Source organism: Halomonas sp. KM-1 (genome assembly GCF_000246875.1).
Classification (GTDB): Bacteria; Pseudomonadota; Gammaproteobacteria; order Pseudomonadales; family Halomonadaceae; genus Halomonas; species Halomonas aerodenitrificans.
Window position 1 is genome coordinate 1 of record NZ_BAEU01000055.1, and the last position, 51,921, is coordinate 51,921.

The 51,921-nt window shown below is 62.5% G+C and carries 61 protein-coding genes; 34 read left to right on the forward strand and 27 right to left on the reverse strand.

Annotated features, from left to right (window positions below; all coding sequences use genetic code 11):
* Window positions 1-50 precede the first annotated feature (50 nt).
* Window positions 51-1,001, reverse strand: a complete 951-nt coding sequence (locus B8115_RS05240) for a diacylglycerol kinase family protein (RefSeq protein ID WP_010626709.1) — start codon at window positions 999-1,001, stop codon at window positions 51-53.
* Between the two features lie 388 nt (window positions 1,002-1,389).
* On the opposite strand from B8115_RS05240, the gene B8115_RS05245 reads away from it, so the two are divergent.
* On the forward strand, window positions 1,390-2,571 hold the full coding sequence (locus tag B8115_RS05245; protein ID WP_010626710.1) for a zinc-binding dehydrogenase: 1,182 nt from the start codon (window positions 1,390-1,392) through the stop codon (window positions 2,569-2,571).
* Window positions 2,568-3,614, forward strand: a complete 1,047-nt coding sequence (locus B8115_RS05250) for a proline racemase family protein (protein ID WP_010626711.1) — start codon at window positions 2,568-2,570, stop codon at window positions 3,612-3,614. The genes B8115_RS05245 and B8115_RS05250 overlap by 4 nt, the downstream gene beginning before the upstream one ends.
* Here B8115_RS05250 and B8115_RS05255 read toward each other — a convergent pair.
* Genes B8115_RS05255 through B8115_RS05265 form a run of 3 tightly spaced genes read right to left on the reverse strand, consistent with a single transcriptional unit; the run spans window position 3,605 to window position 6,008 of the window.
* On the reverse strand, window positions 3,605-4,609 hold the full coding sequence (locus B8115_RS05255; RefSeq protein ID WP_010626712.1) for a hypothetical protein: 1,005 nt from the start codon (window positions 4,607-4,609) through the stop codon (window positions 3,605-3,607). The genes B8115_RS05250 and B8115_RS05255 overlap by 10 nt on opposite strands.
* A gap of 50 nt (window positions 4,610-4,659) precedes the next feature.
* Window positions 4,660-5,073: an alternative ribosome rescue aminoacyl-tRNA hydrolase ArfB gene (arfB, locus tag B8115_RS05260; RefSeq protein WP_010626713.1), complete on the reverse strand. Its 414-nt coding sequence runs from the start codon at window positions 5,071-5,073 to the stop codon at window positions 4,660-4,662.
* A 41-nt stretch (window positions 5,074-5,114) separates the two neighbouring features.
* Window positions 5,115-6,008: a LysR family transcriptional regulator gene (locus B8115_RS05265; protein WP_010626714.1), complete on the reverse strand. Its 894-nt coding sequence runs from the start codon at window positions 6,006-6,008 to the stop codon at window positions 5,115-5,117.
* Window positions 6,009-6,166: 158 nt separating this feature from the next.
* Between B8115_RS05265 and blaOXA the strand changes: the two genes are divergently transcribed.
* Window positions 6,167-6,955, forward strand: a complete 789-nt coding sequence (gene blaOXA, locus B8115_RS05270) for a class D beta-lactamase (RefSeq protein ID WP_010626715.1) — start codon at window positions 6,167-6,169, stop codon at window positions 6,953-6,955.
* Between the two features lie 51 nt (window positions 6,956-7,006).
* On the opposite strand, the gene B8115_RS05275 is transcribed toward blaOXA, so the two are convergent.
* Entirely contained in the window at window positions 7,007-7,774 is a 768-nt protein-coding gene (locus B8115_RS05275) for a DUF1499 domain-containing protein (RefSeq protein ID WP_026037904.1), read from the reverse strand.
* Window positions 7,775-7,968: 194 nt separating this feature from the next.
* Here B8115_RS05275 and B8115_RS05280 point away from each other — a divergent pair, with 194 nt between their 5' ends.
* The 11 genes from B8115_RS05280 to B8115_RS05330 all read left to right on the forward strand — a co-directional run bounded on the left by B8115_RS05280 (window position 7,969) and on the right by B8115_RS05330 (window position 16,076).
* Window positions 7,969-9,558 (forward strand): BCCT family transporter, encoded by a 1,590-nt coding sequence (locus B8115_RS05280; RefSeq protein WP_010626717.1) that lies wholly within the window; start codon window positions 7,969-7,971, stop codon window positions 9,556-9,558.
* 72 nt (window positions 9,559-9,630) lie between these two features.
* Window positions 9,631-10,110 carry a DUF3618 domain-containing protein gene (locus B8115_RS05285; protein WP_010626718.1) on the forward strand — a complete coding sequence of 160 codons (480 nt, stop codon included), beginning with the start codon at window positions 9,631-9,633 and terminating at the stop codon, window positions 10,108-10,110.
* A gap of 5 nt (window positions 10,111-10,115) precedes the next feature.
* Window positions 10,116-10,490 carry a copper resistance CopC family protein gene (locus B8115_RS05290; RefSeq protein ID WP_158409639.1) on the forward strand — a complete coding sequence of 125 codons (375 nt, stop codon included), beginning with the start codon at window positions 10,116-10,118 and terminating at the stop codon, window positions 10,488-10,490.
* 150 nt (window positions 10,491-10,640) lie between these two features.
* Window positions 10,641-11,525, forward strand: a complete 885-nt coding sequence (locus B8115_RS05295) for a PRC-barrel domain-containing protein (protein WP_010626720.1) — start codon at window positions 10,641-10,643, stop codon at window positions 11,523-11,525.
* A gap of 203 nt (window positions 11,526-11,728) precedes the next feature.
* A complete protein-coding gene (locus B8115_RS05300) occupies window positions 11,729-12,310 on the forward strand; it encodes a PRC-barrel domain-containing protein (RefSeq protein WP_010626721.1) in 582 nt (193 codons plus the stop codon).
* 139 nt (window positions 12,311-12,449) lie between these two features.
* The gene (locus B8115_RS05305; protein ID WP_010626722.1) at window positions 12,450-13,742 is read left to right on the forward strand and encodes a M20/M25/M40 family metallo-hydrolase; all 1,293 of its coding nucleotides are present in this window, start codon (window positions 12,450-12,452) and stop codon (window positions 13,740-13,742) included.
* 84 nt (window positions 13,743-13,826) lie between these two features.
* A complete protein-coding gene (locus tag B8115_RS05310) occupies window positions 13,827-14,228 on the forward strand; it encodes a copper resistance CopC family protein (RefSeq protein ID WP_010626723.1) in 402 nt (133 codons plus the stop codon).
* Window positions 14,229-14,231: 3 nt separating this feature from the next.
* Window positions 14,232-15,116, forward strand: a complete 885-nt coding sequence (locus tag B8115_RS05315) for a CopD family protein (protein ID WP_010626724.1) — start codon at window positions 14,232-14,234, stop codon at window positions 15,114-15,116.
* Window positions 15,117-15,212: 96 nt separating this feature from the next.
* Window positions 15,213-15,434, forward strand: coding sequence for a hypothetical protein (locus B8115_RS05320; protein WP_010626725.1), 222 nt, complete (start codon window positions 15,213-15,215; stop codon window positions 15,432-15,434).
* A 3-nt stretch (window positions 15,435-15,437) separates the two neighbouring features.
* On the forward strand, window positions 15,438-15,710 hold the full coding sequence (locus tag B8115_RS05325; protein WP_010626726.1) for a type II toxin-antitoxin system RelE/ParE family toxin: 273 nt from the start codon (window positions 15,438-15,440) through the stop codon (window positions 15,708-15,710).
* Between the two features lie 3 nt (window positions 15,711-15,713).
* Window positions 15,714-16,076, forward strand: coding sequence for a hypothetical protein (locus B8115_RS05330; protein ID WP_010626727.1), 363 nt, complete (start codon window positions 15,714-15,716; stop codon window positions 16,074-16,076).
* Between the two features lie 10 nt (window positions 16,077-16,086).
* On the opposite strand, the gene B8115_RS05335 is transcribed toward B8115_RS05330, so the two are convergent.
* A complete protein-coding gene (locus B8115_RS05335; protein WP_010626728.1) occupies window positions 16,087-16,296 on the reverse strand; it encodes a DUF3820 family protein in 210 nt (69 codons plus the stop codon).
* Window positions 16,297-16,480: 184 nt separating this feature from the next.
* On the opposite strand from B8115_RS05335, the gene B8115_RS05340 reads away from it, so the two are divergent.
* Both B8115_RS05340 and B8115_RS05345 read left to right on the forward strand, forming a co-directional pair.
* The gene (locus tag B8115_RS05340) at window positions 16,481-17,506 is read left to right on the forward strand and encodes an SDR family oxidoreductase (RefSeq protein WP_010626729.1); all 1,026 of its coding nucleotides are present in this window, start codon (window positions 16,481-16,483) and stop codon (window positions 17,504-17,506) included.
* A 195-nt stretch (window positions 17,507-17,701) separates the two neighbouring features.
* Window positions 17,702-18,859, forward strand: coding sequence for a DUF1835 domain-containing protein (locus B8115_RS05345; protein ID WP_010626730.1), 1,158 nt, complete (start codon window positions 17,702-17,704; stop codon window positions 18,857-18,859).
* Here the strand turns inward: B8115_RS05345 and bfr are convergent.
* From bfr to nikA, 6 genes are all read right to left on the reverse strand, one after another.
* Window positions 18,838-19,305, reverse strand: coding sequence for a bacterioferritin (bfr, locus tag B8115_RS05350; protein ID WP_010626731.1), 468 nt, complete (start codon window positions 19,303-19,305; stop codon window positions 18,838-18,840). The genes B8115_RS05345 and bfr overlap by 22 nt on opposite strands.
* Window positions 19,306-19,391: 86 nt before the next feature.
* Entirely contained in the window at window positions 19,392-20,207 is an 816-nt protein-coding gene (gene nikE, locus B8115_RS05355) for a nickel import ATP-binding protein NikE (protein WP_010626732.1), read from the reverse strand.
* On the reverse strand, window positions 20,204-21,019 hold the full coding sequence (locus B8115_RS05360; protein WP_010626733.1) for a nickel import ATP-binding protein NikD: 816 nt from the start codon (window positions 21,017-21,019) through the stop codon (window positions 20,204-20,206). The genes nikE and B8115_RS05360 overlap by 4 nt, the downstream gene beginning before the upstream one ends.
* Complete coding sequence (nikC, locus tag B8115_RS05365) at window positions 21,016-21,864, reverse strand: nickel ABC transporter permease subunit NikC (protein WP_010626734.1); 849 nt, start codon at window positions 21,862-21,864, stop codon at window positions 21,016-21,018. The genes B8115_RS05360 and nikC overlap by 4 nt, the downstream gene beginning before the upstream one ends.
* Entirely contained in the window at window positions 21,864-22,808 is a 945-nt protein-coding gene (gene nikB / locus B8115_RS05370; protein ID WP_010626735.1) for a nickel ABC transporter permease subunit NikB, read from the reverse strand. Before nikB ends, nikC begins: the two co-directional genes overlap by 1 nt.
* A 3-nt stretch (window positions 22,809-22,811) precedes the next feature.
* Window positions 22,812-24,401 (reverse strand): nickel ABC transporter substrate-binding protein, encoded by a 1,590-nt coding sequence (gene nikA / locus B8115_RS05375; RefSeq protein WP_010626736.1) that lies wholly within the window; start codon window positions 24,399-24,401, stop codon window positions 22,812-22,814.
* Window positions 24,402-24,570: 169 nt separating this feature from the next.
* Between nikA and nikR the strand changes: the two genes are divergently transcribed.
* Both nikR and B8115_RS05385 read left to right on the forward strand, forming a co-directional pair.
* Window positions 24,571-24,978: a nickel-responsive transcriptional regulator NikR gene (gene nikR, locus B8115_RS05380; RefSeq protein WP_010626737.1), complete on the forward strand. Its 408-nt coding sequence runs from the start codon at window positions 24,571-24,573 to the stop codon at window positions 24,976-24,978.
* A 5-nt stretch (window positions 24,979-24,983) separates the two neighbouring features.
* Entirely contained in the window at window positions 24,984-25,466 is a 483-nt protein-coding gene (locus B8115_RS05385) for a metallophosphoesterase (protein WP_010626738.1), read from the forward strand.
* Window positions 25,467-25,480: 14 nt separating this feature from the next.
* Here B8115_RS05385 and B8115_RS05390 read toward each other — a convergent pair whose 3' ends face one another.
* Window positions 25,481-26,308 (reverse strand): SDR family oxidoreductase, encoded by an 828-nt coding sequence (locus tag B8115_RS05390; RefSeq protein WP_010626739.1) that lies wholly within the window; start codon window positions 26,306-26,308, stop codon window positions 25,481-25,483.
* 104 nt (window positions 26,309-26,412) lie between these two features.
* Here B8115_RS05390 and B8115_RS05395 point away from each other — a divergent pair, with 104 nt between their 5' ends.
* Window positions 26,413-27,327 carry a LysR family transcriptional regulator gene (locus tag B8115_RS05395; protein WP_010626740.1) on the forward strand — a complete coding sequence of 305 codons (915 nt, stop codon included), beginning with the start codon at window positions 26,413-26,415 and terminating at the stop codon, window positions 27,325-27,327.
* Between the two features lie 462 nt (window positions 27,328-27,789).
* Here B8115_RS05395 and B8115_RS05405 read toward each other — a convergent pair whose 3' ends face one another.
* Window positions 27,790-28,407 (reverse strand): LysE family translocator, encoded by a 618-nt coding sequence (locus B8115_RS05405; protein ID WP_010626742.1) that lies wholly within the window; start codon window positions 28,405-28,407, stop codon window positions 27,790-27,792.
* 211 nt (window positions 28,408-28,618) lie between these two features.
* Between B8115_RS05405 and B8115_RS05410 the strand changes: the two genes are divergently transcribed.
* Window positions 28,619-28,933 carry a hypothetical protein gene (locus B8115_RS05410; protein ID WP_010626743.1) on the forward strand — a complete coding sequence of 105 codons (315 nt, stop codon included), beginning with the start codon at window positions 28,619-28,621 and terminating at the stop codon, window positions 28,931-28,933.
* On the opposite strand, the gene B8115_RS05415 is transcribed toward B8115_RS05410, so the two are convergent.
* Complete coding sequence (locus tag B8115_RS05415) at window positions 28,934-29,323, reverse strand: GFA family protein (protein WP_010626744.1); 390 nt, start codon at window positions 29,321-29,323, stop codon at window positions 28,934-28,936. It abuts the gene before it with no gap.
* Window positions 29,324-29,521: 198 nt separating this feature from the next.
* On the opposite strand from B8115_RS05415, the gene nfsA reads away from it, so the two are divergent.
* Window positions 29,522-30,253 (forward strand): oxygen-insensitive NADPH nitroreductase, encoded by a 732-nt coding sequence (gene nfsA, locus B8115_RS05420; RefSeq protein ID WP_010626745.1) that lies wholly within the window; start codon window positions 29,522-29,524, stop codon window positions 30,251-30,253.
* A 19-nt stretch (window positions 30,254-30,272) separates the two neighbouring features.
* Here the strand turns inward: nfsA and B8115_RS05425 are convergent, their stop codons facing one another.
* Together B8115_RS05425 and B8115_RS05430 are read right to left on the reverse strand one after the other, a co-directional pair.
* Entirely contained in the window at window positions 30,273-31,037 is a 765-nt protein-coding gene (locus tag B8115_RS05425; RefSeq protein WP_010626746.1) for a helix-turn-helix domain-containing protein, read from the reverse strand.
* Window positions 31,038-31,109: 72 nt separating this feature from the next.
* Window positions 31,110-31,610: a DUF962 domain-containing protein gene (locus B8115_RS05430; RefSeq protein ID WP_010626747.1), complete on the reverse strand. Its 501-nt coding sequence runs from the start codon at window positions 31,608-31,610 to the stop codon at window positions 31,110-31,112.
* A 198-nt stretch (window positions 31,611-31,808) separates the two neighbouring features.
* On the opposite strand from B8115_RS05430, the gene B8115_RS05435 reads away from it, so the two are divergent.
* The 4 genes from B8115_RS05435 to B8115_RS05450 all read left to right on the forward strand — a co-directional run bounded on the left by B8115_RS05435 (window position 31,809) and on the right by B8115_RS05450 (window position 34,141).
* Window positions 31,809-33,041 carry an EAL domain-containing protein gene (locus B8115_RS05435; RefSeq protein ID WP_010626748.1) on the forward strand — a complete coding sequence of 411 codons (1,233 nt, stop codon included), beginning with the start codon at window positions 31,809-31,811 and terminating at the stop codon, window positions 33,039-33,041.
* A gap of 107 nt (window positions 33,042-33,148) precedes the next feature.
* Complete coding sequence (locus B8115_RS05440) at window positions 33,149-33,439, forward strand: nucleotidyltransferase family protein (RefSeq protein WP_026037909.1); 291 nt, start codon at window positions 33,149-33,151, stop codon at window positions 33,437-33,439.
* Window positions 33,432-33,782, forward strand: a complete 351-nt coding sequence (locus tag B8115_RS05445; RefSeq protein ID WP_026037910.1) for a DUF86 domain-containing protein — start codon at window positions 33,432-33,434, stop codon at window positions 33,780-33,782. The genes B8115_RS05440 and B8115_RS05445 overlap by 8 nt, the downstream gene beginning before the upstream one ends.
* A gap of 17 nt (window positions 33,783-33,799) precedes the next feature.
* Complete coding sequence (locus tag B8115_RS05450; protein ID WP_010626751.1) at window positions 33,800-34,141, forward strand: DUF427 domain-containing protein; 342 nt, start codon at window positions 33,800-33,802, stop codon at window positions 34,139-34,141.
* 35 nt (window positions 34,142-34,176) lie between these two features.
* On the opposite strand, the gene B8115_RS05455 is transcribed toward B8115_RS05450, so the two are convergent.
* The 5 genes from B8115_RS05455 to B8115_RS05475 all read right to left on the reverse strand — a co-directional run bounded on the left by B8115_RS05455 (window position 34,177) and on the right by B8115_RS05475 (window position 38,212).
* The gene (locus B8115_RS05455) at window positions 34,177-35,361 is read right to left on the reverse strand and encodes an MFS transporter (RefSeq protein WP_083861778.1); all 1,185 of its coding nucleotides are present in this window, start codon (window positions 35,359-35,361) and stop codon (window positions 34,177-34,179) included.
* Window positions 35,358-35,924 carry a TetR/AcrR family transcriptional regulator gene (locus B8115_RS05460; protein WP_010626753.1) on the reverse strand — a complete coding sequence of 189 codons (567 nt, stop codon included), beginning with the start codon at window positions 35,922-35,924 and terminating at the stop codon, window positions 35,358-35,360. The genes B8115_RS05455 and B8115_RS05460 overlap by 4 nt, the downstream gene beginning before the upstream one ends.
* A gap of 218 nt (window positions 35,925-36,142) precedes the next feature.
* Window positions 36,143-36,478 carry a hypothetical protein gene (locus B8115_RS05465; RefSeq protein ID WP_010626754.1) on the reverse strand — a complete coding sequence of 112 codons (336 nt, stop codon included), beginning with the start codon at window positions 36,476-36,478 and terminating at the stop codon, window positions 36,143-36,145.
* Window positions 36,479-36,633: 155 nt separating this feature from the next.
* The gene (locus B8115_RS05470; RefSeq protein WP_026037911.1) at window positions 36,634-37,884 is read right to left on the reverse strand and encodes a type II toxin-antitoxin system HipA family toxin; all 1,251 of its coding nucleotides are present in this window, start codon (window positions 37,882-37,884) and stop codon (window positions 36,634-36,636) included.
* On the reverse strand, window positions 37,874-38,212 hold the full coding sequence (locus tag B8115_RS05475) for a helix-turn-helix transcriptional regulator (RefSeq protein ID WP_026037912.1): 339 nt from the start codon (window positions 38,210-38,212) through the stop codon (window positions 37,874-37,876). The genes B8115_RS05470 and B8115_RS05475 overlap by 11 nt, the downstream gene beginning before the upstream one ends.
* Before the next feature lie 151 nt (window positions 38,213-38,363).
* On the opposite strand from B8115_RS05475, the gene B8115_RS05480 reads away from it, so the two are divergent.
* From B8115_RS05480 to B8115_RS05490, 3 genes are all read left to right on the forward strand, one after another.
* Window positions 38,364-39,383 (forward strand): Tat pathway signal protein, encoded by a 1,020-nt coding sequence (locus B8115_RS05480; protein WP_010626757.1) that lies wholly within the window; start codon window positions 38,364-38,366, stop codon window positions 39,381-39,383.
* A 181-nt stretch (window positions 39,384-39,564) separates the two neighbouring features.
* Window positions 39,565-39,999 carry a thioredoxin TrxC gene (gene trxC / locus B8115_RS05485; protein WP_010626758.1) on the forward strand — a complete coding sequence of 145 codons (435 nt, stop codon included), beginning with the start codon at window positions 39,565-39,567 and terminating at the stop codon, window positions 39,997-39,999.
* 114 nt (window positions 40,000-40,113) lie between these two features.
* Complete coding sequence (locus B8115_RS05490) at window positions 40,114-41,286, forward strand: Fic family protein (protein WP_026037913.1); 1,173 nt, start codon at window positions 40,114-40,116, stop codon at window positions 41,284-41,286.
* Window positions 41,287-41,303: 17 nt separating this feature from the next.
* Here the strand turns inward: B8115_RS05490 and B8115_RS05495 are convergent, their stop codons facing one another.
* Both B8115_RS05495 and B8115_RS05500 read right to left on the reverse strand, forming a co-directional pair.
* The gene (locus B8115_RS05495) at window positions 41,304-41,957 is read right to left on the reverse strand and encodes a 5'-methylthioadenosine/S-adenosylhomocysteine nucleosidase (RefSeq protein ID WP_010626760.1); all 654 of its coding nucleotides are present in this window, start codon (window positions 41,955-41,957) and stop codon (window positions 41,304-41,306) included.
* A gap of 27 nt (window positions 41,958-41,984) precedes the next feature.
* Window positions 41,985-42,317, reverse strand: a complete 333-nt coding sequence (locus B8115_RS05500) for an antibiotic biosynthesis monooxygenase (RefSeq protein ID WP_010626761.1) — start codon at window positions 42,315-42,317, stop codon at window positions 41,985-41,987.
* Between the two features lie 180 nt (window positions 42,318-42,497).
* On the opposite strand from B8115_RS05500, the gene B8115_RS05505 reads away from it, so the two are divergent.
* Window positions 42,498-43,037, forward strand: a complete 540-nt coding sequence (locus B8115_RS05505; protein WP_026037914.1) for a superoxide dismutase family protein — start codon at window positions 42,498-42,500, stop codon at window positions 43,035-43,037.
* A 132-nt stretch (window positions 43,038-43,169) separates the two neighbouring features.
* Here the strand turns inward: B8115_RS05505 and B8115_RS05510 are convergent, their stop codons facing one another.
* Window positions 43,170-44,876 (reverse strand): ABC transporter ATP-binding protein, encoded by a 1,707-nt coding sequence (locus B8115_RS05510; RefSeq protein ID WP_083861779.1) that lies wholly within the window; start codon window positions 44,874-44,876, stop codon window positions 43,170-43,172.
* Window positions 44,877-45,060: 184 nt separating this feature from the next.
* Window positions 45,061-46,686 (reverse strand): ABC-F family ATP-binding cassette domain-containing protein, encoded by a 1,626-nt coding sequence (locus B8115_RS05515; protein WP_035590145.1) that lies wholly within the window; start codon window positions 46,684-46,686, stop codon window positions 45,061-45,063.
* 189 nt (window positions 46,687-46,875) lie between these two features.
* Between B8115_RS05515 and B8115_RS05520 the strand changes: the two genes are divergently transcribed.
* From B8115_RS05520 to B8115_RS05535, 4 genes are all read left to right on the forward strand, one after another.
* Complete coding sequence (locus B8115_RS05520; protein ID WP_010626765.1) at window positions 46,876-47,280, forward strand: GFA family protein; 405 nt, start codon at window positions 46,876-46,878, stop codon at window positions 47,278-47,280.
* A 115-nt stretch (window positions 47,281-47,395) separates the two neighbouring features.
* Window positions 47,396-48,409, forward strand: a complete 1,014-nt coding sequence (locus B8115_RS05525) for a sensor domain-containing diguanylate cyclase (RefSeq protein WP_010626766.1) — start codon at window positions 47,396-47,398, stop codon at window positions 48,407-48,409.
* A 66-nt stretch (window positions 48,410-48,475) separates the two neighbouring features.
* Window positions 48,476-48,778, forward strand: a complete 303-nt coding sequence (locus B8115_RS05530) for a TM2 domain-containing protein (protein ID WP_010626767.1) — start codon at window positions 48,476-48,478, stop codon at window positions 48,776-48,778.
* Between the two features lie 74 nt (window positions 48,779-48,852).
* The gene (locus B8115_RS05535) at window positions 48,853-49,740 is read left to right on the forward strand and encodes a DUF6544 family protein (protein WP_010626768.1); all 888 of its coding nucleotides are present in this window, start codon (window positions 48,853-48,855) and stop codon (window positions 49,738-49,740) included.
* On the opposite strand, the gene B8115_RS24125 is transcribed toward B8115_RS05535, so the two are convergent.
* On the reverse strand, window positions 49,668-50,006 hold the full coding sequence (locus tag B8115_RS24125; protein WP_370542917.1) for a hypothetical protein: 339 nt from the start codon (window positions 50,004-50,006) through the stop codon (window positions 49,668-49,670). The two genes, B8115_RS05535 and B8115_RS24125, sit on opposite strands and share 73 nt — an antisense overlap.
* Window positions 50,007-50,734: 728 nt before the next feature.
* On the opposite strand from B8115_RS24125, the gene B8115_RS05545 reads away from it, so the two are divergent.
* Window positions 50,735-51,577 (forward strand): EamA family transporter, encoded by an 843-nt coding sequence (locus tag B8115_RS05545; protein ID WP_010626770.1) that lies wholly within the window; start codon window positions 50,735-50,737, stop codon window positions 51,575-51,577.
* Window positions 51,578-51,921 lie beyond the last annotated feature (344 nt).

Sequence of the window (51,921 nt, forward strand, 5' to 3'; positions counted from 1 at the left end):
ATCGCTCGCCGACTTTTCGTACAAAGCCTAGCGAGCTACGCCGGCATGCGTCAGAACGACTTGGGGCTCGGGCGTGCCATGGGTGAGGCATCGTTGGGTGTGTAATGAACGGCGGGGGCGGCTTCCGGTCGGCCCGAGACCAGGCGGTTGCCCATCACCTTGAGGACACCGGGTCGCGTGAAGGCCGAAATGTTGGCCATGCGCCCCAGATTTTCGCCATCGGCCGTGACCGTGTGGTCATGGCGTAGCTGAATATGGCACTGGGGAGATTGGAAATAGACCACGGTTTCATTCGAGCGGGGCGTCTGTCTCAGCAGCTTGGTGGCAAGGAAAGCCAGCAGCACGCGCAGCCATGAGTGGTGCCGAACCGCCACTACGTTCAGCATGCCATCGTCGATACTGGCCTCGGCTATCTCATGCCCGCCGCCGAAATAGGCACCCGAGGCAATGGCAATGGTGAGCCACGGCCCCTCGACGGTGCGATCGTCACACTCGATGCGGCCATGGATGCCGCGCTGCATGCCGAGTCGCTGCGCCAGCGTCAGCAGGTAGCTAAACCGGCCCAGGTGGCGCTTCTGCTCCTGGGAGGCCTTGCGGGAAGGCAGCGTGCCAAGGCCGATATGCGCGACATTGAGGAAGGCCGTGCCATTGAGCCAGGCGACATCGACCTCCAGGCACTGCTGCGAGGCCATCAGCCTGCACAGTTCCAGCGGGTCGTCAGGCAGTCCCAGATTTCGGGCGAAATCGTTGGCCGTGCCGGAGGGCAGCACGCCCAGAGTGGCACCGCGCTCGATGCAGACCGGTGCGACCCGGTTCACCGAGCCATCGCCCCCGGCCACCAGCACGCGGTCGTCGGGGGCCACCTCCTGCTCCCACTCGGTTTCGCTGAGCCCGCGGACGTGCAGTTCCTCGATACCCGCCGCCTGAAGATAGCCCCGCCAGTACGACTCGCCCTGGCGGCCATCACCGGCGGCCTTGTTGACGATCAGCCAGTAGTTCATCGGTGTCTCCTTCACCTGAGGTCACTCCTTGAGCGTAAGGATAGCGAGCTATTGTTCAGCTCGCCTTAGCATAGGTGGAGTCGCTTGGGCCCGTTATCCAGGTGAAGAAAGAACACCCACTCGGTACCGCTCAAAACAGAAAAAAATCCACGGGTTCAGCGGTATGCAGTGCGGGGCAGGGCATGATTCAATCTGCCCATATCGACACGCCGAACAGGCTGCCCCACCTCATTCGTTTCCCCTGCTCGATGACACGCGGTCGGCGCTTCATGCGCTGGCTGTTCGGCATATCATTGCCTTGAATCGGGAAAACCGAGGGGAGGCGGGTAGACGCCCGGCTGTCGAGACCGAACGCTCTCATCACGCTGACAGGAGGACCCTCGTGCCCATGGAGAACCGCTCGACCATTCCAGCCACCATGCACGCCATGGTCCTGACCGGCCACGGCGATATCGACAAGCTGGTGTATCGCAGTGACGTCGCCACGCCGCGTCCCGGGCCGGGGGAGGTGCTGGTGCAGGTCACCGCCACGGCCAAGAACAACACCGACCGCAAGGCCCGGGAAGGGCTCTACCCGACCAAGGACAAGGGCGAGGTGACCTCCTTCGCCATGGGCGGCGAGCCGACCCTGACCTTCCCGCGTATCCAGGGCGCCGACGTGGCCGGCCGCGTGGTGGCGGTGGGCGAGGGTGTCGATGCTTCGCGCATCGGCGAGCGCGGCCTGCTCGACTTCAATCTCTATGCCGACGAGCGTCGCGACATCAACCTGACGCCGGACTACTACGGCCACGGCGCCGACGGCGGCTACGCCGAGTACATCGCCGTGCCGTCGGATCAGTTCCATCACGTGCCAAACCCGGAACTCGCCGACGCCGAGCTGGCGGCCATGGGCATGTGCTCCTACCAGACCGGCTACCACATGATGACCTCGGCCAGGGTCGCGGCGGGGGAGAGGGTGTTGGTCAGCGGGGCCAGCGGCGGCGTGGGTGCTGCGCTGATCCAGATGTGCCGCATCGTCGGTGCGATTCCCTATGCCGTGAGCCAGCCCGACAAGGCCGAGGCGCTGCTGGCACTGGGCGCCGAGGCGGTGATCGACCGCGGCGATCTCTCCACCTTCGTCGAGCGCGTGCTCAAGGCCACCGGTGGGGCGCCCATCGATGCGGTAATGGACCTGGTCGGCGGCGAGATGACCGATCTGTTCATCGACACCATGATCGGCGACATGAAGGCGCGCACCACCTACCCGCGGCTCTCCATCGCCGGGGCCAGCGGCGGCAATCTCAGCGAGATCATGTGGACGCGGATCTACCTCTACCAGGTGCAGATCTTCGGCGTCTCCCACGGTACCCGTGAGGAGGCCGAGCAGTTGGTCGAGTGGATTCGCACGGGTGAGCTCAAGCCGGTGCTGCACGCTGCCTTCAAGCTCTCCGAGCTGCATGAGGCGGAGCGCTACTTCGTCAACCGCGGCAGCAACTACCTGGGCAAGATCGTTGTCGTTCCCGATTCCCAATGGGCCGAGCATGGCGCTCCCTTTGCGCTCGAGGGCACCTTTTTGAAGGACAACGCATGAGCCACGAACTGACTCTGCAACTGCTCGACACCCATGCCGGCGGCGACGTCAGCCGGATCGTGATCGGCGGCATCGATCCGCTGCCCGGCGACACCGTGCGCCAGCAGATGGAGTACCTGGAGAACGATGCCGACGGCCTGCGCAAGCTGCTGCTCGGTGAGCCCTACGGCATCCCCGAGATGTCGGTGGACCTGATCGTGCCCGCCTGCGACCCGCGGGCGCAGATGGGCTACATCATCATGGAGGTGATGGGCTACCCCATCTATTCCGGCTCCAACACCATCTGTACCGCCACGGCGCTGCTCGAAACCGGGCTGGTCCCCAAGCGCGAGGGCATCCAGCACTTCACGCTGGAGTCCCCCGCCGGGCTGGTGCAGATCGAGGCGCGGGTCGAGAACGGCGTGGTGGAGGCGATCACCTGCGGCGGTTTGCCGAGTTACATCGACACCCACCGGGCCACCATCCACGTGCCCGAGGTGGGCGACGTGACCTACAGCATCGCCTACAGCGGAGGCTTCTACGCCCTGGTGGATGCAGCCGAGCTCGGCTTCTCGCTCAAGCGGGAGGAAGAGCGGGCGCTGGCCGAATGCGCCCACCGCATCGTCGAGGCGATCCAGGCGCGCAGCGGCTTCTCCCACTACACCCTGGGCGACGTCGGTCCATTGCCGTTTCTGCACTTCATGGGGCCGGTGGAGCAGATCGCCGACGACTTCTACCGCTCGCGCTCGGCGACCTACGTGCATCCCGGGGTGATCTGTCGCAGCACCACCGGTACCGGCACATCGGCGCGGCTGGCGCTGATGCATCACGAGGGCACCATCAAGCCCGGCGACCGGCTGGAAACCGTCTCGCTGCGCGAGACCGGCTTCATCGGCCAGTTCGTCGAAGCGCGTGAGGCCGGTGGCGGTCACCAAGTGGTGGAGAACACCATCACCGGCAAGAGCTACGTGCTGGCGCGCTCGGAGATCGTGGTCAACTGCGATGACCCGATGGTGGATTGCGGTGGGGTGCACCATATCCTGGCCAGCCGGCATCAGTCGTAGCGGCGTCGCCACTGTTTCACGGCGATCTGCTCCTTGACCAGTTCGAGCATGTCGACGAGCACCTGTTCGGTCACCCGATCGGTGTGCTCGTCGACCTGCAGCCAGGTGTCGAAGCCGCTGTCAGCCATGCGTTCCACCAAGGCGGTGAACTCCGGCGAGCGCAGCCCTTCCATGGCCTCATGCACCAGACGACAGGCCAGATCGCTCATGCTCGCCTCCATGCTGCGGGCGACGACATCACCCATCGGCAGGCGTCGCAGGCGCTTCATTTCCTGACTCTCCGCCACCGTCCGGCTCACCAGCGAGCTGACGTAGCGCATCGTATCGTCGCGGTTGCGCGCGTAGGCGTTGCCGGTCATCTCTTCCAGTCTGCGTGTGAGCTCGTGAATCAGCTGCTGCTTGCGTGGCATCACCACCTGGTCGACGACCCGCGTGGAGAGCGAATCGTTGGAGCGGATCTGCTCCTGCATGTTGCCCAGTAAGCGGATCGCCACGCGGTCGGAGAGCTCCTCGAAGAAGATTTCGTAGTACTTGGTGTAAACGGCGTAGAGCCGCCAGCGGTGCACGTCGATCAACCCCAGTCGGTGCAGACGGGCCAGCAGCGAGATCACGCGCAGGATGCGCAACAGGCGGAAGCCGCCCACCGGGATGCAGCCCAGCACGTCGTACCAGTGCACGAACGGGTAGAAGAACCAACGGTGGTAGCGTCTCTCGGCGATGGCCACCGCCCAGCCCAGCAGCACGTCGAGCACGAAGATGGCGACGAAGATCAGATCGATCTCGACGAAATTCTCGTGGATATGCCGGTCATAGGCGCCATGCAGCCCAGGGGCGACGGCGGCGAAGGCAGCGTTGAGCGGGCCGAGCAGGAACAGGGCGTCGAACAGCAGCAACGCCAGGTTGACCACCACCAGCACGATGATCAGCAGGTCCCAGATCAGGTGCAGGCGCTCCAGCCCGGGGCTCAGCGGGCGCGAGACTCTTCTCGACGGCATGGTGGCTCCTTGCACGGCGTTTAGGCTAAAGGTTAGCAGCCATTTGTTCCCTAGAGTTTCGGCTTGCCGCGCAGAGCCTTGGTCTGCCCCTTCTTCGTCTTCTTGTCCATGCGCTTCTGCTTCGAGGCGCGGCTCGGCTTGGTCGGTTTGCGCGCCTTGCGCGTCTTCACCGCCTCCTGAATCAGTGCCTTGAGCCGCTCCAGGGCGTCTTCGCGGTTCTGCTCGAAGGTGCGAAAGCTCTGCGCCTTGATTACCACCACGCCTTCCTTGGTGATACGGCTGTCGGAGAGCGCCAGCAGCCGCTCCTTGTAGAAGGGCGGCAGGCTGGAAGCAGGAATGTCGAAGCGCAGATGCACTGCGGAGGCCACCTTGTTGACGTTCTGGCCGCCTGCGCCTTGGGCGCGTATCTGGCTGAGCTCGATCTCGTGGTCGGCCAGTTCCACGCTATTGGAGAGTCGCAGCATGTCGGCTTCCTGCGGTGATTGGTGGGGGGCTGCAACGTAGGCTAGACCTCGCTGCCGTAGGCCAAGCGTACCTCTTCGAACAGCCAGTTGGCGAAATTCGCCATGGCCGCGCTGGGCTTGCGTGACTTGAGGCGCGTCAGCCAATAGCTGCCTAGCGCGGCATGAATGTCGAAGGGCTGCACGACCTGGTTGCTGCTCAGCTGGCGGGCAAACATGCGCGGTGGCGCGAGTGCCACCCCCACCCCCTGTACGGCGGCTTCCATCATGGCCAGCGACGAGTCGAAGGTGATGCCACAGGGTCGCGCGGGCGGGCGGGAGATGCCCGCGGCGGCGAACCAGTGGCTCCATTCGCTCTCGCGATAAGAGCGCAGCAGGGTCTGGCGGAACAGGTCCGACGGCGCCCTGAGCGCTTCCGCCAGGCGCGGCGTGCATAAAGCAGAGTGGGGGGCATCGAAGAGCTGCTGAGCCTCAAGCCCGTGCCAGGCCCCATCGCCGAAGCGAATGGCGTAGTCCAGTCCTTCACTGGTCATGTCCACCCGATTGTTATGGGTCGAGATTCGAACTTCGATCAGCGGGTGCCGGGCCTGGAAGCGCGCCAGGCGTGGCAGCAGCCAGCCTACCGCAAAGGTACCTACCGCACCGACATGGAGAATGTCACGTACCCTGCCGCCTTCGAGCCGCTCCAGCATGTCCGCCATGCGGTCGAAGGACTCCCGCATCACCGGCAGCAACGCCTCGCCCTCGGCGGTGATCATCAATCCCCGCGGCAAGCGCTTGAAGAGCGCCACTCCCAGTCGTTCTTCCAATAGCTTGACCTGATGACTCACGGCCGCCTGGGTCACGTTCAGTTCATCGGCGGCGTGGGTAAAGCTCAGATGGCGTGCCGCCGCCTCGAAGGCTCGCAGGGCGTTGAGCGGCAGATAGGGTCTCGTCATATGCCCAAGCTCAGTTTATGGCTCGTGCAAGATATCATGGTTTGTACCTCTCGCCAGCCGGCCGCTACTCTGCGTTGCGACGCGTCGACTTCCCCAAGAGAACCCTACGACAAGCGGACGGAACCATGAGTATCAAGAAAAAAGCCCTCAAAACATTCATGGCGGGCGCGCTAGCTTTTGCGCTGGTGCCGGCCGGCGCGCTGGCCGATGCCTGGCAGGAGCGCAGCGACTGGAGCGAGATATTCCGTGCCAACGAAGCCAGCGGCACCCTGTTGGTGGTCGACAAGCGCGACGGTAGCACCACGACGCTGGTACATGACGGCGAGCGGGCCAGGGAGCGTTTCGTGCCGGCTTCCACGTTCAAGATTCCCCACACTCTGTTCGCTCTGGATGCCGGCGTGGCGGAGGATGAGTTCCAGGTCTTTGCCTGGGATGGCGTCGAGCGCAGCATTCCCCCGTGGAACGCCGATCAGGACCTGCGTTCGGGCATGCGTAGCTCTGTGGTGTGGCTGTACCAGCAGTTCGCCCGCGAAATAGGCGAGGAGCGTGAACGTCATTATTTGGAAGCGATCGATTATGGCAATGCCGAGATCGGTGACCAACTGGAGAACTTCTGGCTCGACGAAGGCATGCTGGAAATTTCTGCCGAGGAGCAGATCGAATTCCTCGAGCGTCTCTACCGTAACGAACTGCCCTTTGATGAGGCCGACCAGCGTCTGGTCAAGGATCTGATGATCACCGCTGCCGGCAGCGACTGGATAGTGCGCGGCAAGACCGGCTGGAGCGGCCAGCTCGGCTGGTGGGTAGGCTGGGTGGAGCGTCCCAGCGGCCCGGTGTTCTTCGCTCTCAACATGGAAACTCCCAATCGCATGGCCGACCTGCCCAAGCGCCAGGGTATCGTCGACGAGGCGTTGCGCACCATCGAGGCACTGCCACCAGCGAACTGATCGCGCTTGCCCAAGGGCCGCTCCGCGCTCGTTGCGGGGCGGCTTTCGAACTCAGTCGAGGCGGCGCTCGACGGCCTCGAAGTAGGCGCGGATGCGTGCCGCATTGGCGCCTACGTCGCTACGTCCCAGGCGGGAGGCCGAGCGAACGTCGAGGCGCACGCCGTCGTCGTCTTCGCTGAGGCGGATGACGATATCGTCTGTGAAGCCGAACCAGGTGGTGGTATCGGTGGCTTCGATGCGGGTCAGGGAGTTGTGCGCCAACTGCCAGCCCATGTCCAGCGCTGCGGCTTCGGCGACGTCCCGCGCCAGGTTGAGCGACACGTCGAGGATCATCGGCTGGATGTCGGGGTAGGCCTCGCGTTGCTGACGCGCCACTGACTCGCCCGGGTACTCCACGGCGTTGGGGGCGGCCTCGCGGTCGGCCGCCAAGGTTTCGAAGGCGGGTGGGTTCTCGGTATCGGTGGTGATGTCGTGTATCGGCGGGGCCGTCTGGGCACGCTGCCAGTGCAGCCAGGGTACGGCAAGCATGGCGGCGGTGGCGACCACCACAAGTCCGCCGATCAGCGCCGGCTGCAGGCGCCGGCAGAAGGTCGCGGCGATCAGCGCCAGCAGCCCCAGGGTTGCGGCGCCAGCGGATAGATAGACGCCACGACGCAGCATGTCGAAGGCACTGCCCAGGGGCAGCAGCTCCAGGCGATAGGCCGGCCCGGCGCCGGCCAGCAACAGGGCGGCCAGCAGCAGCACCAGCAGACTGAACCAGGCAAGGCGGGGCAGCCATCGGCCGCCGCGCGGGCGGCGTCGTGAGTTCAAGTCGGACATGACGATGCTCGACAAGCCAGGAATCGATACCTTCAGCATATCCTCTCGGGCCGGGAGTTGCCGTACCTCGATTTGCATTTCGCAACCTCCCCGCCGCTCACGGCTGCTATCGTTTGCTTAAGGTTCATGCCAAAGCAGCGCATGGAAGCCACGTATTTGGCGCGTGCAAGCGCGCTTCGCAGGAGGCAAGGGATATGCCGACTCGCTCCGATTCCGACCGCTACGGAAGTTCCAAGCGTCACAACCTGCTCGGCGTGCCCGTACATCGCGCCGTTTTCCTCACCTCTGCCACGCTCATCCTGACCCTGGTGGCCTTCGGGGTCGCCATGCCAGAACGTCTCGAGGCCGGTGCCGGGGCGGTACAGGACGCCATCTCCGAAAATCTCGGCTGGTTCTACCTGCTGGCGATGAACGCCTTTCTGATCCTGGCGCTCTATCTGATTTTCAGCCGCTACGGCAACGTCAGGCTCGGCGGCGAGGACGAACGCCCCGAGTTCTCCACCTGGGGCTGGTTCTCAATGCTGTTCGCCGCCGGTACCGGGGTGGGCCTGCTGTTCTACGGCGTGGCCGAGCCGGTCACCTTCTTCGCCGACCCACCCTTCGGTGAGGCCGAAACCGAGCAGGCGGCGAGCGACGCGCTGGTGCACAGCTATTTCCACTGGGGACTGCATGGCTGGTCGATGTACGGTCTGGTGGGTTTGTCGCTGTGCTACTTCTGCTTCAATCGAGGCCTGCCGTTGACCATTCGCTCGGCGTTCATGCCGTTGCTGGGCAGCAAGCGCGTGGAAGGTCCCATCGGCAACGGTATCGATGCCATGGCCGCTACCGGTACGCTGATCGGCGTGGCCGTGTCGCTGGGCCTGGGCGTGCGCCAGATCAACACCGGGCTGGGGCACGCCTATGGCATACCCGATAACATCGGCGTGCAAATCGCACTGATCGCCGGCATCACCACGGTAGCGCTGCTATCGGTGCTCTCCGGCCTGGCCAAGGGCATTCAGCAGCTGTCGAAGCTGGCGATGCTCATCGGCGCCGCCCTGGTGGTCTATGTGCTGTTGTTCGGCCCCACCCAGTTCATTCTCAACTCGATGCTGCAGAGCTTTGGCAACTACATCAACGAGATTCCCAGTCGGGGCACTTTCACCGAGGCCTTCAATCCGCCCGATGCCGAGAGCTGGCAGAACGAGTGGACCCTGTTCTACTTCGCCTGGTGGATCTCCTGGTCGCCCTTCGTCGGTCTGTTCATCGCCCGCGTTTCGCGTGGTCGCACTTTGCGCCAGTATTTGCTCGGCGTGCTGCTGGTGCCCACGTTCACCTCGGTGCTGTGGCTCACGGTGATGGGCGGCTCGGCGCTCTATCGCGAGCTGTTCGAGGCGGCTGGGCTGGTCGACATCGTCGAGGACGAGCCCGAGCTAGCGTTCTTCCTGTTCCTCGACCACTTCCAGATGCCCGAGTGGGTCGTCACCACCAGCATGACCCTGATGATTGCCACGGTGGCGATCTTCTTCATCACCTCGTCGGATTCCGGCTCGCTGATCATCGACATCATCACCTCCGGCGGCGACCCCCACCCACCCAGGACCACAAGGGTGTTCTGGGCCATCCTGGAAGGTGTGGTGGCAGCCGTTCTGCTCACCGCAGGCGGGCTGGAGGCGCTGCAGGCGGTGGCGACCATCTCGGGGCTGCCTTTCGTGGTGATCCTGCTGCTGATGTGTGCCGGGCTCTACCTGGGGCTGCGACGCAACGAGAACGGCAAGGATGGGCAGGCGTCAAGCTCGACTTGACGCCTGCTCGCTTCGGAGCCAGCTTGAAGGACAAGGGAAGACAGTGAAACGGTGACGCCAAGGAGGCATGCCATGAGCCGTTATCATCGACACCGGGCCGACGAACTGGAAGAGGAGATTCGTCGCACCCGCGCTCATCTGGACGACACTCTGCTCGAGCTGGAGAGTCGTTTATCTCCGCCTCGCATCAAGCGCAGCGTCAAGCGCCACCTGCCTCGCAGTGATGGGGCCGGCGCGGGCTTTCTGCGCAACCTGGGGCATTCGATCCGTGAAAATCCTCTGCCGGTGCTGGTCACCGGTGTCGGCCTCGGTTGGTTGGTCGTCTCTCAGCTTCGCTCCGGTTCACGCGGGCAGCGTTGGGCCGATTCGTCGGTGGCAGACGGCACGAGGATCCCGGCGCGCCAGGAAGCGCCTCAGCGTATGGTGGCCACGCACCTGGGGACTCAGCAGGGGCGCAGTGCCATCTCTACGCATCGGCCCGAGGTGGTCGGCGTGGCCACGCATCTCGGCACCGGGCAGGGCTGGAGCGGCTATGTGTACCCGCAGACATGAGAGGCTTGGCCTATTGCGTCGGAAGTATCAGGCGCATCGGGAGTTTTATCGCTATTGCCACCCTGCTCGGCGGAGCCCCGCCGCTGTGGGCGCAGGCCGAGATGGTGGAGACATTTCCCGAAGATGGCGCAAGGCTCGAGCGGGCGCCCGAGGAACTGACGATACGGCTCGACGAGCCGCTGCGCTTGACGCTGTTTGCAGTATCCGGGCCCGAGGGCATGGTCGAACTCGGCGACACCACCCAGGATACCTTGGCTGAGCGTCACCGGGCCGTGCCAGCGGGCCGTATGGTGCCGGGTGAGTATCGCATCGTCTGGCGCGGCACCGCAGCGAGCGGCACGGTCTCGGCAGGCGGATACCGGTTCGAACTCAAGGAATGAGCCCGGTGTTCGAATGCGCTTGCCGAGAGAATTTGCCCGAAGCGTACGCAAGTTGCCGAATCCCAACGTTTCGTTGCGCTGCGTTTCTGGAGCCATGGAGAACTCGTTGCATATCTTGACGGTGTGGGGGCCTACCAAGGAGGACGTACGATGAAAAGGACATTACTGGCAATTGCCATCGGCGCCATTTCTGCCGGATTGGCCGGCGGTACCCTGGCGCAGGAAAACGACTTCGAGCTCGATGACAACGGCAACGTGGGCGAGGAGCAGGCCGCCGAGCCCCAAAATGCACAGAACGAGAACGCTCAGGACGATAATGGCGCCGAGACGGATGTCACGGTGGATGACGACGATCTGCCTGAAGAAGGCGACGACGCCGAAGACTACGAGGAGCTGTACGACGACGCGCCCGCCGACGCCGAGGCAGCGGATGGCGAGGAAGCCAATGGTGACGATGACGCCAATGATACGGGCGAAGCCAACGGCGACGAGCCCGTCACGGACCAGGACGGTGACCTGGAGCTGGACGTGACAGACGACGAAACCCAGGCCGACCCCGGTGACCAGGCCACGACCGACGAGCCCGACACGGCGCAAGATGAACAGGCGACCGAAGACGGGGATGCGGCGCAGGCCGGTCAGGCCGCTCAGCAGGATCCGGAAGCGGGCTTCGAAGAGATGGGGCCGGGCGAAGTCGAGCTGGATCCGTCCATCGCGTCTTTGCAGGCGAGTGAGGTAGAAGGCATGACCGTGATCAACATGGAGGGCGAGACCCTGGGTCAGGTCGAAAACGTGTTGCGTCACGACGATGCCGGCGATCTTCACGCCGTCCTCTCGGTGGGTGGCTTCTGGATCTTCGGCGGTTCCGACGTCGCCCTGCCGCTGGCCGACATGCGCCTCGAAGGCGAGCAACTGGTGCTGCAGGACATCATCGGCCAGGACGAGCTCGACGACCTTACCACCGACTATGACGAGGATCGCTACAGCGAAGTGGATGGAGACATAACCCTGGCGGAAGCCATGGAGCAGCGCTAGTACTGCAGCCGCTGTGACGTGCAGAAAAAGGCAAGGCCATCAAGGCCTTGCCTCTCTTTGTGTAGAGTATCCGCCTACCAGGCCGAGCGAAACGAAGCGGCTACGCGCAGTTACCAAATTTTTCTGAAGATTTTTGTGGGTTGGCTGGCGTAGCGTCTATGTTCAGGAGGTGGTTACCTGTGTCGACTCTAGGAGGGAGTGTTATGAAAAGGACATTACTGGCAATTGCTATCGGTGCCATTTCAGCAGGTCTGGCAGGTGGCGCCCTGGCCCAGGACAACGCCGAGGACGACAACGGCTTGAACGGCGACGCCGCGGTGGGAGAAGAGCAGACCACCATGGATCCCCAGAACGATGACGCCCTGATGGACGAGCCGGACGAGATGGACACCGGCGACGATCTCGACACGGCTCAAGGCGACGACCTCGATCCCATGGGGGCCGACGATCAACTGGACGACGCCCTGCGCGACATGCAGGTCAGCGAGATCGAAGGCATGACCGTGGTGAACCAAGAGGATGAGGAGCTCGGTGACGTTCAGAGTGTGGTTCGCGACAACGACACCGGCGATCTGCATGTAGTCATCACCGTGGGCGGTCTGTGGGGCATGGGCGGTAGCGACATTACCCTGCCGCTGGCGGAAATGGAGCTCCAGGACGACCAGCTCGTCACCCGTCAGGCCTACGGCGAGGACGAACTCGAGGAGTCCGCTCAAGAGTACGATGAAGAGCGCTACAGCGAAGTGGAAGGCGACATGACCTTGGGCGACGCCTGGGGTCAGTGAGTCGGCACAGCCAGCGCTCCAACGGGTACCGTCTGGCGTTACGACTCGAAGAAGGCAAGGCTTGGCAGCCTTGCCTTTTTATTTGCGCTGCTTTTGGCAGACTACCCTGAAGAGATCCTTCTATCGGAAATGAGACGAGATGAGCGAAATCAAAAAGCCTTGGACCGAGCCCATGCCGGAAGCGCAGTTCGACTTGATGCGGCGCATCCTGGATGCGCCAAGCCCCGTGGGGCTGGAAGCCGCCATGACCTACGGCGTGCTCGAGCCTCACTTCAAGAGCTTTGCACCCAAGAGCTGGCACCTGCACCAGTTCAAGGGCCATGCCGGGGTAGTGTGGGATACCCACCCGGGCCGCGACGAGCTGTTCAAGGTGATGATCGTCGGCCACGCCGACAAGATCCGCATGCAGGTGCGCAGCATTGGCGACGACGGCAAGGTCTGGATCAACACCGACTCCTTCCTGCCCAACGTGCTGATCGGCCACGAGGTAAAGCTGTTCAGCGAGGATCCGGAGCAACCCGGGCACTACCGAATCATCCAGGGTGGCACCGTGGAGGCGCTGGGCGCCATCCACTTCTCCGACCCGGCTCAGCGTGAGGGACGCAAGGGCATCAAGAAAGAGCAGATCTATCTCGATCTGCAGATCCACGGCGAGAACAAGAAACAGCAGGTGCTCAATCTCGGCGTGAGGCCCGGCGACTCGATCATCTTCGACCGCCCCATTCGTCACGGCTTCAGCCCCGACACCTTCTACGGCGCATACCTGGACAACGGCCTGGGCTGTTTCGTCACCGCCGAGGTCGCGCGGCTGATAGCCGAGGCCGGCGGGACGGAGAAGGTACGTGTCATGTTCGCCATCGCCAGCTATGAAGAGATTGGCCGCTTCGGCAGCCGGGTACTGGCCGGCGAGCTGGAGCCCGACGTGATCATCGGGGTCGACGTCAATCACGATTACGTGGCCGCCCCCGGCATCGGCGATCGGCGCATGCAGCCGCTGGAGATGGGCAAGGGCTTCACCATGGCGGTGGGAGCGATTGCCAGCGAACAGCTCAATCGCATCATCGAAACCACTGCCCGGGAGCACGGCATTCCCATGCAGCGCGATATCGTCGGTGCCGATACCGGCACTGACGGTATGGCCGGCGTGCTGGCCGCCATCGACTGTGCCGCCACCTCCATCGGCTTCCCCATTCGCAACATGCACACCATCTCCGAGACCGGCAATACCCAGGATGTACTGGCGGCCATCCACGTGCTGAGCTGCACTCTGCAAGCGCTGGACGCACTGCCGGACCCGCATCGTGAATTCCTCGACAACCACCCGCGGCTCGATCAAGCTCAGCGACTGACGCACCAGGGCTCGGCGAAGCCCGAGGGAAATGAAGGCGACAAGCGCCAGGGTCGAGGCCACCAACAGAAGCACCCGTCCTGATGGGGCGTCGGCATTCTGGAAGCCGCCAGCCCATCTCGGAGGCGTTCCACGATTGGGCATTCCATCATCGCAAAGGAGAAATACATGAAGCGTGTCGTGACCCTTGCCCTGCCGCTCGGCCAGTCCCGGCGTAACGCCAAGCGATTGGCGCTTGCCGCCGGATGTACCCTGATGCTGGTGAGCCCGCTGCTGTGGGCGCATGCACATATCACCGCGACCGAGCCCGAGGCCGGGGCGATCCTGGAGCAGGCGCCGGAGCGACTGGAGCTACGCTTCGACTCGCCCATCCGCATCACCCAGTTCGAGGTCACGGGACCTGAAGGGACGGTGGAGCTTGGCGAAGACCCACTCGGTCCGCTGGCGGAGACCCATGGTGCAGTGCCTGCCGAAACCCTGGCGCCCGGTGATTACGAGGTCGTCTGGCGCGGCATCGCCGAGGATGGCCATACCATGTCGGGCGGCTATCGCTTCGCGATTCAGGAGTAAACGGTGGCATCGATCGGCCTGGACCCTTGGACGGCCGGCCGAGTGCTGGCGTTGGCGGGCTTCTATGCTTCTGCACTGCTGGCGATGGGTGGGCTGCTGTTCCGCGCTGCCTTTCCCGGCCAGCCGCCCCGCGATGCCGCCGTACTTGACCGCTGCACCTGTGTGGCCGCTGGCTGCGGCATCGTCATGCTGCTGCTACTGTGGCTGCTTCAGGCCGCCTACCTGGGGGGCGGTAACTGGGCATCGGCCTTCAACCCTGTGCTGCTGGGTATCGTCGGCGAGAGCGCTCAGGGCGAGCGGCTGCGCCTGGCCCTGGTAGGGCTGTTACTGTTGCCCGTTGCGCTCTGGCAAGGGGCGCCTCGCGGCGTCCGCTACGCTGTCGGCGCGCTGGGCGTCGTGCTGATTCTGCTGGCCTTTTCCCGGGTCGGCCACACGCGAGGCTCGCCGTGGCAGAGCGTGCTGCTGATGCTGCACCTGGGTCTTGCCTCCTTCTGGGCTGCGGCGCTGCCGCCCCTTTACCGCGTGGCCGGCAGCGTTTCGTCGGGCGCATCGGCGGAGCAGTTGCAGCGCTTCGGGCGCTTCGGCCTGTTGCTGGTGCCGCTACTTCTCCTCGCTGGCGGCAGTCTGGCCATGTGGCTGATGGGTGGCAGGCCGGGGGCGCTGCTGGACACAGCTTATGGTCAACTGCTCTCGGTCAAGCTGACGCTGGTGATGGGGCTGCTGCTGCTGGGAGCGGCCAACCGCTGGTGGCTGGTGCCCGCCGTGGCGCGCGGCAAGCCCGAGGCGCCGCTCCAACTGAGGTGCAGCATTGCCGTGGAAGCCTGCCTGATGGTCATGATCGTGCTGGTGGCCGCCGTGCTGCTGACGACCAGCTCGCCGGTGCGCTGAACGTGTGGCCCTCTCATGAAGAGCCATCTGTGGTAAAATGCCACAAATGATGCTTTTTGCCTCGCTTGGTTGAGGATATTAAGGGAGAGCTCGACGATGAGTACTTCAAGCGTTCGTCTGGATCATGAGCTGGTCGAAAAGGCCAGTATCATGGCCAAAGCGATGAATCGCTCCACGCCCAAGCAGATCGAGCACTGGGCCAAGATCGGCGAAATGATGGAAGACAATCCCGATCTGCCTTACGAATTCGTGCGCCAGGCCATCATTGCCAAGGCCGAGCGCGAAGCCGGCAAGCTCGAACCCTACGAGTTCGACTAAGCAATGCAGGTTCTTCAGACGCCTACCTTTACCAAGGCGGTCAAGAAGCTTCATGCCAACCAGAAACGCGATCTCGACAAGACCGTGCGTACTCTGATCGAGAACCCGCTGATCGGTGAACTGAAAAGAGGCGATCTGAGTTTTCTGCGCGTTTACAAATTCAAGATGGCCAAGCAACTGACACTACTTGGCTACCATTACGATGGCGACTCGATCGTGCTGACCCTGATGGCACTGGGCACCCACGAAAATTTTTATCGCGACATCAAGCGCTGACAGATGGCTTCCTCAACCGACGCTCAGTTACTCGCCACCCAGGTCCGCCGCCTGCTCGAAACGGCACCGGCGGCCACGCTGCCGATGACCTACCAGCAGCTCGCCGAAGCCCTGGGGCTTTCCCCGCCGAGGACCATCCAGCGTGTGGCCCAGGCCCTCGAAACACTGATGCGTGAAGACGCCGAGTGCGGTCGACCCTTCATTGCCGCGCTGGTGGTCAGCCGGCGCGATGGCCTGCCGGCACAGGGTTTCTTCGAACTGGCCGTAGCCTTGGGGCGCTTGCCTGCGGAGCCGGCCCGACATATCGAAGCCTATCGTGAAGAGTACCGGCGAGCCCTGGCCGAGCGTCCTTCCTCATCACGATAAAACCAACCCATTAGCGGCGCAGCGGGTCGAGCAGGGCGCCCAGTCCGTTGTGGTCGATCTCGTGCATCAGGTGCAGCAATTCCCCGATCTCTCCGGGCGGAAAGCCCTCGCGAGCGAACCAGTTGAGGTAGGGCCCCGGCAGGTCGGCGATCAACCGGCCTTCGTACTTGCCGAATGGCATCTTCCGGGTAACCAGCTTTTCCAGGTCTTCTGGCTGCACGTCTCTCTCCTGTCGTTGCGCTGCGGCGTATCCCACCAGTAAAGGCGTTGCGGGGCAAGCGAGGAGTTTGCCGAACGCAACATACGCTTACCGGACTGGCATTGTATTGCCGTGGAGCCGGGCTAGCTTCATTAGGGAAGACACAAGCGCCAGTCAGTCACCCACCCAGGGAAGGGAGAGTCGCATGTCATCCGACCATCCTCACGACCCCGCACGTCGCAAGTTCGTCGGCGGCCTGGCCACCGGTATGGCCGCTGCCGTTGCCGGCCCCGCTTTCGCTCAACAGAACGGCGGCAATCAGGCCTCGGCCCAGGGCAGCCCCGAAGAGAGCCCCCTCACACAGATGCAGGACCCGCGGGAGCAGTACCCCCAGCCGCCGTTTCCCGAACAGCCCCAGGAGTGGCCGGGCCTGGCCGGCGAAATGGAGCCAAGACCCGATCACGGCGAAGAGAGCTACCACGGCAGCGGCAGATTGGCAGGCCGCAAAGCGCTGATCACCGGCGGCGACTCCGGCATCGGCAGGGCCGCGGCCATCGCCTATGCCCGCGAAGGCGCCGATGTGGCCATCAACTACCTGGAAGTGGAGGAGCCCGACGCCCGCGAGGTGATCGAGCTGATCGAAGCGGAAGGGCGGACCGCCGTGGCCATACCCGGCGACATTCGCGACGAGGCGTTCTGCCGTGAGCTGGTGGAAACCGCGGTGGAACGACTCGGTGGGCTCGACATCCTGGTCAACAACGCCGCCCGGCAGCAGTGGGCGGAGTCGATCATGGACGTCAGCACCGAGATCTTCGACGACACCATGAAGACCAACCTCTACGCGATGTTCTGGATCACCAAGTCGGCCCTGCCACACATGGAGGAAGGGGCTTCGATCATCAACGTCGCCTCCATGGTGGCCGAAGATCCCCCTGAGATCCTGCTCGAGTACAACATGACCAAGGCGGCGATCGTCAACTTCACCAAGACGCTCTCCAAGCAGGTCGCCGATCAGGGCGTTCGCGTCAATACGATCTCGCCTGGGCCGTTTTGGACCCCGCTGCAGCCCAGCGGTGGCCAACCCCAGGAAGTGGTTTCCACCTTTGGCGAGGACTCCCTGCTGGGTCGCCCGGGGCAACCGGTAGAAATCGCCGGGGTATTCGTCCTGCTCGCCTCGCAGGAGTCCAGCTTCGCTACCGGTCAAAATTACAGCGCCACGGGTGGCGCATGACGAGCTAACGAAAGAGAAAAGCCCCGCCGTGCGGGGCCATGACCGGGTTGACACCCGCACCCAGCCGCGCGAGGCTAAGGGGTAACGCCGCAAGGCGTCCCCGTCCGCGGAAAGGGCTGCGCCCAACGCTTAAGATTGCCGATACCATACGACTCCCGGCCTGTCCGGCGGACACAGGCGCATGGAGGGAATCGTATGTCTTTTCTGTCCCGGCCAGACGCCACGTCGCACGGCCGCTTCAATCTCGAACAGCAGCGCAAGCGTGCCAAGGAACTGCTCAAGGCTGCCCGGACCGACGAGCCGGCTGCGCTGGCGCGTATTCTGCAATACATCCCGCCGCGTGAAGCGCCGCTGCAGCTCGCCGATACCCAGTTCGTCGTCGCCCGCGAATGTGGTTTTCCCAGCTGGCCGAAGCTCAAGGCACATATCGAGGCGCTCGACTTTTCTCGGCGCAGGCTAGCCGAGCGCGGCGACCGCGACATGGCCACGCTGCACATTCGCTGCGGCACGGATATCGAGCACAGCCTGCGCACCGCTGGCTTCGGGGGCGATTTCCTCGAGTTTTCCGATCCGTTCTGCATCGGCCCGCTGCGCGACCTGCCGCCAGAAGACCTCATGACGCTGCGTGCACGCTACCTGGCAGAAATCTCCGGCATGACCGAGCGCGATGCCCTGGCCCGGCTGCGCAAGAGTTACGCCGCGCTGGACGAACTCGAGCGCTATGAGCGCCTGGTGCTGTGGTTCGAACACGATAGCTACGACCAGCTGATCCTGGCCTACCTGCTTCACCGATTGAACGCGAAGCCGCCCAAGGCACGGGTCGAGCTGGTGGCGGTAGAGTCGGTGCCCGGTGTGGAACGCTTCATCGGTATCGGCCAGCTCGCTCCGGACCTGCTGGCCTGGCTGTGGCAGCAGCGCCGCCCCGTGGAGGCGCCGCTGCTGGCGCTGGGTGCTCAGGCGTGGCAAGCGTTGACCGCAAACGGCCCCGAGCCGCTGAAAGCGCTCGTTGCCAGCGGTACGTCGGCACTGCCGATGATGGGCCACGCGCTGGCCCGTCACCTGCAGGAACTACCCGCCGCGGATACCGGGCTCGGCCTGACCGCACGACTGACGCTCGAGATCGTGCGCGACCACGGCCCGCTGCCGGTGGGAAAGACGTTCTCCTACCTCATGCGCGAGTACGAGCCGCTACCCTATCTGGGCGACCTGATGTTCTGGTGGCTGCTACAGCCGCTCATCGCTGAGCCCGAGCCGCTTCTCGACATCAGTGAGAACCAGTGGGAATGGCCCCACCGCCAGCTCGAGCTGACCGAGCGGGGGCGGGCCGTGCTTCACATCTGCGAGAGCAGGTAGTTCGGCTTGCCCAGCATCTTGATCAGTCGCAGCTGTTGCTCCAACCAGTAGGCGTGATCCTCTTCGGTATCGGCCAGGAGCCCCAGCAGCACGTTGCGGGTCTGGAAGTCGCGCTCCCGCTCGCATAGAGCCATGGCTTCCTTCAGGGCGTCGCCCACCTCGTATTCGAGCTGGAGATCGTTGGCGAGCATCTCCTCCACGTCCTGCCCGATACGTACAGGGGTGCGGGTATGCATGTCGGGCTTGCCTTCCAGGAACAGGATGCGTTCGATCAACTGCTTGGCATGGCCTTTTTCATCGTCGAACTCATGGGCGATGCGCTCGTAGAGCTTGGTGAGGCCCCAGTCGGCATACATCTCGGAGTGGATGAAGTACTGGTCCATGGCGGCGAGTTCTGCCGCCAGCAGGCCGTTCAGGGCATCGATGATCTCTTGACTGCCTTTCATGCGTGTCCTTCCCCTGGTGCGAGTCGTGCGAATGCAACCATCCTAGGGAGAATGATTGGATTGGTCAATTTTTCCTTGAAATTCAGTTATTTGATATTGCTTTCGTGTGCGATTCGCATTTGTCTTGGCAACGCCGGAAGCACGGCATCCTGGAGGGCGCGCCCCTCATGGGTGGTGAGCCCCAGCGGCAGGGTAACCGGGGTGTTCTCGACGATGCGCCCCGCCTCCATCACCACTACCCGCGAGCAGAATCGCTCCACCAGCCGCAGGTCGTGGGTGATGAAGAGATAGGCCACCTCGTGTTCTCGCTGCAACTGCTCGAATAGCGACAGCATGCGGATCTGCAGGTGCAGGTCGAGGTTGGAGACCGCCTCGTCGAGGATGATCAGTTTCGGCCGTGGTGCCAGGGCGCGGGCGATGCACACCCGCTGCAGCTGACCGCCGCTCATCTGCTGGGGGTACTTGTCGGCATCCTCAGCGTCGAGACCCACCGCTTCCAGCAGTTCGACCACCCGGTCCCGGCGCGCCGTGCTCTCGAGTTCGCACAGGTGTTCCAAGGGCTCACCGATGATCTCCGCCACCCTGGCGCGTGGATTGACCGCACCGAGCGGGTCCTGGAAGACCATCTGCACCGAGCGTCGCAGCGCCTGCCATTGCGTCTTGGCCAGGTTCTGAAGAGGGCGATCCTCGAAGCGCACCTCTCCCGATGTAGGCGTCTCCAGCCCCACCAGTAGGCGGCTCAAGGTGCTCTTGCCGCAGCCACTGCGCCCCAGCAGGGCGAGGGTCTCGCCGGGGGCGATGTCGAGATCGACGCTCTCCAGTACCGGCGTCACCCGGCCCGCACCCACCAGCGAGAAGCGGCGATAGCCATGATGTACGCCGCGCGCGGCCAACAGGCTCATTGGGTCACCTCGAGCGTCGTGGGGTGGGGGCTGTCAGCGCTGGTGAGCCCATAGAGGGCCAGATGGGCCGCCACCAGTTCGCGGGTGGTGGCGTGAGCGGGACGATGGAAAATCGTCTGTACCGGCCCGGTCTCGACGATGCGGCCCGCTTCCATTACCGCCACACGATCCGCCAGCCGCGCCACCACGCCCATGTCGTGGGTGACCAGCAGAATACCCAGGCCGCGCTCGTGCTTGAGCCGTTCCAGCAGTTCGAGGATCTCGCGCTGAACGATCAGATCGAGATCGGTGGTGGGCTCGTCGGCGAACAGGAAGGGCGCTTCGCTTGCCAGCGCCAGGGCGATCATCATCCGCTGCAGCATGCCGCCGCTCATCTCGAAGGGATGTAGTCCCAACACGCGCTTGGTGTCCTCGAGCCCGGCCTCCTGCATGGCCTTGGCGATGCGCTTCTCCCAGGCCGAGCGGGGTACGCCCAACGCCTTGAAGGTCTCGCGGGCGTGGTCGCGCATGCTGCGCACCGGATTGAAGGCGCTGCGCGGGTTCTGCAGGATGCTCGCCACCAGTCGCCCGCGCAGCTCGGGGAAGTGCAAGGCTTCGCCGCCAAGGCTCACCCGGCCGTCGGTCTGCACGGTGCCGGGAGGCAGCACGCCCAGGCTGGCCGCGCAGGTCAGCGACTTGCCCGAGCCGCTGGCGCCCACCAGGGCCAGCACCTCACCGGGCGAGAGGCTCAGCGAGACGCCGTCCACCAGCGTCAGCGTGCGCCCGTGGCGGTGGGTCTCCACGCGCATGGCGTCGATTCTCAGCGCACTCAATGTCCGAGCTCCAGTTGCAGGTGGGGATCGAGACGGTCGCGCACCGCATCCCCCAGCAGGTTGAATGCCATCACGCTCAGCAGCAGGGCCAGCCCCGGCCAGAACAGCAGCAGCGGCTCGGTCCACACGTACTGGCGCGCGTCGGAGAGCATCACGCCCCATTCGGGCGTCGGTGCGGACACACCCAGGCCGAGGAAGGAGAGCCCCGAGACATGCAGCATGATGTGGCCGACGTCGAGGCTCGCCAGCACCAGCAGCGGCGAGAGAATCGCCGGTAGCAGGTGGCGGGTGAACAGCCGCAGGCGGCTGACCCCGGCCAGCCGCGCGGCGTGGATGAAGTCGCGGTGCTTGAGCGAGAGCACGATGCTGCGCACGATGCGCGCGTACCAGGCCCAGTGGGAGAGGGCAATGGCGACGATCACGTTGACCAGACCGGTGCCGAGTATGCCGATCAGGAACAGCGCCAGCACCAGGGTGGGAAAGGTGAGGAAGATGTCGGTCAGGCGCATGATGACCTGGTCGGTACGGCCGCCGAGAAAGCCCGCCGTGCCGCCTATCGTGATGCCGAGCAGCAGCATCAGCGACATGGTCACCGCCACCGAGCCCAACGACACGCCGGCCCCGGCGATCAGCCGCGAAAGGATGTCGCGACCCAGGTGATCGGTGCCCAGCCAGTGGCTCAGCGAAGGGCTCTGCAGGCGATTCACCAAGTCCACGGCGCTGGGGTCGTGGGGCGTCAGCCAGGGCCCCAGCGCAGCGGCGAGTATCAGCACCACCAGCATCAGCATGGCACCGCGCACCGGCCAGCCGGCGTCCTGCCAGAAATCGCTCACGCTGCGCAGCATCACTCCACCCCCTCGGCGGAGAGCCGAATGCGTGGGTCCGCCCAGGCGTAGACGATGTCGACGATCAGGTTGCACAGCACGAAGATCGTCACCATCAGCAGGGTGAAGCACTGGATCACCGGATAGTCGCGGTTGAATATCGCCGACACCGCGTAGCGGCCCACCCCGGGCCAGCCGAAGATGGTCTCGATGATCAGGGTGCCGCCGATCAGTTCGCCGATGTGCATGCCGGTGGCGGTGATAATCGGCAGCAGGGCGTTGCGCAGCACGTGGGAGCGCTCCACACGGCGCTCCGGCAGCCCGCGCAGCCGGGCATAGGTGACGTGGCGCTGACGGGCCACCTCCAGCATACTGGCGCGCAGCAGCCGGGCGTTGATCGAGAGCGACATCAGCGAGATGGCGATGGCCGGCATCACCAGATGGGCCCAGCTACCGCGGCCCATCGGCGGCAGCCAGCCGAGCTGCACCGAGAACAGCAGCACCAGCAGGAAGCCGAGCCAGAAATTGGGCATCGACACGCCGACGAAGGCGAGCGTACGCACCGCTTGGTCGGGCAGCTTGTTGCGGTGGCGCGATGCCCACATGCCCAGCGGAATCGAGATGCCCAGCGTCAGCACTAGTGCGATCCCGGCCAGCTGCAGGGTCGCCGGCAGGTAGTGGAGCAGGTCCGGCAGCACCGGGCGCTGGGTGGCGTAGGAGACCCCGAAGTCCAGGCGCAGCGCCCCGCCGAGCCAATCCAGGTACTGCACCATCAGCGGCTGGTCGAGGCCCAGCAGGCGCCGGGTTTCCTCCAGCGCCTGGGGGGTGGGCGGCACCTGTGAAAGACGCAGATAGTCCATCGCCGGGTCGGAGGGGCCCAGGTGTAGCAGCAGGAAGATCAGCAGCGACGCCGCCAGCAGCATCGGTGGCAACAGCAGCAGTCGTCGCAGGATAAAGGCTGCCATGGCCTAGCGCGCCTCGGGCTTGAGCTGGTCGAAGGGCACTTCGCTTGCCATGGCGCCGAACGGCATCGGCCCAAGCTCGGGCCGCGCCATGCCGATGGCGGTGATGTAGGTGAGCGGCAGGTAGATCGCCTCGTCGTGCAGCCGGGTCAGAATCCACTCGTAGAGTGCCTGGCGCTGCGCTTCGTCGGTGGAGAGCAGCACCTGGCTGATACGTTCGTCGAGCGTTTCCTTGTCCGGCATGCCGAGCTGGGCCTGGTAGTCGGCATGAGAGGGAGCGCGCATGGAACTGACGAAGGCATGCGGGTCGTAGGGGGAGCCCCAGGTGCGGTTGAAGATCATGCCGAAGCGGCCATCGCGCTGGCGGGCGTAGACGCTGCTCTCCTCCTCGCCGATCAGGCGCACGCCGATGCCGACCCGGCCCAGATCGGCCTGAATGACCTCGGACATGGACTTGGCCACGGCGTCATTGCCGACGAACACCAGTTCGATCATCAGCTCCTCGCCGTTGCGCTGGCGAATGCGACTGCCGGATGCCAGCTGCCAGCCCGCTTCTTCCAGCAGCTCGCTGGCCCGCTGCGGATCGAAGGCATAGGCCTCCAGGCCGATATCGGCGTAGGGCACGTTGGGTGAGAACAGGGTGTCGGCGCGTCGCTGGGTACCGTAGAGCACGCTGTCGATCAGGGTGTACTTGTCCACGGCGTGGTTGATCGCCAGGCGCACGGCGCGATCGGCGGTGGGGCCGCGGTTGCTGTTCAGGGCCAGGGCGTTGGTGCGCATCGGCTCGGAAAGCTCGGCGGTATACATGCCCATGGCGCGGAAGCGCTCGAAGGTATCCGGCGAAATCGGCCCTTCGGCACCGTAGATCAGGTCGATCTCGCCGGTCTCGAAGGCGATGGCGCGGGTATTGGGATCGCCGATCACCTTGACGTCGATCTCGTCGAACGCCGGTGCGGCCCCCCAGTAACTCTCGTTGCGCACGAACAGGTCGCGCTCGCCCATCCGCGTGTCGCTCAGCACCCAGGGGCCGGTACCGATGGGCGCCTCGATGCCTTCCTTGGTGCCGCCTTCGACGAACTGAGAGGGCGCGATGAAGCGGAAAGGGCGCGGCAGGGCCAGCTCCTGCAGCAGCGGGTAGTAGGGCTCGCCGAGCTGAAGCCTGAAGACATGCTCGCTCACCACCTCGGCCCCCTGAATCTGATTGGCCAGCTCCAGCCAGGCGTGGCGCTCGCGGTTGGCGAGTATTGCCTCGATGTTGGCCACTACCGCCGCGGCGTCGAAGGGTTCGCCGTTGGAGAAGCTCACGTCCTCACGCAACTGGAACGTATAGGTGCGTCCATCATCCGATACCTCCCACGACTCCGCCAGCCAGGGCACCACCTGGCCGTCGGCCTGGTAGCGCACCAGCGGTTCAAAGACCATCGCCTGGGCGAACATCTGATTGGGAGAATAGAGGTGGGGGTTGAGGGCGCCGACGTTAGAGGGCCAGGAGAAGTTGAGGCGCTCCTGAGCCGCACTGGGGATGGTCATGAAGGTGGCAGACAAGCCTAGGCTTGCCGCCAGCATCAGGGACAGGGCGGCACGAAAGGGGCGCATGACGATCTCTCGGTATCGTGTAGGGTATGAATATTTATAGAAAACATCATACCGACGCGCATTGTCAATTCGCTGCCCGATCTGGGCGGCGGTGTCATGGCTGGCGTATTCTGTGGCTTTCGCGGGCGGCGATACGGCGCGTCCAGTCACAGCCGGCAGCGGAGGAGCCATGCACAGAATCACCATCACCATCGACGACGGGCTCATGGCGGAGCTGGACCGCATGATCGAGCAGCGGGGCTACCCCAACCGCTCGGAAGCGATCCGTGACCTGGCGCGAGCGGGAATGAAAGAGGCTGCGCGGGCCGAGGGGCAGGAGAGTAGCTGCGTCGGCGTGCTCAGCTACGTCTACGATCACGAGGCCCGCGACCTGGCCCGCCGTTTGACCCGTTCGCACCACGACCATGTCGACCTCACGGTCGCCTCGCTGCACGTGCATCTCGACCCGGAGCGCTGCCTGGAAGTGAGCATTCTCAAGGGCAACACTCACGACGTGCGACACTTCGCCGACAGCATCACCTCGCAGCGCGCCGTGGCGCATGGCGAACTCCAGGTCATCCCCACGCAGCTGGATTGAACGCCATGCACACCTTCGTCAGTGACAAGCCGGTAGGGGTCATCAGCGATACCCACGGCCTGCTGCGCCCCGAGGCGCTCACTCTGCTCGAGGGCTGCGAGCTGATCGTGCATCTCGGCGACGTGGGCGGGGGCGACGAGGACGCCGGCCTGCTCGAACGACTGGCCGAGCTGGCGCCGACCTTCGCGGTGCGCGGCAACATCGACACCGCGCCCTGGGCCGAGGCGCTGCCGACGACGCTGGATCTCAGCGTCAACGGCTGGCACCTGTATCTCACGCATATCCTGCAGGAGCTCGACCCGGCCACACCCTGCGATGCGGTACTTCACGGCCACTCCCACAAGCCGCGCAACGAGTGGCAGGATGGCCGGCTGCTGTTCAATCCCGGTGCTGCCGGCAAGCGCCGCTTTCGCCTGCCCATCACCCTGGGCAAGTTGTGGGCCGACGAGCGTGGCCTGCGTGGCGCCATCCTGCATTTGCCGCTGTAAAGGCCGAGTGAAAGTCAGTCGGCATCGGCCGAAAAGGCCACGTCGCGCTGTGCCTCAAGCATACGGAGCCGCGCTTCCAGCGCCTGCTTGATGCCGGTATACGCTGAACTGCCGAGTGCTAGCCGCATGGGTGGTTGTGCGGCGTCGGCGGCGGCGATCATGGCGTCTATCGTCCTTTCGGCATCGCCCTTTATCTCGAAGCTGCCCCCTGCAATGGCGCGCCTGACATCGCCCGCCGGCGTGGCGTCATAGACCGCCATTGGCGTGCCGCGCACGAGCCCGGCGGCGAAATCGGTGGCGGTGGGGCCCGGTTCGACAATGATGAAATCGACCCCGAACGGCGCCACGTCCTGCGCCGTCGCCTCGACGAAGCCTTCGATACCCCACTTGGTGGCGTGGTAGAGCGAAAAGTTGGGGTAGGCCTTCTGGCCGCCTTCGGAGGAGACCTGCACGATGCGCCCACCGCCCTGGTCGCGCAGGTAGGGCAACACCGCGCGAATGAGCTGAATCGAACCGGTAAGGTTGGTGGCGATCTGGTGTTCGATCTGTTCGTCGCTGAGTTCTTCGGCGGCACCGAAGAGCCCATAGCCTGCGTTCGATACCACCACATCGATCCTTTCCATGCGTTCGAAGGCCTGGCGGGTGACCTCGCGGATCCCAGCCACATCGGTGAGATCGAGTTTCAGCACCAGCAGGCGTTCGCCATGGGCCTGCTGCAGTTCGTCGAGCACGCCTTCCCGGCGCAGCGTGGCAACCACGCGATCACCACGCGCCAGCAGGCGCTCCGTCATCAGGCGGCCGAGGCCTGAAGAGGCTCCGGTAATCAACCATGTCTTGTTCATCGTTTCGTTCCTTCCTTCGGTGGATTGACGAAACCATGGTCGCGCTTCCGATTGGAACGCAGAAGTAGGCTACTGTTGTATGAACTCGTGAGAGAAATTCACCAATGAGCAAGCCAAGCATATCCAAGCCAGCCCTGGCCGATCTGGAAGCCTTTGCGGTGGTGGCCGCCGAACGCAGCTTTCGACGCGCCGCCGACGTCATCGGTGTCTCGCGCTCGGCGCTGAGTCACCGCATGCGGCATCTGGAAGAGCAGCTCGGCGTGCGCCTGTTGCATCGTACTACCCGCAGCGTTTCCCTGACCGATGCCGGTAGCCGGTTCCTGACGCGCATCACCCCCACGCTGAGTGAGCTGAACGCCACGCTGGATACCCTTGCCGACGACCGCGGCGAGCCCGGCGGCGTGCTGCGCATCAACGCCAGCAGGGCAGCGGCTCGGCTGTTGCTTGCCCATGTGGTGCCGGTTTACCTGCGCCGCTACCCGGCAGTGGAACTCGATCTCGTTAGCGAAGGGCGGCTCGTCGACATCGTCGAACAGGGCTTCGACGCCGGGGTACGGCTTGGCGAGGCGGTACCTCAGGACATGATTGCGGTGAAGCTGGGCGGTGCCATGCGCTTCCTGGCGGTGGCCTCGCCGGATTACCTGCACCGCTTCGGCACGCCAAGTGTGCCCGATGATCTGCACAAGCATCGCTGCATCCGCCAGCGGCTGCCCAGCGGCAAGCGCTACCGCTGGGAGTTCGAGCGGCGAGGACAGGAGATCGCCATCGACGTTCCCGGCGCACTGACGCTCGACGACAACGAACTCATGGTCGAAGCGGCAGCCGATGGCCTCGGTATTGCCTACGTACCCGAAATCGTGGCCAGCGAGCGCCTCGCCTCGGGGCAGCTCGTGGCGCTGCTCGAAGCCTGGAGCCCGCCTTATCCCGGCTTGATGCTCTACTACCCCGGGCACCGCCACGTGCCCGCGGCGCTGCGCGCCTTGATCGATCTGTTGAAAACATCAGAAGTTCAGGTGTGATGTGCGACTCCCTGGCCCTGGTAGGAGTGAGTATGATCCGTCCCTGAACGTGATCGGTGACCGCTTGAAAAATATATCGAGTTTGTCAGGTGCTTAAATGACCCGTTTTTTTCTTTTTTACTTCTTGGTTTGTTTCCGTTGCTGGCGCATGCGGAGGTGGCTGACAAGGTGGCGAGCCAAGGTGGGATGCTGTTGTTTCTGAGCGTTCTGTTTTTGATTTTTCTGCTTGTCGTTAAGGTTCGTAGCCATTGGTTGCTATGGCCTTATGCCGCTTTTCTTCTCTTTTGTATTGTTGGGGAAATCGATTTCATCATGATCGATGATGAGATTTTTCATATGGCGATAAACGAGCTTGGCTCTTCATACAGGTATGCGGCCTATGCTCACTTGGTGTCATTGATACTGCTCCTCGTATCGACGTTCTATTTCTTTTCCAGGAGTAGAGCTTCCCGACGGTGAAAATTACTCTCTCCTTGCCACCAGCAGGCCGATGCCGGCGCTCGCCAACAGGCTTGCGCAGGCGCGGTTGAACAGCCGGCGCATCGTGGGGCGCGAGAACCAGTGGCGCAGAAAGGCGCCGAAGCAGGCGTAACCGATGATGGCCACCCATTCGAGTACCAGGAACAGGGCGCCCAGAATCAGGAACTGGAAGGCGACGTCGCCGTCTGGCGTAACGAACTGAGGCAGGAACGCCGTGAAGATCAGGATCGCCTTGGGATTGCCGGCGGCGAGCAGGAACTCCTGCCGGCTCAGGCCCCAGAGCCCCATCGGGGCGGCGGCCATGCCCTCGTCGCTACTCTCGGCGCCCCACAGCTGGAAGGCCAGCCAGAACAGGTAGCCGGCGCCGAGTACCTTGATGAGCAGGAACAGCTTCTCGGAGGTGTAGAGCACGGTAGCCAGGCCCGAGGCGGCGAGGGCGATCATCACCACGAAAGCCGCCAGGCGCCCGATGCCGGCCAGGCAAGCCATGCGCACACCATAGCGTTTGGCGTTGCTCATGGAGAGCAGATTGTTGGGGCCCGGCGCCATGTTCAGAGCGAAGCAGGCCGGCACGAAGAGCAGCAGGGTCAGCAAGTCCATTTGGGCCACCAGAGGGTGCGGTGCGGGTTTCGATTCTGCAACAGCGATGTCAGGCACGACAACCTGAGCGTGTGGCTGCCGCTGGCCTCGGGCACTTTCTGAGATGCGCCTTTTGCCACAGGGGCGTGCTGGCTGATCAGAGCTAGAATGAAAGATGAAGCCCGCAACATAAGCGGGCTCTGACTACGAAAAATACGCAAGGGACCACACCATGACTCAGCGACTGCTCGTCCTGCTGGTGGCACTCCTCTTCTCGAGTGCCGCCTTTGCCAGCCTGCTGCCCACCGAAGCCACCCAGGCAGGCTACTCCGATACCTTCCATCCCCAGGCCCAGCTTCTGGCCGCCTTGGAGAGCACGAACGAAAGCGCTCAGAGCGAACCCTGCGAGTTACGCGCCGAACAGGATGCGTTCTGGCTGGCGCAGGGCTGCTGCCGTGTTTGCCGTACCGGCAAAGCCTGCGGTAACTCCTGCATCAACCGCAACTACACCTGCCGTCAGCCGCCGGGCTGTGCGTGTGATGGATAGCTAGGCTTCGCGTCCCGTGGCGTCGCGGTCGCAGTCATAGCGCTTCATGTACGGGAACGGCGGCAGCCAGGCCTCGCGGCGCACGACCCAGCTCTCGTAGGTGGGCATCAGTTGATCCGGGCTATCCAGGCTGCCTAGGTGAACTTCGATTTCGTCGTCGCTGCGTGCGAAAACCGACGAGCCGCAGCGAGGGCAGAAGAAACGCCCGTTGTAGTCGCGCACTTCGCCCTCTATCGTCACCGCCTCCTGGGGGAACACCGCCGAGGCGTAGAAGAGCGCACCATGGTGCTTGCGGCAGTCCAGGCAGTGACAAATGCCGACCCGGTACGGGCGTCCCGACGCCTCGACTCGAACGTTGCCGCAAAGGCAACCGCCGGTGTATCGCTCCATGCCAGGCCTCCCTGGTATTGACTGACCTTGTATCGACTGATCGCTCAGCGAGAAGAGGGCTGAGTACCCTTCAGAGGTGATAACGCAAGGGTAGCGCTTTCTTGGAGTTCGCCTGAAACCACGCCTGTAAAAATGCAAAGCGCGCCGGAATGAAAGATAATAAGCAGGTTAACGAATGACAGGCACCCGCGAGGCGACATGAATTCCACCATCGAACTGCTGAAATCCCATCGCTCGATTCGCAAATTCACCGACCAGAAGATCCCCCACGAGCTACTGATCGAGCTGATTCGCGCCGGTCAGGCCGCCGCGACCTCCAATCATGTGCAGGCTTACACCGTCATCCACGTGAAGGACCCGGCCAACCGCGAGAAGATCGCCGAGCTGGCCGGCGGCCAGTCGTACGTGGCCACCGCTTCCGACTTTCTGGTGTTCTGCGCCGACATGAAGCGACCCACCGAGGCAGCCGAACGCAGCGGTGCCAACGTCGTGCGCGGCATGACAGAGCAACTGGTGGTGGCCAGTGTGGATGCTGCCTTGATGGCTCAGAACGTGGTCATCGCCGCCGAATCCGAGGGGCTCGGCATCTGCTACATTGGCGGCATCCGCAACAACCCCCAGGCCATCAGCGATCTTCTGCATCTGCCCGAGCACGTCTACCCGGTGTTCGGCTTGTGCCTCGGCTATCCGGCTGTTGATCCGGACGTCAAGCCACGCCTGCCGGTGGAAGCGATCCTCAAGGAGGATTATTACAGCGACGACAGCGAGCATGTCGCCGCCTTCGACGACGCCATGCAGAGCTACTACGGCGAGCGCAGCGGCGGCAACAAGGACACCAACTGGTCGAAGAACCTCTCCCCGCTGTTCAGCAGCAAGCTGCGCGCCCATATGCGCGAGTTTCTCACCAAGCGTGGCTTCGAGATGAAGTGAGCCAGTCCGCCGCTGCCGCTCAACCAGCTTCGCTGCAGCGACAGATGTGGAACTGCCCGGTACCGATATAGGCCGAGGGCAGGGCATCGAACATGTCCCGGGCCGTGCGTACCAGATGCGGCTGATCGTAGAAGCTCGCTTCCGCGGCCAGGGTGGAGAGGGTCATGCCCGGCTGCCAGCGGGCCATGGCGCGGGTGATCTTCAGGTACAGCAGAAAGCGCCGCAGCGTCACCCCCGTTTGCTCGCGGAACAGGTGCGTGAGTCGCGAGGCGGAGATTCCGGCGCGCTCGGCCAGCGCCGTGGCATCCAGCCGTTCCGGCAGAGTCTCACGCAGGTAGTGGCAGATATCCGCGATGCGCGGGTCCAGCGACAGCGGTGACCCGCTGGTAGCGGCCAGGAATTGCGCCAGATTGGCCGAGAGAGTGTGGCAATCGTTGCTATGGGCCAGTGCCCAGGCCTGATCCTCGGCCAACGGCAGGTCCATGCTGGCTCGCCCTGCCAGGCTGCCTGCCAAGCGGCGCCAGGCATCGCTGTCCGGGTCGAGCTGGGCCACCAGCATGGTGGTCTGCCCTGGGCTCAGGGCCTGGGATACGTCCGGTGCCACCACCGCCGCCCGGGTTTGGCGGCGTGCCCCTTCCACATGGAGCTCGAACGTTCCATCCAGTCCCAGCAGCAACGACGCACTCACGTGGCGGTGCGCCCGGTTGGCCGGCAGATGGCCGAGCAGCATCCAGCGGTCGTGCCATAGGTAGAGGGTGCCGCGCAGCGGAGAGGTATTCGTCACAGGCGATCCATGGCTATCGATCCATAGCACCGAGGATACGCCATTCAAGAAACGGACGCCGATACGGCAGGCTCAATGCCCGGCCGGACGCGGCACGCGCAGCCCCAGCCTGTGCGCCACTTCGAAGGTGACGAAGATCGGGCCGATCAGCAGAAAGACCACGTCTTCGATGAACGACGGCTTTTTGCCTTCCACCTTATGCCCCCACACCTGCAACGCCCATGCCGCCACCCAGGTGATCAGCGAGATCCAGAACAGCGACCACCCTGCGTTCAGGATGGCGAAAATGCCCAGCACGGAAAGGGCGAACCAGGCGAGCATCATCACAAAGACACCGAAGGAGAGGCGCAGGTAAACCAGACTGGCCAGCACGCCCAGCAGGGTGGCGCCATTGACCCACTCGGCCGCACCGCCTTCCAGGCCCAGCCAGCGGCCAAGCGGCACCAGCCACAGCAGGCCCAGGGTGGAAAACAGAATGGCCGGCACGCAGACGATATGCACCCACTGGTTCACCGGATGGCGATGGCTCTCGCCGTAGTCGTCGAGAAACTGCTGCAGGTTACGCATGGTCATGCCCTCGTTGTTCTTGGTAGGTCAGGGTCAGGCTCATGCTAGGCGCGTCAGAGGGGCGCTGCCTTGTATGTAACCGCTACGGTGTGGCTGGTAGCCGTGCCTACCTGGGGGCGGTGAACTGGTGCATGACAAATCACACTTAGGTGCTAGGCTTAATCCCATAACGCATAACAATAACCCCTACGCAAGGGATGCCCTATGGGAACCGGAGTCTTCGACGTAACAGATGGGCGTCTGCTTTTGGATGTCGCCCAGGGGCTGGACGAGCTTGCCGAAGCGTCGACCGAAGAGGCCCTGCTCGAGATCCTGCATGCCATTCGTACCCACTTCGGTATGGATGTTGCCTTTATTTCGGAATTCAAAGACGAAAGGCGATTTTTTCGCTTCGTGGATGAAGCCGCCCCTCTTCTGGAAGTAGGAGCGTCGGACCCTCTTGAAGAAAGCTACTGCAAACGGGTTCTGGAAGGCAGCTTACCGGAGGTGGTTCCGGATGCACGACAGGAGCCAGCGGCGCTGGAGCTGGCAGTAACTCTCAAGTTGCCGGTAGGCGCTCACCTCAGCGTGCCCATACGTCTGAAAAACGGCAGTATTTTCGGCACGCTATGCTGCTTCTCTCGCCAACCCGATGTCACGCTGAATGAGCGTGACCTGGCAATGATGCGGGTATTTGCCGACTTTGCCGGGCGGCAGCTAGAGCGACAGCACGAGCGCCAACAGCGGCAACAAGCCGCTAAGGCCAGAATACGCGATGTGCTCGATCATCATCGCTTCCATATCGTCTTCCAGCCCATGCACGATCTCGTCGATAAGCGCATTGCCGGTTATGAAGCGCTGTCGCGCTTCGTTGCCGAGCCGCATCGAGGCCCCGACAAGTGGTTCGAGGAAGCCGCTATGGTAGGGCTTCGGGAGGAGCTGGAGCTGGCCGCCATCGAAATGGCATTAGAGGCGCTGGCTGAAATTCCCCACACGGCCTATCTGTCACTCAATGCCTCCCCGGCTACCCTCCTGTCTGGCCGACTAGCCGATCTTCTCAGCCCTTATCCCCTCGAACGTCTCATGCTCGAGGTGACCGAGCACGATATCGTCGAAGACTATGAGGGGCTTTTCGAAGCGCTGGTCGAGATGCGCAGGCAGGGGCTCAGGTTGGCAATCGACGATGCGGGTGCCGGCTATGCCAGCTTTCGCCACATACTTCATCTGGCACCGAACGTCATCAAGCTGGACCGCTCCCTGGTCCAGGGCATAGACAAGCGCCCCGACAGTCGAGCGTTGGCCGCTGCTCTGGTTGGCTTCACCAACGAGACGGGCAGCCGTCTGCTCGCCGAGGGCGTCGAGACCCAGGCCGAGCTGGAAGTGCTGCGAGACATTGGAGTACGCAAGGCGCAGGGCTATCTGTTGGGTCGGCCGGGTCAGTTGTCTGCCTACGGCTGAGCCTCCAGGTCTTTGGCATGCTGGGGATTTCGCTACCCCATGGTAGGCTATGCTGAGAGCGTGAAAAGCATGAAGCGCGAAACCTCGACGCATAGGGGGATCGAGATATGAACAGAACCAAGGCTTTGCAGCTGTTACGGGATCACCTACCGTCTCTTTCTCGTGAGTACGGAGTAACCTCTTTGCGGCTTTTTGGTTCCATGTCTCGCGATGAGGCCCGTGATGACAGCGATATCGATATCTTGGTGAGCTTTGACGGCCCGGCGACCTCCGCTCGTTATTTCGGGGTGCAGTTTTATCTTGAGGATTTGCTGGGGCATCCGGTTGATCTCGTGACCGACAAGGCGCTTCGTCCCGAACTCAAGCCTTATATCGAGCGCGAGGCTGTGCGTGTCTAAGACACATCCGATGCGTGAATGGCGCTTCTATATTAATGATATGATCGGCTTCGCCGAGAAAGTTCTGTCTTACACGGAAGGCTTGGATCAAGACGGCTTTATCAATAACGACCTTACCTATGATGCTACGCTTCGTAATCTTGAGCTCATTGGCGAAGCGGCTACTCGCATTCCGGAAGAAATTCGTCAGCGGTATCCGGAAATACCATGGCGGTTGATCGTCGCCACTAGGAATCGCCTGATACATGCTTATCTGGGAATTGATGACGATACCGTATGGAGCATCATTCAGGACAATATTCCTAAGCTTTTGGAGCAGTTACGTACAATCAAAACCCAGTAGATGGGCGAGACGAAGCGATGACCTCTACCGAGCCCCGTATTACTCTGAATCCGCAGCGACACCGAGTGCAAGTATCGATCGGTGACACCCTGCTTGCCGATACCACCCGTGCCCTCGAGCTGCGCGAACGTGGTTATCCGCCTCGACTCTATATTCCCCGCGAAGACGTTCGAATGGACCTCCTGAGCCGCTCCGAGACCGTGACCCACTGCCCGTTCAAGGGCGATGCCGCGTACTTCTCATTCGGCGATCAGGCCGATGTAGCGTGGAGCTACGAGCAACCACTGGAAGGCATGGAGACGATTGCGGAATACCTGGCCTTCGATGACGACAAGGCGCTCGTGACAGAAGATCGCTAGACGCTAGACCGCGGCGGCCTGGGCTCAACGACTCGCTACCCCGGCGCGTGCGAATCGACGGCGACTCTCTCCTTCAGCAGCCACGCACCCAGGCCGGTGACGGCCAGCCCCAGGGCGGCGAAGAGCAGGAAGGTGGTGCCATGGCCTTCGGCTCCGACCAGCCAGCCGGCCAGCGGGGAGCCGGCGACCTGGCCGACCGAGGTGGCGAGCAGTGGCAGCACCGGGCCGAAGGCGGGCGCTTCTTCCATGATCTCGATTCCCCTGACCAGATAGAACCCGGTAAGGGTCATGTACCCGGCGCCGAACAGGGCCGCAGATGCCAGAGTCAAAGGGAAATGGTCGGGGGCGAGGGCCAGCAGAACCAGACCTGCGGAGAGCGCTACCAAACCAGCAGCATGGCTGAGCACCGACCCGAATCGCGCAATGAGATCACCGGCGCCAACGCCTGTCAGTCCGCCGAGGCCGACTGCCAGCCACATCCAGGCGGTCTGGCTCGGCCCCAATCCACCGGCGGCGATCGCCGCATCGGGAGCAAACACCCAGTAAGCCGCACTCACGCACCCCATGCCGGCGGCCAGGCCGCTCAGCCGAGTGATGGCGTGCCACTGCTCACGGCTCACCGGCAGGGCCGCGAGGGAAGGTAGCGATGACTGGAGAGGGCGGTCGTCCCGGGGCAGGAAAAGGAAGGCCGCCAGTGCGCCCAGGGCCGCCAAGGCGGCGAAGCCGATATAGGCGCTGCGCCAGGCCTCCGCCCAGATCAGCACCGCGGGCATGGCTAGCGCGATGCCCACGCTGGTGCCCGCGTTGATGGTGGCGTTGACCCGCCCACGCAGCCTCGCTGGCACGACCCGCGACACCGCTTCCGCCATCGCCGGTGAGGAAAGGCCGGTGCTGATGCCGCAGATCAGCACGCCGGTGGCCAGCAGCAATGCGGAAGGCGCCAGGGCGATCATGATCAACCCGATCCCGGCCAGGGCGGCCGCCGCAACGCCGGCACGGCGAACCCCGAGGCGCTGTGTCACCCAGGGGGCGACGAGGATGGCAAAGACGAAGCTCAGGAACGGCAGAGCACCGATCACGCCCGCCATGCTCGAAGAGATCGTCAGCTCGTCGCGCATCGCAGGCAGGAACAGACCGAATACGAAGCGGGCCAGCCCGTAGGTGATGGCGATGATCCCGCTGCCGAGGGCCGCCATACCAAGAGCGGAAAGGGGCCTCATGGCGTCTCGCTCCGGGCTGCGGCGAGCAGAGCATCGACCACCGCTCGGGTGTCAGACAGAGCCGGCTGCATGCCCAGTAGCACCACCGCCGTGTTGCTGCCCTCCAGCACCATGAAGAGGCGTCGCGCCAGGTTGGCGTGATGATCCAGACCATCGCGTGCCACGGTGGCTTCGATGCGTGCCAGCAGGTCGTGCTTGGCGGAGATCGCCAGCGCATGAACCTCTGCGCTGTGCTTGGCAAACTCACCCATCGCCTTGACCATGATGCAGCCATGCTGACTGCTGTGCTCCAGCCAGCGGCCATGGGCCTCGACCAGAGCCCGGGTCGCATGGCCGGGCGGGGCGGTGGCGGTGGCCGCATCGAGGCTGGCGATGAAGCGCGCATGGCGTGTCTGCAGCACCGCCGCGACCAGCGCCTCCTTGGAGGAGAAGTGGTTGTAGAGCGTCATGCGTACCACCCCGGCCGCCGCCACGATGCGGTCGATGCCGGTGGCATGAAAGCCCTGCTCATAGAAGAGACGCTCGGCCGTGGCGAGCAGATGGTCGCGCTTGGAGGCGGGCATTCGGTGGTGCTCCTGTATCCAATCTACATACTACATAGACCGGGTTTATATAGACCGATCTATCTAAATGGTAGCCATATCTAAGACCAGAGGAGCGGGAAGTGTCAAACGCTAAGTAGAAGGGCCGCTCTCCTGGGAAAGCGGCCCTTCACGTCAAGACTTGCTTACAAGCAGTCGGCATGACTTGCCCAACGTGCTGGTGTGATCCTTGTCGGACCTTAGGCGGCTCCCGACTCCCGGAAGTGATGCCAGGCATGGTGGTAGAGAACGCCAGCATAGCCGTTGCGCTGAATGATCTTGAGGATCTTGGCGGGGTCTTCGTTATCCAGGGCCTTGTGCAGTTTCGCCTGCTGTTCTTCGTCGAGAGCCTCATACCAGTGGTAGGGCTGCCCCTGGGCATTGCTATCCTCGGCCTTGCGCATCAGGTCCATTTCGATGCGCCCGCCGTGTCGATACAGGATATCGTAGCCCTCCTGCAGTTGAGTCGCCGGCACGTCGCACGGCTTTTCGAGACCTTCCAGCACGTTGTAGTAGTAATAGCTCAGCGGTTGCATGTGGCTCCTCCAGCGGTATGCCGTTGCTTGTATCTACCAACCTGCTTCCCTCTCCCCATCCTGCCTGAGCCAAGGCGGCGGGCTCAATGGAAAAAATGTAAGCCATCCGTGCGCACCCGGGCGACATGGCGAAGCCGCCTGGAGTGAGGCCCGTCTCACTCCGAATACCCCTCCAGCGCGAAAGGATTGAGAAACTGCCTGCCCCAGAGGAAGGCGCGGTCGACCGGGCTCAAGCCGGCCTCATCACACACGCTATCCCACTGCGCCCGAATCGTGGCGAGCTGACGGCCGATGATCTCTTTTGCCTGCACTTGGGTCAGGCCGAGTTGCTCCGCTGCCCTCAGGCAATGAACAAGCTGGCTGCGTCGTTCCTGGCCATGTAGCAGCATCGCTTGAGTGGCTTCTCCACCGGTTCGTGATTGGGGGCAAATGTCATAGGCTGGCGTCAATCGATAGGTTTCACCATCCCAGTAGGCGGCATGGTTGCGAGCATGGTCGTCGGTATTGCCGCACAGCACATTGAAGACGATGCGTCCGAAAAGCTCCTGGAGGGTTGAACCCGGCTGGTCGAATTCTGCCCGTATGCGATGGCCCAGGTCCTCGTAGCTGGCATAGCGAGCGGTCATTTCATCCAAGCCCAGCAGCGTGAGTGCCGATAGCACGATCCTTCGTGACCAACCGTTAGCGGCTTTCATTCGATCGAAGCGTTCTACCAGCAGTACGTCTTTACCCAGCGAGCGGGTCATCTCGACGGGAGCCACATCGAGCCCCGCGAGACTGGCAAGTCGCATGGCAACGAATTCGGCTTTCACCACACTATAGAGGTCGGTGCTGGAAGAGAACTTCGCCACCAACTTGCGATCCTGGTCATTCAGCAGGGCCTTGGGGCGAGCGCCGCCGATGCTGCTGCCGTGCTGAATGGCTTGATCGAGAGCGGGAGGTAGCGGCTCCCCTGCCTCCACGTATTCAGAAGCCGTTTGCAGCTCCGCCAGGGTGGCATCCTGATGCTCGCGTGGCTTGTACTCGGTGGGCGAGAGCTGAAAATCGAGGGCGCCGATTCGGTCGGACCCCGATTCGAGTAGATAAACCATCTCATTGAAATCGGCCTGATCGGCTCCCGCGCCTGTCATTCCTGTCAGCCGGTTGATGATGACACGGCGCCCCCAAGCGTCTGGGGACGCATCTCGTAGGCAGGAGGGCAGTGTGCCGCTGACCTGTTCCTGGTTGCCGCGGCGCAGGGGAAGCTCACGGGGAAAAAGGCTGATGGCATCCTCTCGGTCAAGATAGCGCCGACCGTAAGCGAAACGGTAGCGATCCTGATCGTCGCGTTCAAGGAGGCCGGCAGCCACCGGGAGGGGCTGATTAGGCAGCCACACCCAAACATAGGCACGTTGGCTAGAAGTCATCGTCGAGGGGCTCGTGCTGCTGACGGCGGGCGCGTTTGGGAAGCAGCGCCAGCCGTTCCAACTGGGTAGCGGACTCGCGTTTCAGGGTGTCCGTGTCGTCGGTGAATAGCGATACGCCTACCAACGCAGCCGCTTCGAAGTAGGTGCCGATGGCCACCCGGGGAGAGCCTTTGGCGATCTGGCGAATCGTGACCACGCCGACGCCCACTCGCTCGGCGAGTTCGTCTCGGGTCCAACCCTTGTGTAGACGCCCCTCTTCGATCAGTCCTGCGAACAGGCGCAGTGAGAGGGCAGCATGGGGGCTGAGAGTCACATGTCTCGTTTTCATATCGACACTATAGTATCGGTTAGGAGCTTTAGCGATATTTTAATGTCGGTTCTGGTTTCTGGGCACTGACCAAGCGCTACCTGGATCCGCACCCGCTAAACTGAGGCAAGCAGAGGAGCTTCGTCAGGGTGGGTGGAGCAGGGGGCGGGCGATGAACTACGAACAGGTAGTGGCGAGTCTGTGGCGCCATGGCGATGGGCAAGCGACCGATCATGTCGCTCGGCTCAAGGAACTCATTCGTTATGCCACCCTGGCGCCTTCCGGGCACAACACCCAGTGCTGGCGCTTCAGAGTCGCGGACGAAGCCATCACGATCCTGCCGGATCTTACGCGGCGCACCCCGGTGGTCGACCCGGACGATCACCACCTCTACGTTTCGCTGGGCTGCGCCGCCGAGAACCTGAGTCTGGCGGCACGGGCGTTCGGCATGCAGGGCGAGGTTACGTTTCATGCCGAAGGCGACGGAGAAGTACGCGTGACGCTAGCACCCTGCCAGCCGGAGCGCTCCTCGCTGTTCGAGGCGATCCCGGCGCGGCAGTGCACCCGCACCGACTACGATGGCGCACCCGTTACCGACCAGGAGCTCTACCTGCTCCAGGGCGCGGGAACCGGAAATGGGGTCTCCATCAGCCTGCTGACCGAGCGACCGGCGATAGAGCAAGTGTTGGGGTTCGTGCTTCTGGCCAACAGCTTGCAGATCCGTAGCCGGGCCTTCCGGCAGGAACTCGAGGCCTGGATCCGCTTTGGCGAACGCGAGGCGATCCTGAGCGGGGATGGACTATTCGCGCGTGCCATGGGCAGTCCCTCCACACCGCGGTGGCTGGGCCGGTGGTTATTCCGCGCGCTGCTACGCCAAGGCTCCGAGAATGCCAAACTCGCCCGGCAAATCCGCAGCTCCGCCGGCATTGCCGTGTTCATCTCGGAAGCCGACGACAGGGCCCACTGGGTGGAAGCCGGACGCTGCTATCAGCGTTTCGCTTTGCAGGCGACGGCACTCGGCATCTGCAATGCCTTCATCAACCAGCCGGTCGAAGAGACGAGCATACGCCCGGCGTTCGCCGAAGCCTTGGGTATCGTCGGTGGGCGCCCCGACCTGGTGGTGCGGTTCGGCCGGGGCAAGGCGATGCCGCGCTCTCTGCGCAGGCCGGTGGAGGCGGTCCTTATCCCATGACCCCGCAAACAGACCTCGCTTTGCCTGCGAGCCGAATCGCTCGTCTATTCGGCTCCTGGAGTGAGCCGAATAATTCCGCTATTCGGCTCACCAGAACATGTCGGCGAGAATTTGCTTGGCTTTACTTCCAGCCCGGCTGCCACCATATCCTCGTCAGCCCTCTCTACCCCGGAGCCCAGCCATGTCCGATTCTCTGCATCTGGCCTGCCCTCACTGCTTGGCCATCAACCGCGTGGCCACGGCGCGCCTGGCCGCCTCGCGCTGTGGTAAGTGCAAGCAGCCAATGTTCAGCGGGGCGCCGTTGGAGCTCACCAGCGCCAACTACGCGGCGCTGATCGAGCGCAGCGAGCTGCCGGTGGTGGTGGACTTCTGGGCCGGCTGGTGCGGCCCCTGCAAGATGATGGCGCCTGTCTTCGCTCAGACCGCCGCCGAGCTGGAGCCGCGCATTCGCTTCGCCAAGCTCGACACCGAGGCGGAGCAGGCTCTGGCCGGGCGCTTCGGCATTCGCAGCATTCCCACGCTTATCGTGTTCAAGGAGGGGCATGAGATCGCCCGCCAGGCCGGGCTGATGCAGGGCTCACAGCTTAAGCGCTGGCTGGAGTCGCATCTCGTCTAAGCCAGACCAACAATGGGCCTTGGTTGACCCTTGAGCCGAATGAGACGACAATTCGGCTCATATAGTGAGCCGAATAATTAGTTATTCGGCTCACCAGTCATACAGGGTACCGCCATGAACGCTTCAAGCACGACGCCACTCTGGATCTGGCAGCAACCCGACTGGCCCGCTTTCCACTGGCGGGCCGCCGTGATCCAGCCTCGCCTTCAGGAAACTTGGCGGTCTCTCGGGATGCTGCTGGGCAGGGTAGGTTCCCTGCCGGCCGACAACGATCCGGCAGTAATGCTGGATACGCTGCTGCAGAACATCATTACCTCCTCGGCCATCGAAGGAGAGCGCCTGAATGCCGCCTCGGTACGTTCCTCCCTGGCGCGACGCCTCGGCGTCGATGATGGAGCAGCGGCTGTTTCATCGCGTTCGGAAGGCCTAGCCGACATGATGATGGATGCCATCGGCTCGCCGGATACGGCGCTGACCCGCGAGCGGCTCTTCCAGTGGCATCGCTGGCTTTTTCCCGATGCCGAGACATCGCTGGTCAGGCTGCGGGTAGGAGAGTGGCGGGGCGAGGAGCCGATGCAGGTCGTCTCCGGTCGTCTCGACAAGCCCAAGGTGCATTTCGAAGCCCCGCCTCGCCAAGAGCTGGAGGACGAAATGGCTTCCTTCCTGGCGTGGTTCGACACGAGCCGCCACGACCCGACCCTGGACCCTCTACTGCGTGCCGGTATAGCCCACTTCTGGTTCGTTACCCTGCACCCCTTCGAGGACGGTAACGGCCGCCTGGCCCGCGCCATTGCCGACCGGGCCTTGGCCCAGGCCGACCGACAAAGCATTCGACTCTACACCATGTCCGCCGCGATCCTGGCCGAGCGGCAGAACTATTACCAAGTGCTTGAGAGCAGCCAGCGTGGCACGACGGATCTCAGTGACTGGCTGGCCTGGTTTCTCGATATCCTGCTGCAAACCTTGGAAGATGCTCTCGCCGGCATCGAGCGTACCTTGACCAAGACACGCTTCTGGCAGCGATTCTCCGAAGCCGGCCTGTTGCCGGAACAGATCAAAGTACTCAATCGGTTGCTGGATGGCGGAGAGCGGGGCTTCGAGGGCGGCATCAGCGCTGCCCAGTATCAGAAGGTCGCCAAGGTCAGTAAGGCCACTGCCACCCGCCATCTTTCCGACCTGCTGGCCAAGGGCTGCCTGGAGAAAATGCCCGGGGGCGGGCGCAGCACGCGCTACCGCGTGGTGGGCTGCGGTCCGGAAGGTAGCGAAGCCGCCTCGGACACCCCCTGACCAGGCCACTCACCAGGTCAGCGATCCAACAACCCCTCGGCGAGCGCCTCGCCAAGCCGATCTACGGCGGCGGCCAGCTTCTCGTCGATGACGTGTAGATACTCCGTCCAGTCATCCACGTGGTGCAGCTCCGCCTTGCCGTCGGAAATACCGCGCAGCACCACTAGCGGCACCTCGAAGCGGGCGCAGGCGCGCAGGCAGGCGTAGCTCTCCATGTCGACCATCTCCGCAGCGATGGCGGCATAGGCTTCGCCCGAAACGATATTGGCCCCGGTGGAAAGCGTGGCCTCACGAATGCCGGGAATACGCAGCGGCAGGGGAACGATCGCCGGCAGGTCGAGAAAGGGCGTGGTGCCCTTTTCGAAGCCCAGTGGTGAGGCGTCCATGTCGCGGTAAGCGACGGAGGTCGCCTGATAGATCTCGGTCTGCTCCAGCACCCGGCTGCCCGCCGAGCCCAGCGATACCACCAGATCCGGCAGGCGCCCCAGCTGGGCCAGAGCGGCCAGGGCCGCGGTGAGCTCCACCGCTGCCTCCACCGGGCCGACACCGGTCATGGTCGGGGTAAAACGCTGCTTGAGGTGCGGGCCGTATTCGGCCTCGGCGGCCATCGCGAACAGCACGCTACGGCCACCGAGCTCCGTCAGCGGCGGAGTAGGCTGCGCCGCGCTCATGCTCCAGTCCTCATCCGTCTCGTGGCCTCAGGCATCGCTGGCGTTGCCGACCGTCTGGATGACTTCGAATCCTTCGAAGTTCGGCGGGCCTAGGTAGAGCCCCTCGCGCTTGCTCTGGCCGGCGTTGGCGTGGGCCTTGCGGAACGCCTCGGAGTGGGTCCAGGCCTCGAAGTCCTCCCGCGAGCGCCAGATGGTGTGCGAGGCGTATAGCACGTGGTCTTCCTTCTCGGGGCCGCGCAGCATATGAAACTCGACGAAGCCGGGCAGGCCCTGCAGGTGGGTCTCCCGCTCCAGCCAGATCTGCTCGAACTCCTTCACTCGCTCGGGATTGACCCGAAAACGGTTCATGGCGATGAACACGATAATGCTCCTTGTGGTCAGCGGCTGATGGTCACCGAAAGACGATGACACCGACGCCGACAGGGGGCAAGGCCGGAAAAGGCCAGCCGAGAAGCAGGTGGCCCCCGGTCGTGATCGATGCCACCTCATACTATGCTGGGGTAGGCCAACAAAGGTCGTTAACGTTATCTGGAGGAGTGGATGAAAAAAGGACATTCAATGCTGTTGGGCCTGACTCTCGGTCTCTTTTCCCTGACAAGCATGGCCGACGAGGGCAACGGCCCGACGGCCAGCGTTGAATTCATCGATAACGACGGTGAGGTGGTCGGGCAGGGCACGATCAAGCAGGGCCCGGTCGGAGTGCTGATCAATTTCAGCATCGATGGCCTGGATGAGGGGTGGAAGGCCATTCATATCCACAGTGTCGGTACCTGTGAGGATCATGATGAAGGGTTTCACGCCTCTGGCGGCCACCTGAATCCCGACGACTCAGCGCACGGCTTCCTCAATCCAGACGGCCCGGATGCCGGAGACCTGCCCAACTTCTACGTCCACAGCGACGGTAGCGCGCAGGTTGAGATGTTCAATGAACGGGCAAGTCTCGATGGTAGTATCGGGGGGAACATGCTCGGTGAAGAAGGCACCGCGCTGGTCATCCATGAAAACCCCGATGATCACATGAGTCAGCCCATCGGCGGTGCCGGCGACCGGGTTGCCTGCGGGGTCGTGCAGGCAGACTGATTGCAGCGGTAGCACACCAACCGGCCTTGGCCATGGACTCGCCAGGCGGCCAAGGCCGGCTTCTCGTCGATCATGTGGAGGTACTCCATCCAGTCATTTCATCAGCAAAGGGCAATGGCTGGACAGCCACAACTACTCCACCAAAGCCGGCGCGTTGCTCGGCCCGACATCAATAATCTCATCGGCAAGCGCCAGCACCTGCTCACGGTGGCTAACCACCACCAGGGTCTCGACGCGCGCTCTTAGTGCCTGCATGAGCTGAATCTCGCGTGCACTATCCAGTGCCGCCGTGGGCTCATCGAGCATCATGGTGGGGGTGCCGCGCAGCAGCGCTCTACCAATGGCGATGCGCTGCTGTTCTCCGCCAGAGAGGTTCCTTCCCTGTACGCCGACATCCCGATCCAGCACGCCTTCGCCAGAGCTGCCACCACCGATCCGCGCGAGATCCAGGAGCTCGACGAGTGCCAGCAGCTCCTGGTCAGGCACGGGCTGAGGGTGCGCGTACAGCAGGTTCTCCCTGAGGCTTCCGCTAAAGATCAGTGGCGCCTGGGGGACGACGCTCACGTTGCCAAGGATCTCCTCCGGGGCAAGGCGGCTAACGCTGACACCGTGGAAAAGGATCTCGCCAGCCTCTTGGGGCTCGAGTCCCAGAAGGGTTCTCAACAGAGTGGACTTCCCGCTTCCTGATGGGCCGCGCACCCCGTACATCTTGCCAGCTTGAATCTCCGCACTGAGCGGCTTCGCGGAGGTGGCGTCATCGGCGCGCAGGCTGACGTCGCGTAGCGTGAACACAGGCTGCTGATAGTTCAGGGCGATACCGGCTGCGCCCTGGGGCTCGGTCGGCAGATCAAGATACTTAAGGCCGTCTCCCAGGGCGACGTAGTTCTTCTTGAGGTCGATCAACGCCGCCGCAATCATGACGAATGGGGAGGTGAGCTGAACCACATAGGTCGTGATCATGATGAAATCCCCGACCTGGTAACGCTGGCGTAGCGCCTCGCTGACGGTATACAGCGTGAATCCACCCAGCACCAGGCCCACCGCGAATACTTGCCCGCCCATCAAGCCGCTGAGCTTGGCATGCGTCCCGTATACGGTGTGCACATAGCCGCTCAGATGGCGGTCGAGAGTGTGCTCTTCATGCCTTACCGCGAGGTTGATCTTGATGTCGTACAGCGCGCGCAGGCGCTCGGCGAGGAACTCGCTCAGCTGGGTATGCGTCTGGTAGAAGGTCTTGTGGATGCGGGTGGTGGCATCGGCAATGCGGTAGGTGAGGGCGAAGAGCACCAAGATGGCCAGGATGAAGGCGGCCGCAAAGGTGAGGTTGATCACCTGCCAGAGAATACCGAAGACGAAGCAGAGCTGGATGACCACCGGGGCGATGGTCCAGAAGAGGGCATGGTTGATCAGGCCGAAGCTGCTCATGGCGCGGTTCACATCCGCCATCACCACCCCCGTATCGAGCCGATGCTGCGCCTGATAAGGCAGCCGTAGCAGACGGCCCACGATGCTCGAGTAAACCGCCGCATCGCATCTGGCCATCACGTATGAACTCGCGAGATTCTTGCCCCACTCCATCATATTGCTCAACGTCCAGCCGATCGCATAGGCCATGGCGAAGGCGTAGACCATGCCCACTGCCGCCTCGCCCGACGCCTCTACCAAGAGGTTGGTGGTCTGTCGCAACAAATAAGGGACCGCAGCGCCCACCGCCGCGATGCCGATCATGAGCAGCAGCACCAGCACGAGGTGGACAAAGAATCGCGGATAGCATGAGCGTACCAGCGCGAGCCCGCGCCGATAGGTCGTCACATAGGATGAGGGAGGGGACTCTTTCATGTCAGGTTTTTGACCTAGCTATCTACAGTGCGCGCCAGCTGCGGAACCCATGGCCGGCAGTTCGGGGAAGGGCGCAACGACCTTTTCGAAGTCCAAGGTCGTTTGCCTGGGCCCGCCGAAGTCACCGGCCCGGGAGTCAGAGTGTCTGCTATGTGCATCGTTGATACGTTCCTTGTCTTGGGAGTCAATCAGATGACCTTAGAGGCTCCAACCTCCAGCCCTCCTCTGTAGCGAGCAGGCGATCGGTCAGGCCGAGGTTATCCAGAAAGACGTCATCATGCGACACCACGATCAATGCGCCCCGATAGCTGCGCAGCATGGCTTCCAAGGCCTCGGCCGAAGGCAAATCCAGATGGTTGTTCGGCTCATCGAGTAACAGCAGCTGCGGTGGCGTGTCGGCGTAGAGCAGGCAAGCGAGAGCCGCCTTCAACCGTTCACCCCCGCTCAGTGATCCACTTGGCGTCGCTATCTTCGATGCATCGATCCCCAGTTGCGCCAAGCGCATGCGCAGGTCCGCCTCGGTCGCCGTGCGATTGGCCGAGCGTAACTGCTCGAGCACCGTCTTTGCCGGATCCAGGTTCTCCAGTTGCTGATCCAGATAGGCGCTCTCGGACGTTACCTTACAAACACCGGCCAGGGGCATAATCCTGCCTGCCATCACGCGCAGCAAAGTGGATTTTCCACAGCCGTTGGGACCGATGACACCCACGCGCTGCTGGCCGCTCACCATCAGGCTGATAGGACGTGTGGCTTGTGCGACGTAAGGCAGCTCCACGCCATCTAGATCGGCCACGCGGCGCTTAGCCGCCTGCGCAACGGGGATGTCATGCAGGGCGATGAGCGCCTCATCTTCGACGTGCTGCGCAGCATCTTTTACGTCCTGGTTGAGCTGTGCCAAGCGGGCCGCCTGATGCCGGCGCAGTGCACCCGAGGATGCTTCGCTGCGCTCTTTCTGCCCATCCAGCAGCGACTTGGCTTGATTGGCCTCCTTGCCTTGCCGATAGCCGCGTGCCTGGCGCCGCTCCTGACGTTCCAGCTGCTTGCGCATCGCCCGTGCCTCACGCTGGCGCTCGCGCTTACGCTCGGCCAGCGTCTCCAAGGCATTGTGTCGCTCATGAGCCTTGGCCTCGGCATAGAAGGTGTAATTGCCCCCGTAGCTTTGCAGCCCCAGAGAAGAGAGCTCCACGATGCGCTGCATGGCGTCCAGTAGCTGCCTATCGTGACTGACCACGATCAGCCCGCGTGGCCAGCGTTGCAGCTGCTCGATCAGCGCCCGCCGATTCGGCCGGTCGAGATGGTTGCTTGGTTCATCGAGGATCAGGAAGTCGGCGTTCGACAGCATGGCGCCTATCAGGGAAACCCGCATCGCCTCGCCGCCGCTGAGTACGCTGGCCGGTGTTTCGGCGCCAAGGTGGCCCAATCCATTGGACTCCAGCTCTAGGCGCAGGCGCGACGGCAAGTCCCAGTCGTCGCCAACGGTATCGAAATCCTCCGCTGCCGTACTGCCCGACTCGATGCGCGCCAGCGCATCCAGGGTATGCTTAATCCCAGCCAGCGTTGCCACTGTTGCATCATCAGGATGAACCACTTGCTGGGCCAGGTAATGCACGCTGCCGGAGCGCCGACAGTGCCCGGAGGTGGGTGGTAACAATCCGGCCAGTATGCGCGCCAGCAAGGTCTTGCCCACGCCATTGCGGCCAACCAGCCCCGTCGGGCACGTGTCGAACTGCTCGTGGAGGCCGGAGAAAAGCACTCTGCCGTCGGGCAAAGCGTAAGAAACATCTTGAAGTACGAGATGGATATTCGTCATGCGCTAGTCCTGCGATGCCAAGCACTCCCCCTGCGATAGGGGCCGGTGGAGACTGGCCGTCATAACAACGGCGGCATCAATGGCGCATTGGACGAACACCTCATATTGAAGGGATGGACCGCCGACTATACTGCATCCGCCCTCTGCCCGAAAACCGGGTAGAAGAAAAACCGACCGGAAGAAGCGCCGATGCACAAGGGAAGCTGTCTATGCGGCAAGGTGGAGTACGAATACAGTGGCGAGATCGACGAAGTCTCCATGTGCCACTGCAAGCAGTGCCAGAAGGCCCAGGGCTCGGCCTTCGTTGCCGTGGCGCCGATCCGCTCGGCTGAGTTTCGCATCACCCGAGGCGCGAAGTATCTCAAGGAGTACCGCGCCACACCGGGCAAGGTACGCGTGTTCTGCGCCGAGTGCGGCAGCCCGCTCTACAGCGCCCGCGACGACCTGCCCGAAGCCAAGCGGCTGCGCCTGGGCACCCTGGATACCCCGATAACACCCGGCAAACGCTACCACGCCTGGGTCTCGTCCAAGGCCGAGTGGTTCGATCTCGAAGACGCGCTACCCAGGTACCCGCAAGCCGCGCCGAAGCGCTGATCCAACCTATCTGGGCAGTGCCGAAGTCATGGAGCGCGCTCCGGGCATGCTGCCGACACTTGCCAGGCCAGGTGGTTACTGTAAAGGTAATGTAAACCTCGCCGCGGGTGATCGCATGACAGCCGAACCGCCTCAGCAGACGCAGCAATCCTTTTACGATGGCCTGATAGGGCATCCACTGATTCGCGAGCTGTGGAATTACTTCCCCGAGAACATGTTCCTGATACGCGTGGAGGAGGACGGCCACTTCATACTCGAGGCAGCCAACCCAGCGCAGGTCGATACCATTGGCCGTGAGTGCCTGGGTCAGCCGCTGCCGGCATTCTTGCCCGCTGCAACGGCTGAGTCGATCTATGCGCGCTACCGTGAATGCGTGGCGCGGAACAAGCCGATGCGCTATCAAGAGCATGCCGCCTTCTTCGATGAGCAGGGCAACGAGCAGTACGGCTACTGGCTGACGCTGATCGTGCCGCTGCACAATGCCGCCGATGACCCGCAGCGCGTCACCCATCTTTTCGGCATCTCTCAGGACGTGACCGAACTGCACCAGGCCCGGGATGCGCTGGAGCGCCACAACCAGGTGTTGGAAGCACGCGTGGAGCAGCGTACCGCTGAATTGCAGCACGCCAACCGCGAACTCAGGCTGCTCAACGGCCAGCTCGAGGAGATGGCCACCCGCGACTTTCTTACTGGCTGCTATAACCGCCGGCATATCGAGACCCTGGGCCAGCGCGAAATCGAGCGGGCAAGGCGCTATGACACTTCGCTCAGCGTGTTGATGATCGACCTCGACGCCTTCAAACAGGTCAACGACACCCAAGGCCATGAGGCAGGAGATACCGCGCTCAAGCGCGTTGCCGCGAGCCTGCAGGGCGCTTTGCGCGCAAACGATCTGCTGGGCCGCTTCGGCGGCGATGAGTTTCTGATCCTGCTACCCGAGAGCAGTAACGAAGACGCCCGCGCCACCGCCGAGCGCCTGCAGCAGCAGACCCATGAGCTGGCCGCCATCTCGATCAGTGTGGGGGTTGCCACCCTGCGCCACGATGACAGCCTGGAAAGCCTCGCCGCCCGCGCTGACCAGCAGCTACTCGCCGCCAAGCGCGAGTATCATCGAGAAGCGTCTGGTTAAACGCATTCCACGAGAAGGCAGCCGTCTCTGAAGGCGGAAACACGACAATAGAAAAAGGACGTTCAAGTGATAGAGACCAAGCAGAAGAATAGACTCATCGCCCTGGTACTTGCCATGTTCCTGGGATTCTTTGGGGTCGATAGATTCTATTTGGGGAAATGGAAAACAGGCATCCTCAAAGCGGTGACTCTCGGGGGCTTCCTCCTCTGGTGGTTCATCGATGGCGCGCTCTTGCTGATGGATGCTTTCTTCCATTCGCTGGGGAAGCAGAAGGGGTTCGTGAAAGACGGATCGGGAAATGAACTGAAGTACGGGCTGTCGATGTACAGGTTGCAGAACGGCAGGTTCGAACAAGACTGGTTCAAGTGAGCGCCAACGGCTGATAGCTGCAAAGCTTGCCTCGGGGAATGAAAATGGGGCGAAGCAAGCGCAGGAGAAAACGCATGGCATACCTGGGAGTGGCCTTAGCCCTGCTACTGACGCTGGTGCTCACCGGCGTACTGGCCATGCAGGCCTGGCGAGTGGCCGATAACCGCGCGATGGAGAATTCCTGGGCATGGCTGCAATCCCAGGCGCCTGCCACCGTCGAAACGTTCGACCCCGCCATGGTGGAAGGCCTACCCGACGCCGCCCGGCGCTACTTCCTCTACACCATTGCCCCGGGCACGCCGCTTCACGTCGTCAGCGAAATCCACATGACCGGCGAGATCGGCCTCGGCACCAAGGAGGCACCCGGCTACCGTCCCATGCGGGCCCGGCAGATACTTGCTCCACCGCATGGCTTCATCTGGCGGCTCGAACGGGCCGGCAGCGGCCTCATGCAGATGAGCGGCTCGGACGGCATGGCGGAAGGCCACTCCTGGGCGCGCTTCTGGCTTAACGGCACGCTGCCCGTCGCCAGGGCCGGGGGCGACGACAACCACCTGCGCGTCTCGTTCGGCCGAGCCGTAGCGGAAGCCGCCTTTTGGACCCCGGCAGCGCTGCTGCCCCAGCACGGAGTGCACTGGGAAGAGGCCGGCGTGCGCTGGGAAGAGAGCGGCGAGCCCAACTTGGCACGAGCAATCATCACCCACGGCACCCTGGAACAAGCCATCGAGATCGTCGTAGCCGAGAACGGCCAACCACGCTGGGTACAGTTCCAACGCTGGAGCGACGCCAACCCCGAGAAGGAGTGGCGCCTTCAACCCTTCGGCGGCTACCTCGACGACTTCCAAAACTTCGAGGGCTTCACCCTGCCCACCAAGGTCGAGGCGGGCAATCACTTCAGTACGGAGGAGTACTTTCCTTTCTTTCGGGTGAGGGTGGAGGAGGTGCGGTTTCTGGGGGCGTAGAGCTCAATGGTACTAGGCAAGATCTGCGAGATGCTAGCGGACCACATAGAGATCCTGCACCAGGCCGCTGAGCAGCCGATCAAGGGTAGCTGGCCCGCAAACAGGGGATTGTGATTGGGCCGGCGCAGCCAGGCGTCCGCGCGCGGCAGCAGGATCTGAAGGGCCTTGTAGATACCCAGGATCAGCGACATGCGCTCGAGCTGATTGACGTCGAGCCGCGCCGCCGTGGGCTGCTTGCGCCATCGCCGATAGGTCGACCCCGGCACGCCAAGCAGCAAGGCAGCTTCCTGCTCTTCAGCCCCCAGTCGTTGATGATCTTGGGATAAGACCGCATCGCTGCGGCACTCATTTGCTGGCGCTTTTCGATGGGTAGTTGAGGTAGGCCATGAGGACCTCCTTTGCCTAATGGCAGTTTACCAATTTCCGAAGGTGCAAGAAAAGCGCCTTGCCGGCCACTTTGAAGCTAGTCTTAATAAAGACGCACGCCTCGGTTCATGGCTTCTTAGCTTAGTTTCTGCATCATGCTAAAGAGCGTTCGAACGGCATGGCGCTTTTAGGCGCGTTCCTGGCTCAACGGCACCCTTCTCAGGTGCCAATGCCAGTGAAGGCTGTCCCATTTGGGGAAAAATGGCAACTTGGATTGCGTCGGAGGTAGTTCATGTATTCATATGATCGATCGCATGAAGATATTAAGCCATATCGTAAATACGTCAAGAAAGCATCAGCTATGCTTTGTAGGCTCAAGTAATTTTGGCATCCAGTCGGTAACCGAGCGATGCATACTGTCTTGTCTAGAGGCACAGGAAGATAACCGTTTTTTAGGCTAGCATGTAATGGAGAAACTATGAGAGTACGTGGGAAAGAGGTGGTGAATCGATCTTACAAGATCCTATAGGGCGTATGGTAACTAAGCAACTCCCTTAATGGTTAGAAAAGAGTTAGAGGTTTTTCTAGGCGCTGTTTTTTTCAATTATGATATGGCGGGGATATAGTTATGAGTGTTGAGATCACTTTGTTGGTGCTGCTTGCTTCTGCCTTTCATGCCGGATGGAATGCAATTGTAAAAATAGGTGGGGACAGGATAGCGGTAATGGCTGTGTTGACATTTTTTGGAAGTTTAGTTTCATTAGCTGTACTTCCTTTCGTGCCATTTCCCAATCAAGATAGCTGGCCATTACTTGCGTTAGCTGTTGTAATACATACAGCATATCACTTTTGTTTACCAATGGCCTATCAGTATGGAGATTATGGGCAGGTTTATCCTATTGCTCGCGGCTCGGCACCATTGATTGTAACCATGGGTGGAGTACTACTTGTTGGCGAAGTGATAAATTTTCTCCCTTTGTTAGGTGTTGTCTTTCTTTCGATTGGTGTTATGACATTGGCTTTAGATTCTAAGGATGGGTTGTCAAAAAATCCTAAAGCTATACTTTTCGCTCTTGGTACTGGTGTATTTATCGCTTCATATACGCTGGTGGGAGGCTTGGGAGCTCGCCAGGCCGGCTCGGCAATAGGGTTTGCAGTTATTTTAACTATTGGTAATGGCTTAGCAACGTTTGTTATTGCTTTGTTTTGGAAGTTCAAGGAAATTAAAAAAGTGGTTTTAGGAAACTGGATGTTCGCCTCAGCTGGAGGGGGAATGCAAGTAGGCGCATATTGGATAATCATTTGGGCCATGGCTTACGCTCCTCTCGGCATGGTGTCAGCCTTGCGGGAAACAAGCGTTCTCTTCGCTGCAATAATTTCAACGTTCGTTTTAAAAGAAGGGTTCGGTGTCTGGAGGTTCATATCTTCTGGCCTGATCGCATTCGGTATTGCACTTACACGATATAGATGAACGCTTGCAAATAGTATAGTATTAAATTGATCTTAGAGCCAATCCCTGTTTAGCGGTTGGTCTTGGGATCGTTAACGGTTATAGGTTTATTTTTACCAAGACATAGGAGATATATAAGCCGTACTTGAATGTTAAACCGATGAAAAAAGAACCAATGTGGAAAAATAGTGAAGTTTGATAAGTCCTACCTGATGCATGACCGTAACACCATGAAAATATATCAAAGAAAGATAGTGCGTCGCCAGCTCGGTCTCCTAGAGTTGACCAAGGATCTGTAGAATGTCATAAGTAACGTAAGATCTTAGCGCCGGTGAAAGTTGTTTGCACCCCCTTATTGACGTAGT

Coding starts and splice junctions, on each gene's coding strand:
- B8115_RS05240 (WP_010626709.1), bottom strand. CDS start 1,001: ATGAACTACTGGCTGATCGTCAACAAGGCCGCCGGTGATGGCCGCCAG.
- B8115_RS05245 (WP_010626710.1), top strand. CDS start 1,390: ATGGAGAACCGCTCGACCATTCCAGCCACCATGCACGCCATGGTCCTG.
- B8115_RS05265 (WP_010626714.1), bottom strand. CDS start 6,008: ATGACGAGACCCTATCTGCCGCTCAACGCCCTGCGAGCCTTCGAGGCG.
- nikC (WP_010626734.1), bottom strand. CDS start 21,864: ATGCTGCGCAGCGTGAGCGATTTCTGGCAGGACGCCGGCTGGCCGGTG.
- B8115_RS05505 (WP_026037914.1), top strand. CDS start 42,498: ATGAAAAAAGGACATTCAATGCTGTTGGGCCTGACTCTCGGTCTCTTT.
- bfr (WP_010626731.1), bottom strand. CDS start 19,305: ATGAAAGGCAGTCAAGAGATCATCGATGCCCTGAACGGCCTGCTGGCG.
- B8115_RS05310 (WP_010626723.1), top strand. CDS start 13,827: ATGAAGCGTGTCGTGACCCTTGCCCTGCCGCTCGGCCAGTCCCGGCGT.
- B8115_RS05510 (WP_083861779.1), bottom strand. CDS start 44,876: ATGAAAGAGTCCCCTCCCTCATCCTATGTGACGACCTATCGGCGCGGG.
- B8115_RS05405 (WP_010626742.1), bottom strand. CDS start 28,407: ATGGACTTGCTGACCCTGCTGCTCTTCGTGCCGGCCTGCTTCGCTCTG.
- B8115_RS05330 (WP_010626727.1), top strand. CDS start 15,714: ATGGCTTCCTCAACCGACGCTCAGTTACTCGCCACCCAGGTCCGCCGC.
- B8115_RS05280 (WP_010626717.1), top strand. CDS start 7,969: ATGCCGACTCGCTCCGATTCCGACCGCTACGGAAGTTCCAAGCGTCAC.
- arfB (WP_010626713.1), bottom strand. CDS start 5,073: ATGCTGCGACTCTCCAATAGCGTGGAACTGGCCGACCACGAGATCGAG.
- B8115_RS05535 (WP_010626768.1), top strand. CDS start 48,853: ATGGCATACCTGGGAGTGGCCTTAGCCCTGCTACTGACGCTGGTGCTC.
- B8115_RS05440 (WP_026037909.1), top strand. CDS start 33,149: ATGAACAGAACCAAGGCTTTGCAGCTGTTACGGGATCACCTACCGTCT.
- B8115_RS05470 (WP_026037911.1), bottom strand. CDS start 37,884: ATGACTTCTAGCCAACGTGCCTATGTTTGGGTGTGGCTGCCTAATCAG.
- B8115_RS05255 (WP_010626712.1), bottom strand. CDS start 4,609: ATGCCGTCGAGAAGAGTCTCGCGCCCGCTGAGCCCCGGGCTGGAGCGC.
- B8115_RS05250 (WP_010626711.1), top strand. CDS start 2,568: ATGAGCCACGAACTGACTCTGCAACTGCTCGACACCCATGCCGGCGGC.
- B8115_RS05305 (WP_010626722.1), top strand. CDS start 12,450: ATGAGCGAAATCAAAAAGCCTTGGACCGAGCCCATGCCGGAAGCGCAG.
- B8115_RS05525 (WP_010626766.1), top strand. CDS start 47,396: ATGACAGCCGAACCGCCTCAGCAGACGCAGCAATCCTTTTACGATGGC.
- B8115_RS05340 (WP_010626729.1), top strand. CDS start 16,481: ATGTCATCCGACCATCCTCACGACCCCGCACGTCGCAAGTTCGTCGGC.
- nfsA (WP_010626745.1), top strand. CDS start 29,522: ATGAATTCCACCATCGAACTGCTGAAATCCCATCGCTCGATTCGCAAA.
- B8115_RS05285 (WP_010626718.1), top strand. CDS start 9,631: ATGAGCCGTTATCATCGACACCGGGCCGACGAACTGGAAGAGGAGATT.
- B8115_RS05450 (WP_010626751.1), top strand. CDS start 33,800: ATGACCTCTACCGAGCCCCGTATTACTCTGAATCCGCAGCGACACCGA.
- B8115_RS05475 (WP_026037912.1), bottom strand. CDS start 38,212: ATGAAAACGAGACATGTGACTCTCAGCCCCCATGCTGCCCTCTCACTG.
- B8115_RS05320 (WP_010626725.1), top strand. CDS start 15,213: ATGAGTACTTCAAGCGTTCGTCTGGATCATGAGCTGGTCGAAAAGGCC.
- nikA (WP_010626736.1), bottom strand. CDS start 24,401: ATGCGCCCCTTTCGTGCCGCCCTGTCCCTGATGCTGGCGGCAAGCCTA.
- B8115_RS05345 (WP_010626730.1), top strand. CDS start 17,702: ATGTCTTTTCTGTCCCGGCCAGACGCCACGTCGCACGGCCGCTTCAAT.
- B8115_RS05385 (WP_010626738.1), top strand. CDS start 24,984: ATGCACACCTTCGTCAGTGACAAGCCGGTAGGGGTCATCAGCGATACC.
- B8115_RS05455 (WP_083861778.1), bottom strand. CDS start 35,361: ATGAGGCCCCTTTCCGCTCTTGGTATGGCGGCCCTCGGCAGCGGGATC.
- B8115_RS05395 (WP_010626740.1), top strand. CDS start 26,413: ATGAGCAAGCCAAGCATATCCAAGCCAGCCCTGGCCGATCTGGAAGCC.
- B8115_RS05410 (WP_010626743.1), top strand. CDS start 28,619: ATGACTCAGCGACTGCTCGTCCTGCTGGTGGCACTCCTCTTCTCGAGT.
- B8115_RS05480 (WP_010626757.1), top strand. CDS start 38,364: ATGAACTACGAACAGGTAGTGGCGAGTCTGTGGCGCCATGGCGATGGG.
- B8115_RS05545 (WP_010626770.1), top strand. CDS start 50,735: ATGAGTGTTGAGATCACTTTGTTGGTGCTGCTTGCTTCTGCCTTTCAT.
- nikE (WP_010626732.1), bottom strand. CDS start 20,207: ATGAGCCTGTTGGCCGCGCGCGGCGTACATCATGGCTATCGCCGCTTC.
- B8115_RS05295 (WP_010626720.1), top strand. CDS start 10,641: ATGAAAAGGACATTACTGGCAATTGCCATCGGCGCCATTTCTGCCGGA.
- B8115_RS05490 (WP_026037913.1), top strand. CDS start 40,114: ATGAACGCTTCAAGCACGACGCCACTCTGGATCTGGCAGCAACCCGAC.
- B8115_RS05300 (WP_010626721.1), top strand. CDS start 11,729: ATGAAAAGGACATTACTGGCAATTGCTATCGGTGCCATTTCAGCAGGT.
- B8115_RS05430 (WP_010626747.1), bottom strand. CDS start 31,610: ATGACCATGCGTAACCTGCAGCAGTTTCTCGACGACTACGGCGAGAGC.
- B8115_RS05435 (WP_010626748.1), top strand. CDS start 31,809: ATGGGAACCGGAGTCTTCGACGTAACAGATGGGCGTCTGCTTTTGGAT.
- nikB (WP_010626735.1), bottom strand. CDS start 22,808: ATGGCAGCCTTTATCCTGCGACGACTGCTGCTGTTGCCACCGATGCTG.
- B8115_RS05275 (WP_026037904.1), bottom strand. CDS start 7,774: ATGTCCGACTTGAACTCACGACGCCGCCCGCGCGGCGGCCGATGGCTG.
- B8115_RS05325 (WP_010626726.1), top strand. CDS start 15,438: ATGCAGGTTCTTCAGACGCCTACCTTTACCAAGGCGGTCAAGAAGCTT.
- B8115_RS05460 (WP_010626753.1), bottom strand. CDS start 35,924: ATGCCCGCCTCCAAGCGCGACCATCTGCTCGCCACGGCCGAGCGTCTC.
- B8115_RS05515 (WP_035590145.1), bottom strand. CDS start 46,686: ATGACGAATATCCATCTCGTACTTCAAGATGTTTCTTACGCTTTGCCC.
- B8115_RS05495 (WP_010626760.1), bottom strand. CDS start 41,957: ATGAGCGCGGCGCAGCCTACTCCGCCGCTGACGGAGCTCGGTGGCCGT.
- trxC (WP_010626758.1), top strand. CDS start 39,565: ATGTCCGATTCTCTGCATCTGGCCTGCCCTCACTGCTTGGCCATCAAC.
- nikR (WP_010626737.1), top strand. CDS start 24,571: ATGCACAGAATCACCATCACCATCGACGACGGGCTCATGGCGGAGCTG.
- B8115_RS05465 (WP_010626754.1), bottom strand. CDS start 36,478: ATGCAACCGCTGAGCTATTACTACTACAACGTGCTGGAAGGTCTCGAA.
- B8115_RS05390 (WP_010626739.1), bottom strand. CDS start 26,308: ATGAACAAGACATGGTTGATTACCGGAGCCTCTTCAGGCCTCGGCCGC.
- B8115_RS05520 (WP_010626765.1), top strand. CDS start 46,876: ATGCACAAGGGAAGCTGTCTATGCGGCAAGGTGGAGTACGAATACAGT.
- B8115_RS05415 (WP_010626744.1), bottom strand. CDS start 29,323: ATGGAGCGATACACCGGCGGTTGCCTTTGCGGCAACGTTCGAGTCGAG.
- blaOXA (WP_010626715.1), top strand. CDS start 6,167: ATGGCGGGCGCGCTAGCTTTTGCGCTGGTGCCGGCCGGCGCGCTGGCC.